This window comes from Nisaea sp. (assembly GCF_017640745.1).
In the GTDB taxonomy this organism is placed as follows: Bacteria; Pseudomonadota; Alphaproteobacteria; order Thalassobaculales; family Thalassobaculaceae; genus Nisaea.
This window is the reverse complement of record NZ_JAEPQA010000030.1, coordinates 1-50,629: the sequence shown is the minus strand read 5'-3', so window position 1 is coordinate 50,629 and position 50,629 is coordinate 1. Positions and strand designations below refer to the sequence as shown.

Annotated in this window: 45 protein-coding genes, 1 tRNA gene and 1 pseudogene; 26 read left to right on the top strand and 21 right to left on the bottom strand. The window is 63.5% G+C overall.

Features of this window, described 5'->3' with window-relative positions:
• Window positions 1-11 precede the first annotated feature (11 nt).
• A complete protein-coding gene (locus JJ959_RS18180) occupies window positions 12-842 on the bottom strand; it encodes a thioredoxin family protein (protein ID WP_292886861.1) in 831 nt (276 codons plus the stop codon).
• A gap of 145 nt (window positions 843-987) precedes the next feature.
• On the bottom strand, window positions 988-1,707 hold the full coding sequence (locus tag JJ959_RS18175; RefSeq protein WP_292886859.1) for an SDR family oxidoreductase: 720 nt from the start codon (window positions 1,705-1,707) through the stop codon (window positions 988-990).
• A 106-nt stretch (window positions 1,708-1,813) separates the two neighbouring features.
• Between JJ959_RS18175 and JJ959_RS21370 the strand changes: the two genes are divergently transcribed.
• The 3 genes from JJ959_RS21370 to JJ959_RS18160 all read left to right on the top strand — a co-directional run bounded on the left by JJ959_RS21370 (window position 1,814) and on the right by JJ959_RS18160 (window position 3,173).
• Window positions 1,814-2,227, top strand: a complete 414-nt coding sequence (locus tag JJ959_RS21370) for a PAS domain S-box protein (RefSeq protein WP_366817082.1) — start codon at window positions 1,814-1,816, stop codon at window positions 2,225-2,227.
• 13 nt (window positions 2,228-2,240) lie between these two features.
• Window positions 2,241-2,774, top strand: coding sequence for a GGDEF domain-containing protein (locus JJ959_RS18165; RefSeq protein ID WP_292886854.1), 534 nt, complete (start codon window positions 2,241-2,243; stop codon window positions 2,772-2,774).
• Between the two features lie 90 nt (window positions 2,775-2,864).
• The gene (locus JJ959_RS18160; RefSeq protein ID WP_292886850.1) at window positions 2,865-3,173 is read left to right on the top strand and encodes a hypothetical protein; all 309 of its coding nucleotides are present in this window, start codon (window positions 2,865-2,867) and stop codon (window positions 3,171-3,173) included.
• 2 nt (window positions 3,174-3,175) lie between these two features.
• Here JJ959_RS18160 and ftsH read toward each other — a convergent pair whose 3' ends face one another.
• The 11 genes and pseudogenes from ftsH to JJ959_RS21365 form a co-directional block, all read right to left on the bottom strand.
• Window positions 3,176-5,092, bottom strand: coding sequence for an ATP-dependent zinc metalloprotease FtsH (ftsH, locus tag JJ959_RS18155; protein WP_292886847.1), 1,917 nt, complete (start codon window positions 5,090-5,092; stop codon window positions 3,176-3,178).
• Between the two features lie 198 nt (window positions 5,093-5,290).
• A complete protein-coding gene (locus tag JJ959_RS18150) occupies window positions 5,291-5,506 on the bottom strand; it encodes a DUF2892 domain-containing protein (protein ID WP_292886844.1) in 216 nt (71 codons plus the stop codon).
• Between the two features lie 112 nt (window positions 5,507-5,618).
• Complete coding sequence (locus JJ959_RS18145) at window positions 5,619-6,278, bottom strand: Crp/Fnr family transcriptional regulator (RefSeq protein ID WP_292886842.1); 660 nt, start codon at window positions 6,276-6,278, stop codon at window positions 5,619-5,621.
• 59 nt (window positions 6,279-6,337) lie between these two features.
• A complete protein-coding gene (sulP, locus tag JJ959_RS18140) occupies window positions 6,338-8,110 on the bottom strand; it encodes a SulP family inorganic anion transporter (protein WP_292886840.1) in 1,773 nt (590 codons plus the stop codon).
• A 29-nt stretch (window positions 8,111-8,139) separates the two neighbouring features.
• Complete coding sequence (locus JJ959_RS18135) at window positions 8,140-9,831, bottom strand: bifunctional protein tyrosine phosphatase family protein/NAD(P)/FAD-dependent oxidoreductase (RefSeq protein WP_292886837.1); 1,692 nt, start codon at window positions 9,829-9,831, stop codon at window positions 8,140-8,142.
• Between the two features lie 52 nt (window positions 9,832-9,883).
• Window positions 9,884-10,771 (bottom strand): MBL fold metallo-hydrolase, encoded by an 888-nt coding sequence (locus JJ959_RS18130; protein ID WP_292886834.1) that lies wholly within the window; start codon window positions 10,769-10,771, stop codon window positions 9,884-9,886.
• Window positions 10,772-10,917: 146 nt separating this feature from the next.
• Window positions 10,918-12,096, bottom strand: a complete 1,179-nt coding sequence (locus JJ959_RS18125; protein WP_292886872.1) for an MFS transporter — start codon at window positions 12,094-12,096, stop codon at window positions 10,918-10,920.
• 492 nt (window positions 12,097-12,588) lie between these two features.
• On the bottom strand, window positions 12,589-13,254 hold the full coding sequence (locus tag JJ959_RS18120; protein ID WP_292886831.1) for a glutathione S-transferase N-terminal domain-containing protein: 666 nt from the start codon (window positions 13,252-13,254) through the stop codon (window positions 12,589-12,591).
• A 371-nt stretch (window positions 13,255-13,625) separates the two neighbouring features.
• Window positions 13,626-14,738: an LLM class flavin-dependent oxidoreductase gene (locus tag JJ959_RS18115; RefSeq protein ID WP_292886828.1), complete on the bottom strand. Its 1,113-nt coding sequence runs from the start codon at window positions 14,736-14,738 to the stop codon at window positions 13,626-13,628.
• Between the two features lie 127 nt (window positions 14,739-14,865).
• Entirely contained in the window at window positions 14,866-16,443 is a 1,578-nt protein-coding gene (locus JJ959_RS18110; protein ID WP_292886826.1) for an AAA family ATPase, read from the bottom strand.
• Window positions 16,444-16,650 (bottom strand): annotated as a pseudogene (locus JJ959_RS21365) (AAA family ATPase); the annotation flags it as partial.
• A 265-nt stretch (window positions 16,651-16,915) separates the two neighbouring features.
• On the opposite strand from JJ959_RS21365, the gene ade reads away from it, so the two are divergent.
• Entirely contained in the window at window positions 16,916-18,712 is a 1,797-nt protein-coding gene (gene ade / locus JJ959_RS18105) for an adenine deaminase (RefSeq protein ID WP_292886823.1), read from the top strand.
• 389 nt (window positions 18,713-19,101) lie between these two features.
• Here the strand turns inward: ade and JJ959_RS18100 are convergent, their stop codons facing one another.
• Window positions 19,102-19,233: a hypothetical protein gene (locus JJ959_RS18100; RefSeq protein ID WP_292886821.1), complete on the bottom strand. Its 132-nt coding sequence runs from the start codon at window positions 19,231-19,233 to the stop codon at window positions 19,102-19,104.
• Between the two features lie 225 nt (window positions 19,234-19,458).
• On the opposite strand from JJ959_RS18100, the gene JJ959_RS18095 reads away from it, so the two are divergent.
• Window positions 19,459-22,128, top strand: coding sequence for an ATP-binding protein (locus tag JJ959_RS18095; protein WP_292886818.1), 2,670 nt, complete (start codon window positions 19,459-19,461; stop codon window positions 22,126-22,128).
• Window positions 22,129-22,226: 98 nt separating this feature from the next.
• Here JJ959_RS18095 and acnA read toward each other — a convergent pair whose 3' ends face one another.
• Window positions 22,227-24,914 (bottom strand): aconitate hydratase AcnA, encoded by a 2,688-nt coding sequence (acnA, locus tag JJ959_RS18090; protein ID WP_292886815.1) that lies wholly within the window; start codon window positions 24,912-24,914, stop codon window positions 22,227-22,229.
• Window positions 24,915-25,363: 449 nt separating this feature from the next.
• On the opposite strand from acnA, the gene JJ959_RS18085 reads away from it, so the two are divergent.
• The 12 genes from JJ959_RS18085 (at window position 25,364) to JJ959_RS18030 (ending at window position 37,673) form a co-directional block, all read left to right on the top strand.
• Window positions 25,364-27,295 carry an AMP-binding protein gene (locus tag JJ959_RS18085; RefSeq protein ID WP_292886812.1) on the top strand — a complete coding sequence of 644 codons (1,932 nt, stop codon included), beginning with the start codon at window positions 25,364-25,366 and terminating at the stop codon, window positions 27,293-27,295.
• 72 nt (window positions 27,296-27,367) lie between these two features.
• Complete coding sequence (locus JJ959_RS18080; protein ID WP_292886869.1) at window positions 27,368-28,141, top strand: ABC transporter ATP-binding protein; 774 nt, start codon at window positions 27,368-27,370, stop codon at window positions 28,139-28,141.
• Window positions 28,142-28,167: 26 nt separating this feature from the next.
• The gene (locus JJ959_RS18075; protein ID WP_292886809.1) at window positions 28,168-29,127 is read left to right on the top strand and encodes a branched-chain amino acid ABC transporter permease; all 960 of its coding nucleotides are present in this window, start codon (window positions 28,168-28,170) and stop codon (window positions 29,125-29,127) included.
• A 4-nt stretch (window positions 29,128-29,131) separates the two neighbouring features.
• The gene (locus JJ959_RS18070; RefSeq protein WP_292886806.1) at window positions 29,132-30,205 is read left to right on the top strand and encodes a branched-chain amino acid ABC transporter permease; all 1,074 of its coding nucleotides are present in this window, start codon (window positions 29,132-29,134) and stop codon (window positions 30,203-30,205) included.
• 64 nt (window positions 30,206-30,269) lie between these two features.
• Entirely contained in the window at window positions 30,270-31,628 is a 1,359-nt protein-coding gene (locus JJ959_RS18065) for an ABC transporter substrate-binding protein (protein ID WP_292886803.1), read from the top strand.
• A gap of 64 nt (window positions 31,629-31,692) precedes the next feature.
• On the top strand, window positions 31,693-32,526 hold the full coding sequence (locus tag JJ959_RS18060; protein WP_292886800.1) for an ABC transporter ATP-binding protein: 834 nt from the start codon (window positions 31,693-31,695) through the stop codon (window positions 32,524-32,526).
• Window positions 32,527-32,568: 42 nt separating this feature from the next.
• The gene (locus JJ959_RS18055) at window positions 32,569-33,807 is read left to right on the top strand and encodes an AMP-binding protein (protein ID WP_292886797.1); all 1,239 of its coding nucleotides are present in this window, start codon (window positions 32,569-32,571) and stop codon (window positions 33,805-33,807) included.
• Between the two features lie 91 nt (window positions 33,808-33,898).
• Window positions 33,899-34,492 (top strand): hypothetical protein, encoded by a 594-nt coding sequence (locus JJ959_RS18050; protein ID WP_292886794.1) that lies wholly within the window; start codon window positions 33,899-33,901, stop codon window positions 34,490-34,492.
• A gap of 23 nt (window positions 34,493-34,515) precedes the next feature.
• A complete protein-coding gene (locus tag JJ959_RS18045; RefSeq protein WP_292886792.1) occupies window positions 34,516-34,809 on the top strand; it encodes a hypothetical protein in 294 nt (97 codons plus the stop codon).
• A 90-nt stretch (window positions 34,810-34,899) separates the two neighbouring features.
• Window positions 34,900-36,102 carry a mandelate racemase/muconate lactonizing enzyme family protein gene (locus JJ959_RS18040; RefSeq protein WP_292886789.1) on the top strand — a complete coding sequence of 401 codons (1,203 nt, stop codon included), beginning with the start codon at window positions 34,900-34,902 and terminating at the stop codon, window positions 36,100-36,102.
• 37 nt (window positions 36,103-36,139) lie between these two features.
• Complete coding sequence (locus JJ959_RS18035; RefSeq protein WP_292886786.1) at window positions 36,140-37,048, top strand: DMT family transporter; 909 nt, start codon at window positions 36,140-36,142, stop codon at window positions 37,046-37,048.
• 118 nt (window positions 37,049-37,166) lie between these two features.
• A complete protein-coding gene (locus JJ959_RS18030; protein WP_292886866.1) occupies window positions 37,167-37,673 on the top strand; it encodes a glutathione peroxidase in 507 nt (168 codons plus the stop codon).
• Window positions 37,674-37,681: 8 nt separating this feature from the next.
• Here the strand turns inward: JJ959_RS18030 and JJ959_RS18025 are convergent, their stop codons facing one another.
• The gene (locus JJ959_RS18025; protein ID WP_292886783.1) at window positions 37,682-38,017 is read right to left on the bottom strand and encodes a hypothetical protein; all 336 of its coding nucleotides are present in this window, start codon (window positions 38,015-38,017) and stop codon (window positions 37,682-37,684) included.
• Between the two features lie 182 nt (window positions 38,018-38,199).
• Between JJ959_RS18025 and JJ959_RS18020 the strand changes: the two genes are divergently transcribed.
• Window positions 38,200-38,592, top strand: a complete 393-nt coding sequence (locus JJ959_RS18020; protein ID WP_292886781.1) for a hypothetical protein — start codon at window positions 38,200-38,202, stop codon at window positions 38,590-38,592.
• A gap of 8 nt (window positions 38,593-38,600) precedes the next feature.
• On the opposite strand, the gene JJ959_RS18015 is transcribed toward JJ959_RS18020, so the two are convergent.
• From JJ959_RS18015 to arcC, 3 genes are all read right to left on the bottom strand, one after another.
• Window positions 38,601-39,305, bottom strand: a complete 705-nt coding sequence (locus tag JJ959_RS18015) for an SDR family NAD(P)-dependent oxidoreductase (protein ID WP_292886863.1) — start codon at window positions 39,303-39,305, stop codon at window positions 38,601-38,603.
• 160 nt (window positions 39,306-39,465) lie between these two features.
• Window positions 39,466-40,113, bottom strand: coding sequence for a class I SAM-dependent methyltransferase (locus tag JJ959_RS18010; RefSeq protein WP_292886778.1), 648 nt, complete (start codon window positions 40,111-40,113; stop codon window positions 39,466-39,468).
• A gap of 124 nt (window positions 40,114-40,237) precedes the next feature.
• On the bottom strand, window positions 40,238-41,167 hold the full coding sequence (gene arcC, locus JJ959_RS18005) for a carbamate kinase (RefSeq protein WP_292886776.1): 930 nt from the start codon (window positions 41,165-41,167) through the stop codon (window positions 40,238-40,240).
• 253 nt (window positions 41,168-41,420) lie between these two features.
• On the opposite strand from arcC, the gene JJ959_RS18000 reads away from it, so the two are divergent.
• The 5 genes from JJ959_RS18000 to JJ959_RS17980 all read left to right on the top strand — a co-directional run bounded on the left by JJ959_RS18000 (window position 41,421) and on the right by JJ959_RS17980 (window position 48,246).
• The gene (locus JJ959_RS18000) at window positions 41,421-42,335 is read left to right on the top strand and encodes an amidohydrolase family protein (protein WP_292886774.1); all 915 of its coding nucleotides are present in this window, start codon (window positions 41,421-41,423) and stop codon (window positions 42,333-42,335) included.
• Between the two features lie 53 nt (window positions 42,336-42,388).
• A complete protein-coding gene (locus tag JJ959_RS17995) occupies window positions 42,389-44,494 on the top strand; it encodes an acetate--CoA ligase family protein (protein WP_292886772.1) in 2,106 nt (701 codons plus the stop codon).
• Window positions 44,495-44,688: 194 nt separating this feature from the next.
• Window positions 44,689-45,702, top strand: coding sequence for a TRAP transporter substrate-binding protein (locus tag JJ959_RS17990; RefSeq protein ID WP_292886769.1), 1,014 nt, complete (start codon window positions 44,689-44,691; stop codon window positions 45,700-45,702).
• A 98-nt stretch (window positions 45,703-45,800) separates the two neighbouring features.
• A complete protein-coding gene (locus tag JJ959_RS17985; RefSeq protein WP_292886766.1) occupies window positions 45,801-46,613 on the top strand; it encodes a TRAP transporter small permease in 813 nt (270 codons plus the stop codon).
• A gap of 4 nt (window positions 46,614-46,617) precedes the next feature.
• The gene (locus JJ959_RS17980; protein ID WP_292886763.1) at window positions 46,618-48,246 is read left to right on the top strand and encodes a TRAP transporter large permease subunit; all 1,629 of its coding nucleotides are present in this window, start codon (window positions 46,618-46,620) and stop codon (window positions 48,244-48,246) included.
• Window positions 48,247-48,366: 120 nt separating this feature from the next.
• On the opposite strand, the gene JJ959_RS17975 is transcribed toward JJ959_RS17980, so the two are convergent.
• Window positions 48,367-48,442: transfer RNA gene (locus JJ959_RS17975), tRNA-Ala, on the bottom strand.
• Window positions 48,443-48,661: 219 nt separating this feature from the next.
• On the opposite strand from JJ959_RS17975, the gene JJ959_RS17970 reads away from it, so the two are divergent.
• The 3 genes from JJ959_RS17970 to folD are packed head-to-tail and all read left to right on the top strand — an operon-like array spanning window position 48,662 to window position 50,192.
• Window positions 48,662-48,940: a YggT family protein gene (locus tag JJ959_RS17970; protein WP_292886761.1), complete on the top strand. Its 279-nt coding sequence runs from the start codon at window positions 48,662-48,664 to the stop codon at window positions 48,938-48,940.
• 12 nt (window positions 48,941-48,952) lie between these two features.
• On the top strand, window positions 48,953-49,291 hold the full coding sequence (locus JJ959_RS17965) for a DUF167 family protein (RefSeq protein ID WP_292886759.1): 339 nt from the start codon (window positions 48,953-48,955) through the stop codon (window positions 49,289-49,291).
• Window positions 49,292-49,295: 4 nt separating this feature from the next.
• Window positions 49,296-50,192: a bifunctional methylenetetrahydrofolate dehydrogenase/methenyltetrahydrofolate cyclohydrolase FolD gene (folD, locus tag JJ959_RS17960; protein ID WP_292886757.1), complete on the top strand. Its 897-nt coding sequence runs from the start codon at window positions 49,296-49,298 to the stop codon at window positions 50,190-50,192.
• On the opposite strand, the gene JJ959_RS17955 is transcribed toward folD, so the two are convergent.
• Window positions 50,193-50,459 carry a DUF3253 domain-containing protein gene (locus JJ959_RS17955; RefSeq protein WP_292886755.1) on the bottom strand — a complete coding sequence of 89 codons (267 nt, stop codon included), beginning with the start codon at window positions 50,457-50,459 and terminating at the stop codon, window positions 50,193-50,195. It abuts the gene before it with no gap.
• Window positions 50,460-50,629: the final 170 nt, after the last annotated feature.

The window sequence follows — 50,629 nt, the reverse complement described above, 5'->3', positions numbered from 1 at the left end:
GCAAGAGGGCTCTAAACGGCCCGCAGATCGAGCGTGCCCGCACCATAGATCCGTCCCTGCCCCGCGGCCTGCACAAGAACGGAAAGCCTGTCAGAAGGCACTTTCACCGCCGTCCCCGGGATCCGGAACTGCGTGGCTGTGCCGTCCCAGGTCCCGAGCGGCGCGTAGAACCGGACGACAGCGAAATCCACGAGCGTACGCCCGCGGTTTTCGCCGCGGGGAACTTCGGTCACATGCCGCTCGTCCGAGCCGACCAGGAGCAGATCGGCTCCCGCCATATCGCCCTTGCCGCGCGGCGCCAGGGTCAGAATGAAGCCCGCCCCGTCCCGCTCCAGGGTGACAGCGACGTCCGTCCCGGGCCCCGCATTGCGGCGCTTTTCCAGCTCCGCCAACACCTGTCCGCGGCGCGAGCCGACGACATCGACCTCGCCGTCAATCACGAGTTGCGGAGTGTAGATGCTGGAGAGCCGCATCGCCTGACCGTAGCGGTGCTGGCGCTTGCTCATCGCCTTCGAGGAGAACGGGTCCTCCCAGCCGATATAGTTCCAGTAGTCGACATGGTAGGCGAGCGCGATCACGTCGGGTTCCATCGCCAGCTCGCCGAGCAGCCGGTCGGCCGGCGGACAGGAGGAACAGCCCTGGCTGGTGAAGAGTTCGAGCACGATCGGACCCGAGGCGCGGCTTTGCGCTCTCGAACTCCGGGTGGAGCGCGCCAGACCGGCAAGGCCGAGCGCACCGGTGCTGCCGAGGGCGGCGAGGCCGCCAAGCAGACTGCGTCGCGAGGTTTTCATGGGATGAAGGATAAGCGTGGCGGTATCGGGGTCCGAATCACCCTCTGTCACGCGTGGGTGACCGCTCCTCTTATTCCCAATTTCGTCATCCCGGCCTCAGAGCCGGGACCTTGTCGAACACAGAGCTCTATACTGCGAAAGGTCCCGGATCAGGGTCCGGGATGACGGATCTGCCAGAGTGTGGAGGAAATGGGCCTCACAACTCCCGGATGTCGGTCACCAGCTCGGCGCCGAATTTAGGCCCGGTCACATGCGCCACGATCCTCGCGCCAACCGAATCCGGATCGCCCAGCGCACCGCTCTCCTTCAGACCGACGAAGCGCTCGCGCAGCGCGAAATCCTCCTCGGAAGTCGCCCGAATGGTCGCCTGCATCCCCGTATCGATGACACCCGGCGCAAGGCTTTCGACCTTCAGCCCCGCGATCCCGTCATCGGCGACACCACGGACATGATGGTCGAGCGCCGCCTTGGTCGCGCAATAGACGCTCCAGCCGGTATAGGCATGCCGGCCCGCGCCGCTGGAGATATGCACCAGCCGGCGGTCCTCCAGCCCCTCCGTCGCGGCGACGAAGGCATCGGCGAGGATCAGCGCCGCACTGACATTCACCGTCACGGCCCTCGCGATCGCAGCGGCACCCTGCCGTCCGAGCGGTGCGATCGGCTCGACGATGCCGGCATTGTTGACCAGGATCGCGGTTTCCGCGTGCTCCAGGAAATCCGCGAGTTCGCCGCTCTCGAGCCAGTTGGACAGGGCCTGAGCATCTCCGAGATCGAGCGCGACCTGCTCAAGCCCGGATTCGAAGCCCGGCAGGGCCGAGCGGGACAGTCCCAGAACGTTATATCCGCCCTGCAGCAACGCGCCCGCGATTCCGGCCCCAAGCCCCTTGCTGTGTCCGGTGACAATGGCCTTCTTCATCGCTTGCCTCACGCCTGTTTGAAAAACTAGGTGTAATTTAACGGAAATTTCACCGATACCCATACATAAGATCCGCTAATCGGACACATTGATAGATCGACTGCCTATGACCGGGGCCGCTGGCGAAACCACCACCAAACTGGACAATGATTTTTACCGGGATATCGTCAGGCATACTGCTGACGCGATCATCGCGATCGATGCGGATCAGAAGATCGTATTCGCCAATCCTGCAATGGAACAGATGTTCGGCTATCCCTCCGAAGAGCTCCTTGGACAAGACCTGAACATTCTTCTGCCGGACCGTTTCAGAAAGGACCACGTTGCCCAGGTCCATAATTTCCTGAGCTCCGGCGAAGACGCCCGCTATATGGGCAAGCGGTTGACGCAGATAGTCGGGCGTCGCGCAGACGGTGAGGAGATACGCATCGGCGCGATGCATCGTGCGTGCAAAAGCTGGCGGCAAGGCGATCTTCGCCGCGTTCCTGCGCGACATCTCATGGCGGATGGAAATGGTTGAGAAACTGTCCGACATGGCCCGTCTCGACCCATTGACCGGTCAGCTCAACCGTCGGGCTTTCCTGGACGGAGCTGCCGAAGAACGTGCACGTGCGGAACGGTACAATACCGGGATCGCCTTTCTCTTCATGGACCTCGATCACTTCAAACGCTTGAACGATAGCTATGGCCACGATGCGGGCGACGAGGTGTTGCGGTCCTTCTCCTCTCTCGTCCATGAGCGGTTGAGATCTGTCGATACCCTCTGCCGCTGGGGCGGCGAAGAGTTCATCGCCATGCTGAAGAACGTGGATCGCGACGGCACGATCGCGGCGGCGGAAAGAATTCGCCGTGGTGTCGAGACGCATGCCTTTGTTCTTCCCGACGGACGCTCGGTGCACCTCACTGTCAGCATCGGCGTTTCCCATGCCTCAGGTTCCGGGATCGAGATATCCGAACAGATAAAGCGCGCCGACGAGGCCTTGTACAAGGCAAAGAATCGAGGCCGGAACCGGGTGGAGTACTTGGAAAACGCTGCAGGAACATCGTCTCGGGCAAGAGCTTCCTGACGTCCCGGATGCGATCCCCCCTGGCTTGACCTGCCCCCTGCTGGAACCCTTAGGCTTTTACTTCGCCTATTCCAGCCGGAGGTCCGAGAGATGAGGAAACTCTTTCCGTTCTTTGTTGTCAGCGCCGTCATCACGGCGCCGTTTCCCGCCCTTGCGGACACGGCCGACGGCTACGGTTACGGCTACCATCCGATGATGATGGGCGGGTGGTTCATGGGTCCGTTCATGATGCTGCTTTTCGTCGTGATCCTGATCGCCGCCGCGCTCTTCGCCGCGCGCCACTTCGGTTTCGCGCCGAAGGGCGACGGAGACAAGGCACTGGCGATCCTGCGCGAGCGCTTCGCCAAGGGCGAAATAGACGGGAAAGAGTTCGAGGAGCGGCGCAAACTGCTCGATTGAACTCAGGCGCCGTCCTTCTTGTCCGGCGCCATGCCGCTGCTTTCCGGTTCCGGTTTCGGCGCTTTCTTCGCGCCGGCGGCGACCTCCTTCGGACCGAGGCAGACCGCGATCTCGTTGCGGTCGAGGGTCTCGCGTTCCTCCAGCTCGGCAATCAGCCGGGCGACCTTTGGCTCATTCTGCTTCAGCAACTCGACCGCCCGCGCCTCCGCGTCGAGCAGGTAGCGCCGCACGGCCTTGTCCGCCGCTGCCGCGGTCGCCTCGGAGAAACTGCGCGGCTGGGCCATCTCGCGGCCGAGAAAGGGATGCGACTCGCTCTCGCGCACATCGACCGGGCCGACCTCTTCCGACATGCCCCAGCGCCCCACCATCGAGCGGGCGATCTGGGTCGCCATGCGGATATCCTCGTCCGCGCCGGAACTGACCGAGCCGAGGAAGACCTGCTCCGCCGCGCGGCCACCGAGAATGACCGCGAGACGCTCCTTCAGATACTCCTCCGGCAGGGTATGGCGCTCGATCTCCGGAAGCTGGTGCGTGCTGCCGAGGGAGCGGCCGCGCGGGATGATCGTGACTTTGTGCAGGGGATCGGCGAGCGGCAGGAAATAGGCGACCGCCGTGTGCCCGCTCTCGTGTACCGCGAGCCGGTGCCGCTCGTCCTCGTGGATCGCCAGCGTCCGAACCGCGCCCATGATGATGCGGTCGCGCATGGCATCGAAATGCCGCGCCTCGACCCGGGTCAGGCTCTCCCGCGCCGCCGCCATCGCCGCTTCGTTCACGAGGTTCTTGAGGTCGGCGCCGGAAAAGCCGGGCGTGCCGGTCGCGACCCTGTGCAGATCGACATCGCCCGCCATCGGCACGTTGCGGGTATGGACCTTCAGGATCGCCTCGCGGCCTGCAAGGTCCGGCAGCTCCAGCGTGACATGACGGTCGAAGCGGCCAGGGCGGAGCAGCGCAGGGTCCAGCACGTCGGGCCGGTTGGTCGCGGCCAGCACCACCACCGCCTCGTGGCCCTCGAAGCCATCCATTTCGGCAAGGATCTGGTTCAGCGTCTGCTCGCGCTCGTCATGCCCGCCGCCGAGCCCGGCACCGCGCACCCGGCCGACGCTGTCGAGCTCGTCGATAAAGACGATCGAGGGCTGCGCCTTCTTCGCCGCGTCAAAGAGGTTCCGCACACGGCTGGCGCCGACGCCGACGAACATCTCGATAAACTCGGAGGCCGACATGTGGAAGAACGGCACCCCCGCCTCGCCGGCAAGAGCGCGGGCCAGCATGGTCTTGCCGGTGCCGGGCGGGCCCTGCAGCAGGATGCCGTGCGGCACCTCGGCGCCGAGCTTCTGGTAGCGTTCGGCATCGCGCAGGAACTCGAGCAACTCGGAAACCTCGGCCTTGGCGTTCTCCTGCCCCGCCACGTCAGCGAAACGGATCTTCGGGATCTTCGCCTTCTTCACCGGCTCGGTGCGACCGCGCAGGATGTCTCCGACCCCACCGCGTCCCATGCCGCCCATCATCGAGCCGGACATGCGGAACCAGAGGAAATACCAGACGCCGAAGATCAGCAGCCAGGGCAGCAGCGAAACCAGCCAGGAGGTGCCGTCGTCGGCGGGCTCCGAGCGCACCTCGACGCCCTTCTGCTCCAGCGTGGCCAAGAGGTCCGGATCGCCAGTCGGCGGCAGGTAGGAGGAGAACGGGGTCGTCGCCGCGCCATTGCGCAGCGTGCCGCGGATCCTGGCGCCCTCGAAGGTGATGCTCTCGACCTGGCCCGCGCCGACCAGCGCCTTGAATTCGGAGTAGCTCTTCGGCGCCGCCTTCTCCCCGGTCACGAGCAGCTGCGAGAAGGCGAGCAGCGCGAAGAAGAGACCGATCAGCAGCGCCCACTTGATCAGCTGAAGCTTCGGGTCCTTCTGGTCGTCATCGTCGGCCATGGCGCGGTCCTGCGTCCCGTGAGTGCGGATGGAACAAGGTTAATCCGCCGGGGCCAGCGGGTCCATGGGCGCGCGTGCATTACACCATTGTCGTCATGTTCTGGGCGTCATCCCGGCCGGAGAGCCGGGATCTCGGCGAAGGTTGAACCCTATTCTGCACGACGTCCCTGATCAGGTCCGGGACAACGGCCCTTCGGTTCAATCCCCCGACCGCGTCCTGATCCCGAAAATCGCGTAGAGCGGGCAGAAACGGATCAGCGCGGTGCCGGCGAAGACCAGGCCAACAATGGGCACGCCCCATTTCACCAGCGGATTGGCGAAGATGGCGAGGTCAAGCAGGAACGGGGCGAGGATCAGTGCGACGCCGAGCACGAGACGGGCCAGACGGTCGAGGTTTCCGACATTGGCGATCATGGCAGAGACTCCCTCTGAGGATGCGATACACAAATCCTAAGCCCATTCCCCACCCGGAACGGTGACTTAGTCACCTTCCCGGCAGAAAGATATCAGGCCCGGCAGAAAGGTATCAGGCCGAGTGGGCAAATTCACCGAGCGCCTCGGCATCCGTTACATGGACACGGCCGCGCCCCGCCGTCACCCAGCCGCGGCGGATGAATTCCTGCAGCTGGCGCGAGACCACCTCTCGCGCCGTACCGAGTTCGGTTGCAAGCTGATGGTGCGTCAGCAGCACGTCCCCAGCCGCGTCCTTCCGTTCCAGCAACTTGGCGGCGAGACGCAAGTCGAGGCGGCGGAAGGCGATCTCCTCGATCACCATGAAGAGGTCGGTGATGCGGCGTGAATAGGCCGTAAATACGAAGCGGCGGAAATCGGCCGAACGGGCGATCATCTCGTCGAACACGGAGCGCGGGATCGCCACCGCCGTGACGTCCGTCTCAGCAATACCCTCGGCGCTGTAATCTTCATAGGCAAGCAGGCAGGCGGTGGTCAGGACGCAGCTCTCGTGCGCATGCACCCGGTAGAGCACGATCTCGCGGCCATTCTCCGCCACCTGCTGGACCCGGACCACGCCTGCGAGCAGCAGAAGAAGATTCTCCGGCGCCTTACCCGGGCCGAAGATCACGGTCCCCTGCGGTACCTCCACCACGCGGCTCTGTCGGACCAGTGTCTCGCGCAGGTCACCATCGAGGCGGGAAAGTCCCGGAAATTGTTCGATCCAGTCCGCCACGCTCGCCCCTCCGCCCGCTTGCCGCGAAACGGAGATGGCATCTGCGCATCTCCGTCCGGTCAGGCGATCTTTCTCAATTGCGGCGTCTGCTGCAAGAGGGAGGGATCCAGTTCCGTCGCCGCGTCGTATTGCGCGAGGAAGACCCGGCCGGTCAACTCGTCGAGAAAATGCGCCCGTTGCAGGCGGTCCATCACCGGTCCCTTCACCTCGGAAAGATGGAACGTCACGCCCATGCTCTCGAGCCGCTGGTTGATCGCCTCGAGGGACTCGAGCGCGCTGCTGTCGACCTCGTTCACCGCCGAGCACATCAGGATCACGTGCTTCAGCCCTCGATCGCCAGCGACCCGGTCGTAGAGATAATCCTCGAGATAACGCGCATTGGCGAAATAGAGGCTCTCGTCGACCCGGACCGTGAGCACGCTCGGCACGGTCTGCACCGCATGGCGGCGGATATTGCGGAAATGCTGGGTGCCCGGCACCAGTCCGACTTCGGCGATATGCGGCCGCGAGGTCTTGAAGAGGAAAAGCAGGATGGAGAGCAGCACCCCCGCCGAGACGCCGATCTCGACGCCGACGCCGAGGGTGAGCGCCATGGTAACGGCCACCGCTGCGAAATCCGCTTTCGAGTAGATCCAGGTCCGCTTCAGGATGGAGAAATCCACCAGCGAGAGCACGGCGACGATGATGGTCGCGGCGAGCGTCGCCTTCGGCAGGAAGAAGAGCAGCGGCGTCAGGGCGAGCGCGGCGAGGCAAATGCCGATGGCGGTGAACGCACCGGCTGCCGGGGTCTCCGCGCCGGCATCGAAATTGACCACCGAGCGGGCGAAGCCGCCGGTCACCGGATAGCCGCCGGTCACCGCCGCGGCGACGTTCGAGGCACCGAGACCGATCAGTTCCTGGTCCGGCACGATGCGCTGGCGCTTCTTCGCCGCGAGCGTCTGGGCGACCGAGACGGATTCGACGAAGCCGATGACCGAGATCAGCAGGGCGGAACCGGCGAGGCCGATCCAGAGCTCGGCATCGAAGGCCGGCAGGGTCAGCGGCGGCAGGCCCTGCGGCACCGCGCCGACGATGGCGACCCCCCGTTCATTCAGCCCGAGGCCCCAGCAGAGCAGCGTGGTCACCGCAACGGCGGCGACCGGCCCCGCCTTGGCGAGGATGTCTGCCATCCGCGGGCGGAGGCCGAGGCGGATGAGCAGCGGCTTCAGGCCCTTGCGAACCCAGAAGAGGAAGAGCGTCGCGCCGACGCCGATGGCGGCGGTCGTCGGGTTAAGGTTCGGCAGGTTTCGGCCGAGATCGAGCAGCAGATCGAGCAGGTTGTGGCCGGATGCCTTGATCCCGAGGATGTGCTTCAGCTGGCTCGCCGCGATGATCATGCCGGAGGCGGTGATGAAACCGGCGATCACCGGGTGGCTGAGGAAATTGGCGAGGAAGCCCAGCCGGAGCAGGCCCATCGCCAGCAGCATCAGGCCGGAAAGCAAAGCCAGCACGATGGCCGCCGCCGCATAGGTCGCGGGATCGCTGATGCCGAGATTGCCGATGGCGGCCGCGGTCATCAGCGAGACCACCGCGACCGGCCCGACCGCGAGCGCCCGGCTGGTGCCGAACAACGCGTAGGCGACCAGCGGCAGGATCGAGGCATAGAGCCCCATCTCCGCCGGCAAGCCCGCGAGCAATGCGTAGGCGAGCGATTGCGGGATCAGCATGATGGTGACGATCACCGCCGCCACCAGGTCGCTGGTCAGCGCGCTCCTGTCATAGCGCTTCCCCCAGTCGAGGATCGGCAGGTAGCGGGCGAACTTCCTAGCGCCCGCCTTCGCAGTCTCGGACATTCTCGATCACCCCTTGCCGATCGACGTCTTCAGAGCTGGGCCGACGGCTCGGCCGAGACCGTCTCCGGCTTCACCATCCATTCGCGGCCGCGCAGCATGCCCTTCCAGTAGAACGGCGGCAGGAAGCGCTCCTTCAGCAGCCAGGCGAGCCAGCTCGGCCTGGTGCCGTCGATCAGCCAGCCCGGGAAGCTTGGCAGCAGCGCCCCGCCATAGCCGAACTCGGCGAGCACGATCTTGCCGCGCTCCACGGTCAGCGGACAGGAGCCGTAGCCGTTGTAGCGGGCCTGTTTGCCGCTGCTCTTCATGTCGGAGACGAGGTTCTCCGCCACGATCGGCGCTTGCATGCGGGCCGCCGCCGCGGTCTTGGCATTCGGCGCGTTCATCACGTCGCCGAGCGACCAGACGTTCTGGAAGGTCTTGTGACGCAGGGTCTGCTGGTCGACATCGACCCAGCCGGCCGCATCCGCGAGCGGCGAGACGCGGATGAAGTCCGGCGCGCATTGCGGCGGACAGACATGCATCATGTCGAACTCGACTTCGACCTGCTGCTTCTCCTCGTCCGGCTTCGCAACCTCGAACCAGGCCTTTTTCGCCGCGCCGTCGACCGCGGTCAGGCGATGGAAGAAATGCAGGCCGGCATGGTAGCGCTCGACATAGTCCATCAGCGCCGGGACATAGTCCTTCACCCCGAAGAGCACGCCGCCCGCATTGTAGAAGCCGACCTCGATATCCTTCAGGCCGCCGGTCTTCAGCCAGTGGTCGGCGGAGAGGTACATCGCCTTCTGCGGCGCGCCGGCGCATTTGATCGGCATCGGCGGCTGGGTGAAGACGGCGCGGCCGGATTTCAGTCCGCTCACCAGCTCCCAGGTATAGGGCGCGAGGTCGTAGCGGTAGTTCGAGGTGACGCCGTTCTTGCCGAGCGTCTCGACCAGGCCCTCGACGCCGTGCCAGTCGAGCTTCAGGCCCGGACAGACGACGAGGCGCTTGTATTTCACCACCCGGCAGCCGTCGAGGATCACCGCGTCGTTCTCCGGCTCGAAGGCCGCGACCGCCGCCTTGATCCAGTGCACGCCCTCGGGGATCAGCGAGCCCATGGTGCGGGCCGTGGTCTCGGCGGAGAATATGCCGCCGCCGACCATGGTCCAGCCGGGCTGGTAATAGTGAATGTCGGCCGGATCGATGATGGCGATGTCGAGCCCGGGCGAACGCGCCCGCAGGCTGGAGGCGACGGCGATGCCGGCCGCCCCGCCGCCGACAACGACGACCTCGTAGGAGGCGTCGCCCGTGTCGGTCGGCGTCTTTCCGCCGTTGGCGATGCGCCGGACAACGCCGCTCATGTCGTAGCCTGCCCCCTTGGCGCGCTGCAGGATCTCCGGCAGCGGCCGGTTTTTGGCTTCGGAGAGCGCCCAGAGCGTCGCGGACCGGGTGCCGGAGCGGCAATAGGCGAGCACCGGCTTCGGCAGCCGTTCGAGCGCCTTGCCGAAGGCCTCTGCATCCGTGTCCTCGACCTTGCCGGATGTCACCGGCAGATAGAGGGCCTCGAGCCCGGCCTTTTTCGCCGCCGCCTCGATCTCCTCGAAACTCGGCTGGTCGGCGCCCTCGCCGTCCGGCCGGTTGCAGATGATCGCCCGGTAGCCGGCCGCGGCGAGATCCGCGACCTCGTCCGGCTGGATCTGCGGGCGCACCGAGAGCGTTTCGGTGATCTTGCGATCATCGGTCATGGCATTCCTCCGATAGTCTTTTTTCAGGTCCGCTGTCGGACCGGCGACTCTGTCAGAGCGCGTTCACCGGCAGCTTCAGGAACTGGCGTCCGTCCTTGTCCTTCGGCGGCATCTTGCCGCCGCGCATGTTCACCTGCAGCGAGGGCAGGATGAGGCGCGGCATGTCGAGCTGGGCGTCGCGCTTGGTGCGCATCTCGACGAATTCCTCGCGGGACTTGCCGCCGCCGACATGGATGTTCTCGTCCTTCTCCGCCGCGACCGTGGTCTCCCACTGGATGTCGCGTCCGTTCGGTCCGTAATCGTGGCACATGAAGAGCCGCATCTCGGCCGGCAGGGCGAGCACCTTCTGGATCGAGTCATAAAGCGTGCCGGCGTCGCCGCCCGGGAAATCGGCGCGGGCGCTGCCGCCGTCCGGCATGAAGAGCGTGTCGCCGACGAAGGCGGCATCGCCGATCACGTGGGTCATGCAGGCGGGCGTGTGTCCGGGCGTGTGCATGGCGAAGCAGTGCAGCCCGCCGATCTCGTAGGTATCGCCGTCATCGAACAGGCGGTCGAACTGGCTGCCATCGCGCTGGAACTCGGTGCCCTCGTTGAAGACCTTGCCGAAGGTCTCCTGCACGATGGTGATGTTGCGGCCGATGCCGAGCTTGCCGCCGCATTTCTCCTGGATGTAGGGCGCGGCGGAGAGATGGTCGGCATGGACATGGGTCTCGATCAGCCACTCGACCTCGAGCCCCTTCTCCTGCACGTAGGCGATGATCTCGTCGGCATGCTCGTAGGTGATGCGGCCGGCCGCGTAGTCGATATCCATCACGCTGTCGACCACCGCGCAGCTCTTGGAGTTCGGATCCTTGACCACGTAGCTGATGGTGTTGGTCGCCGGGTCGAAGAAGGGCGTGACCTCGGGGCGCGCACTCATGTCGACGGGATAATTGCTCATCTCGGGTTCCTCCTCGGTTCCGGGCTCATGCCGCATATCAACCCCCTCCTCGAGGAAGAGGTCCATGATTTGGATCAGGATCCCACGAGAGCACGGATCTGTCGGTGACTATGTCACCAAGAGTACCCGCAACGCGGAAACGGCGCTCAGCGCCGGAGCTCCGGCACGCGCCAGACCAGCACGGCGATCGCGACCAGTCCCTCCAGCGCGATCACCGTCAGCGCCGCCGAGCCGCCGAGATGGGAGGCGAGCCAGCCGACATGCAGCACGCCGAGCGGGCCGCTGCCGATGCAGACCGAGAGGATGCCCATCAGCCGGGAGCGGATCTCCGGCGGCGCCTCGGAGAACATGATCGCGCTCTGCATCGAGGCGAAGCCGGCAATGCCGAAGCCGCCGACGGCGAGGATCGCCAGCGCCAGCCCGTAACTGGTGACGAGCGAGAAGCCGAGGATGCAGGCGACGAACAGCACCGAGCCCCAGAGATAGATCCGCCGGTAGCGGTCGGGCGTGGCGACGAAGGCGATCAGCATGGCGCCGGCGAAAGCCCCCGCCCCCTCGACCGTGAGCAGCAGGCCGATCCGGACCGGGTCGATCTCGAAGGTCTCGCGCCCGACCACCGGCGCCATCGAGGCATAGGGAAAGGCGAAGAGATTGACGATCACGGTGATCCCGAGATGCCCCATCAGCGCCTGGCTCTTTCGCAGCCAGGCGAAGCCCTCGCGGAGATCGCCGAGCAGCGTGAAGGGCCGCGGCTCCTTCTCCGCCGCGCGGTAGGCGACGAGGCAGGCGAGCAGCACGGCGACGCCATAGAACAGCGCAGCGACGCCGTAGGTCCCGGCCATGCCGATCGCGGCATAGAGCCCGCCGCCGGCGATCGGGCCGACCATCCGGGTCGCGTTGTTGGAGGCGCTGTCCATCGACATCGCCGGGCCGAGCCGCCCCTGCCCGACGCTCTCGGCGAGGATCGTGCGCCGCACCGGCAGGTCGGTCGACCAGCCGAGCCCGGAGAGAAAGGCGCCGAGCGCGACCTGCCAGAGCGCGAGCGTGCCCGCCCAGGCGGAGAGCGCCAGCGCCCCCGCCGTCCCGCACATCAGCGCGAGCGAGAAGATCAGCAGCAGCTTGCGGTCGAGCCGGTCGGCGATCACGCCGGTGACCGAGCCGAAGAGCGCCATCGGGAGCATCCGGAGCAGGGTCATCAGCGCGACCAGCACCGGCGAGTCCGTCAGGTCATAGACCCAGACCCCGACCGCCAGCAGCTCGAGCCAGCGCATCGCGCCCATCAGCACGCCGATCAGCCAGAGCTTGCGGAAGGTCGGGTCGGCGATCAGGGAAAGCGGCCCGTCCGCCCGCCTTCCCGCATCGCCGTCGCCCGTTTCCCGCTCAGGGGTCCGCAGAGGGGACGCGGTTTCGCTCAGTGCCGTTCTCCCGTGTCGCGCATGGTGTCGAGACCCCGGCAGGACGCCGGAGCGGTGTCCATGATAGCGCGGGTCGGTGCGGCGCGCCGATATCTGGTTTCGCAGCGCTGCCGCGCCGGAACGGAACGGGCGGGGGAAGGAGAAAAGGAAGGAGGGCGCGCTTCCGGCAAGTTCCGGACGTCATCCCGGCCACCGAGCCGGGACCTTGTCGAACGTCGAGCCCCGTTCTGAGAAAGGTCCCGGATCAAGCCCGGGATGACGAATGTGGGGGATACCGGTGCGCACGTTGCTCAGCTCGTCACCCCGGCGGAGGCCGGGGCCCAGGGACCCAGGTCGCCGCTCAATGTTCTCTGGGTCCCGGCCTCCGCCGGGATGACGAATAAAGGGGAAGCGCATCTGCGCTCAAAGCGCGACGGACCACCTCGGCGGCACGGATTGCGGCGGCGGCGCGGGACGGCCGGGCCATTCCGCCGGCAATGTCGCAGCGAAGCTCTCCCGCTCGCTGAAACGCGCGAACCAGTCCGCGAGGCGCGGGCAGTGTTCCCGCCACGGCAGATCGCCATAGCGGAAGGCGATATAGCCGAGCGCGGCGGCGGCGGAGATCTGGTCGTGCAGCACCGGCGCGCACTCCTCCCAGGCGGCCGCCGCTTGATCCAGCGCGAGCAGCGCATGGCTGATCGCAAGGTCCTGGCGGGCGATGAAGTCGCGCGAGATCAGGCCGGGCTCACGGAGCGCCTCGTTACGGCGGAGATTGGCGGCGTCCGTCAGCCCGTCGGCGAGCGCCTCGCCCCGCAGCACGCACCAGCGCGCCGCCCCCGCCTCGGGGATCCGCCGCGCCCCGCCATGCCTTGTGTCGAGCCAGGCGCAGATCACGACGGAATCGTAGAGCGCCTCGCCCTCCCCGGTCTCCAGCACCGGGATCTTTCCAAGCGGGTTCAGCGGCCTGAGCGCCGGCTCGTCGGCGGGATGGGTATAGATCTCCTCAACCTCGCCAGAGAGCCCGGTCTCGCGGAGGAAGATCTTCACCTTCCGGACATAGGGCGAGGTGTAAGAGGAATGCAGCCGCATGGGGAGTCCTCCCGTTTCGCCGCCGGATGCCCTCTCGGGGGACGCGCTCGCGTTCAGTGCCGTTCTCCAACTCTACGCCTTGATGCCGGGGCCCCGGCAGAGCGCCGGGACGATGTCCATGATAGCGCGCGCTCTCAGCGGCCGTCATCCCGGCCGCAGAGCCGGGACCTTGTCGAACATCGAGCTCTGTTCTGAGAAAGGTCCCGGATCAGGTCCGGGATGACGATGAGAGGAAGAGCCGTGCCCTTGAATTTCATTCGTCACCCCGGCGGAGGCCGGGGCCCAGGGATCGAGGTCACCGCTCTATGTTCTCTGGGTCCCGGCCTGCGCCGGGATGACGACCTGATGTGTGTTCCGAAAGGGAGCGCCCCCTACTCCGCCGCTTCCGCCCTCCGGCTCTCCATATACCCCTTCAGCTTCGGCCAGACCTCTTCCGCCATCCGGGTGAAGGAGCGGTGCCACATCTCCTTGGTCCCCTCCATGTCGTGCGCGGTCAGCATCAGGGTGCCGAAATCGCCGATCTCGTCGCGGAAGGCGACGAGCTTGTCGAGCACGGTCCCGGCCGAGCCCGCGATGACGAAATCGCGCACCTTCCCCATCGCGTCCGCCTGCACCGCGTCCCAGTCGATCTCCTCCGGCTTCGCCCCCGCCGCGAGCTGCCCCTGCGCGCCGAGATAGCGGAAGTACCAGGCGAACACCCCGTCCGGATCCTTCAGGATCTCCTCCGCCTCCCCGTCCGTCTCCGTGATCAGCACGGAGCGGCCGACGCGCCAGACGCTCGGGTCCGCGCGTCGCCCCGCCTTCTCCGCGCCGCCCGCATAGGTCGGCCAGTGGGTCGCGATGTCGGAGGCCGGCACGAAATTGCCCGAGAGCAGGCACCAGCCGCGCTGGCCGGCGAAATGCGCGGTCATGGAATTGGCGCCGCGCACCGAGACGGCGATCGGCGGGTGCGGCTGCTGGTAGGGCCGGATGAAGCGGCCGATGCCGTAGTCCGGCAGCACCCGGTCGGAGATCGTCGCAGTGAAATGCTCCCCCTCGTGGGACCAGGGCGGGTCCTCCGACCAGACCTTCTGGATCAGGTCGATGGACTCGACCATCGCCATGGCGCGGGCCTTGTGGTCGAGATTGCCGAAGATCTCCCAGTCGCTCGAGAGCCCTCCCGAGCCGATCCCGAAGATGAAGCGCCCGCGGGCGAGATGGTCGAACAGCGCCGCATGCCCCGCCACCACCACGGGATGCTGCTGCGGCAGCGAGATCACGCCGGAGCCGAAGATTATGTTCTCGGTCTCGGCGATCAGCGAGGCGTTGAACAGCAGCGGCGAGGTCACCGGCTCGGCGGTCGAGGTGTAATGCTCCCCCATCCAGGCCTCGGCGTATCCCAGCCGGTCCGCGAGCTTCACCAGCTCCCGGTTCTCCTGCAGCACGGTGTGGAACTCGCGCGCCGGCGGATGCAGCGGCATCATGAACAGGCCGAGCTTGGCCATGGGGAGCCTCCCGAGTTTTTTGTATACAATGGGAGGGTAGCAGGGGGTGATGGGGTGGGGAAGAGGTCAGCGTTAGCTATGAAAGGTATCCCGTCTCCGCTACGCTTTTACGTACGCCCCAAATTTTTTAACCTTCACCAATCTGCATTCTTGTAAAACTGTCTAGGTCACGAATTAGCTTTGAAATATCCTCTGGGATATCCGCAACGCTCATTGCATTAATTATTGACGTGTGAGTGACGCTCACACCCATCTCACGCTGCAGCTCAGCATTTAATTGACTCAACGCTTCTTTGCCGGGAACACACTTAGTTCTTCCATCAAAGCTGGACCATGTACCTTCGAATTCCTCAATAACCTCCCTGCTTATTGTCGAAATATCTTTTGATGATACACGCGATCTCTCAAATTCAACTTTTTTTGATATCAACTGAGCAGAAACATCTGGCTTCTTTATTTTGTAGAACGCCTCTAAAACATCCAAAGATCCAAAAGCATTTTTCGCTTTTTTTCCACCTCTTGCAGCAGACCTAATTATCTCTCTAGAAATCGCGCCATCTATAGATGGCGGATGCAAAAGATAATTTTCTATCTCCTTCCGTTTGTGCACAACGACTAAATCACAAAAATTACCACATTTCTCCATATAGTAATTGCATTCTTCATCACATCTGTAATCTCTGTCCAATATCGCCGCAGCTCGAATTTTTGTACCGAGTGTTTCTTCCATTCCATCCTTTAAAGATCTCATCCTTTCCGGATTAAACCCATCTAATGGAACAACAGCAAAATCTTGCCTATTACCTATTCTTTCTTTATTCAATTTTCGCGCGAACCTTGAAATAATCTGAAAATCTTTACCTTCAACAAAAACAACACGTTTTGTTTTAGCTAGTTGCGTCAAAATTGGGTTCAAATTTGATCCAAGTGCGCTAAAAACATGAGCCAACTGGGAGGGATCCCTTACCCTTCTCGCATTTCTGTTTATTTTATTTATCATAACAATATCATTAGTTTCTGCCTCCGTAATCATTTCAGTTGAATGCGTCGCTATCAAAATATCCGGACCAAGATCACGAAGAATGGTGAGCAATTGCCTCTGCAACTCAGAATGCAAATATATATCAGGCTCATCAATTAAGAATATTGAACAATCTTTAGATTGAACAATATGAGTCAACATTTGACACCACACTTGGAATCCAAACCCTGACCATGCTATTTCACGAAGAATTCGCTTCTCCGGGCAAAACATATGAATATGACGTTCGGTATCGCTAAAATCTACTTCAGGCTCATTTATGTCCATTCCAGGCCATGTCTGCCGAATCATTGCTTGAAAGTCGTCGAAATTCTCTCGGAAATGATACCAAATATTTCTGAAGTTCCGAGCTGCGCCGTAAGTAAAAAGGGCCCTTTGCGCCGCTTCTTTCTCGTACAATCTCTCGCCATGCTCCACTGGCCCCAGAATAGGAACAAATTTAATGGCGCAATCAAACTCTCTCTTAAATGTCTTAGGAGACCAACAATCTCTACCTTGAGCGTCTGGCAATAAATAACAAACACCTTGGTAAGGAAAATATAACGTTAGTGTATTCTTATTATTCAGCGTGAAAACCACGCTAGCACCGCCTTCATCGCGATAATTGAAAAATATATTCTCTTCTGACACCGAGATCGCACTTAAGTCGACTTCATGCCCCAAGACCACTCCGTTCGGTCCTTGTACCTGCTTGGCACGGCGCGATGTCGCACGTCGCAACGCTGCAGATAGCATCCTAAACGCGGCTAAAACTGTCGACTTTCCAGCATTATTTGGCCCCACCAAGAGATTGAAATGTTTCAGATGTAGAGTGAACTTTTCAAACGCCTTGAATCGCGTAAGTTCCAATTTCGTAAATCGGTGAGACATTCAGATCCACATTAATTGGTGAAGTTTTATGATAAATTACCTGTATATCGAGAACCGCAGAAACACGCAAACAAACTGAGCTTTCCCTCGGCGAACGCGCTCTTGCGCTAAAAGTGAGGCCAAACATCTCTATCCTAGTATCTGTATCTTGCCTCAGAGCGCTATCGGCTTTCGTCTCAGGTCTATGAGACAACCGTTAGTCCGAACGATTAGAACGCTGCTATCTTCGGCCTAGTGCAACTAGATCCCGTATCCGGAACCGCCCATGCCCCTCCCCCTCAGATCCTGGCCCGAAGCCGCCCCGCGTCTCGTCGCCGTTGCGGGCGGGCGCGCCCCCGCGGATCTCGTCATCCGCAATGTCCGCCTCGTCAACGTGCACAGCCGCGAGGTGCTGGACTGGGAGGTCGCGGTCGCCGAGGGGCGCTTCGCCTATACCGGCCCCGATGCGGCGCACTGCATCGGGCCCGAGACCCGCGTGGTCGACGGCGGCGGGCGCTACCTCATCCCGGGGCTCTGCGACGGGCACATGCATATCGAGTCCGGCATGCTGACGCCGGCGGAGTTCGCCGCCGCGGTGATCCCGCATGGCACCACCACCATGTTCACCGACCCGCACGAGATCGCCAACGTGCTCGGGCTCCGGGGCGTGCGCATGATGCATGACGAGGCGCTGCTGCAGCCGGTCAACATCTTCACCCAGATGCCCTCCTGCGCCCCCTCCGCCCCCGGGCTGGAGACCACCGGCTTCGAGATCGGCGCCGAGGACGTGGCGGAGGCGATGCACTGGCCCGGGATCATCGGGCTCGGCGAGATGATGAACTTTCCGGGCGTGATCAATGGCGATCCCCAGATGCTGGCGGAGATGGCGGCGACAATGAATGCCGGCAAGACCGTCGGCGGGCATTACGCCTCGCCCGACCGGGGCGCTGCCTTCAGTGCCTATGCCGCGGGCGGCGCCGCGGACGATCACGAGGGCACGGCGGAGGCGGACGCCATCGCGCGGGTGCGCAACGGCATGCGCTCGATGATGCGGCTCGGCTCCGCCTGGTACGATGTCGAGAGCCAGATCACGGCGGTCACCGAAAAGGGCCTCGATCCGCGCAATTTCATCCTCTGCACCGACGACAGCCATTCCGGCACGCTGGTGCATGAGGGGCACATGAACCGGGTGGTGCGCCACGCGATCTCCTGCGGCTGCGACCCGCTGGTCGCGCTGCAGATGGCGACGATCAACACCGCGACCCATTTCGGCCTCGAGCGCGAGCTCGGCGCGATCGCTCCCGGCCGCCGGGCGGACATGATCCTGACCTCGGATCTCCGCGAGCTGCCGATCGAGGAGGTCTTCGCGCGCGGGGTGACGGTGGCGAAGGAGGGCAAGATCACGGTGGAGTGCCCGCATTACGACTGGCCGGAGGAGGTGCGGCGGACGGTGCATCTCGGCAAGGAGCTCCGGGCGGGCGATTTCGAGATCCCGGCGCCCGCGGGCGCGAACGCGGTGACGGCGAAGGTGATCGGCGTGGTCGAGAACCAGGCGCCGACGAAGGCGCTCAAGGCCGAGCTGCCGGTGGTGGACGGGGTTGTCGAGGGCGACATTGCGCAGGACGTCTGCCAGATCGCGCTGGTCGAGCGCCACCGGGCGACCGGCGGGGTGGTGAACGGCTTCGTCTCCGGTTTCGGCTACGAGGGCAGCATGGCGATGGCCTCCACCGTCGCCCATGACAGCCACCACATGATCGTCGTCGGCACCGACCGCGCGCTGATGGCGAAGGCGGCGATGCGGCTCGGCGAGGTCGGCGGCGGGGTCACGGTCTGGAAGGACGGCGAAGAGATCGCGCTGGTCGAGCTGCCGATCGCAGGCCTGATGTCGGACCGCCCGGCGGCCGAGGTCGCGGCCAAGGCGCAGCGCATGGTCGAGGCGATGGAGCAATGCGGCTGCCGGCTCAACAACGCCTACATGCAGCACTCCCTGCTCGCGCTTCCGGTGATCCCGGAGCTCCGGATCAGCGATCTCGGGCTGGTGGACGTGACGAAATTCGAGCTGACGGAGCTGATCGAGGGGTAGGGTTTTCGCCCTCCCCCATCGTCATCCCGGCGCAGGCCGGGACCCAGGGAGCATAGAGCGGCGCCCCCGATCCCCTGGGCCCCGGCCTCCGCCGGGGTGACGACCTTTTTTTTCCCGGCTCTCCCCTGCACCGTCATCCCGGACCTGATCCGGGACCTTCCGAAGGACCCGGCCCGACGTCCGACAAGGTCCCGGCTCTCCCCCTCTTCGTCATCCCGGACCTGATCCGGGACCTTTCGAAGGACCCGGCCCGACGTTCGACAAGGTCCCGGCTCTGCGGCCGGGATGACGTCCAGAGCTTTGCGAGAACGGAGCGGCATCCCCCAACGAGAAACGCCCGGCCGGGGCCGGGCGTTCTTGTATCCGACGGGCGAAATCCCGCCCCCCGGTCACTTGTCCTTTTTCGCGGCGGACGCGAGCGGCTTCGGCGCGCCGGAGAAATGGGTCGCGAGGACCTTCACCTTCTCCTTCTTCGGCTTCTTGGCCTCCTTGTTGCTGCGCCAGTTGTTGCCCTTGCCCATGATCCTTGTCTCCAAAACTGCAGCGGCCCGATGCCGGAACGGCCTGACGGCGGCTGCACCCATCACCTGCCCGCCAGAGGCGGCAGACGGCGATGATATTGGCATAACCGCACGGGTTTGCCAGAGCCGCTCACGCGTGAATTTACCATTGGATAAGGGTTGAACGGTTATTCTCTCCGGCGTGGGCGAAGCGGCGGAAACGCCGCGAGATAATCGGGAAAAGACATGGTCGGCTGGCTGCCGGATATCTTCAAGAATCTCGGCATCCTGATGATGCTCGCGGCCGGAGTTGCCTATGTGCAGACGGTCGCGTTCGAGCGCATCGGGCGGATCCAGCGGGACCTGATCTCGGGTCTGCTGTTCGGCCTGATCATCGTCGTCGTGATGTTGAGCCCGATCACCCTGCCGCACGGCGGGACCTTCGACCCGCGCAGCGGTCCGGCGATTCTCGCCGGCGTCTTTGCCGGACCGGTCGGCGGCATCGTCGCGGCCGCCATCGGCGCCGCCGGACGCTACTATCTGGTCGGCGGCCCCGTCGCGCTGGGCGGAGCGGTCGGTTTCGCCCTCTACGGCCTGTTCGGGATCGCGTCCGGCCTGCTGATCAGCCGCTACGGCTTCCGCCTCACCCCGCTGACACTCGCGCTCCTCGCCTGTATCGGGACACTGGCCGTCCTGCCCGCGTTCTTCGTCAGCGTCGACGTGCCGACCGGACTCGCCATCCTCGACAAGGTCGGCATCGTGCTGCTGCTACAGAACATCGCCAGCACGCTGATCGTCGGTCTCTCGGTGGACTATGCGAACCAGTTCGCCCAGCTTCGCCGCGCCCTCGCCGAGCAGCAGAAGCAGGACGCCATGCTCTCGCTGGTCGCCCGCAGGACGACGAACGCGGTGGTGATCACCGATGCAAACGGCGCCGTCGAATGGGTGAACGAGGCCTTCACGGACGTCACCGGCTACGAGCTGGGCGAGATCCTCGGCCGCAAACCCGGGAACTTCCTGCAGGGCAAGGACACCGATCCCGAAACCGTCGCGCACATGCGCGGACGTCTCGCCGCGCGCCGGGGCTTCGAGGTCGAGATCATCAACTACAGCAAGGACGGCACGCCGTACTGGGTCTCCATCCTCTGCCAGCCGGTCGAAGAGGAGGGCGAACCGCTCCGCTTCATCGCCATCGAGAGCGACATCACCCGGCGCAAGGCGACAGAGCTTCTGCTGGAACGCAGCCGGCGCGAACTCGAGGCGCAGCTCGACCAGACCCAGAAAGCAAACGCCCGTATCGAACGGCAGGCGACGGAACTGGTCGAACTTGCAGAAACGGAGGCCGAGCTCAGGGTCCAGGCGGAATCCGCGGAAAAGGCCAAGGGCGAATTTCTCGCCAGCATGAGCCACGAGATCCGCACGCCCATGACCGGCGTGATGGGCTTCGCCGACATGCTGCTGGACGACAACCTCCCCGAGGCCAGCGCCGACAAGGTCCGGCAGATCAAGACCGCCACCCAGTCGCTGCTCCGCATCATCAACGACGTGCTGGACATCTCGAAGCTCGAAGCCGGCAAGATGGAGTTCGAGCCGCGCGCGTTCGAGACCGAAACCGTGGTCTCGGACGTTGCCGGGCTGTTCCGGGAAGTATCTGCCGCGCAGAAACAGGGGCGGCTCGAAATCAGCTACGAGATCCAGGACGGGACGCCGCCATATGTCAAGGCGGACCCGATGCGGCTGCGCCAGATCCTTGTCAACCTGGTCGGCAACGCGGTGAAGTTCACCGACACCGGCCGCGTCGACGTCAGATGCGGCCTGGACGAGAGCGGATCGCGGCTGCGCTTCACCGTCAGCGATACCGGGATCGGCATTCCGGAACAGGCTCTCGCCACCCTGTTCGACGCCTTCACGCAGGCCGACACCTCGATCTCGCGCACCTACCAGGGCACCGGCCTCGGACTGTCGATCTGCAAGCGGCTGGTCGACCTGATGGGTGGGGAAATCGGCGTCGAGAGCGCCGCCGGCAGCGGCAGCACCTTCTGGTTCACCCTGCCCTTCAAGACCGCCACCATTGACGAAGTGCCTCTGCACGCCGATTCCGGAGCCGCGGCGACACCGCCCCCCAACACGCCGCTTCACATCCTCGTCGCCGAGGACAACGAGGTGAACCGCACCATCATTTCATCGATCCTGAAGAGCTTCGGCCACACGGCCGACATGGTCGAGAACGGGCAGGAAGCCGTTGCCGCCCTGCAGCGCGGCACCTACGACCTTATCCTCATGGACATCCGAATGCCGGTGATGTCCGGGATGGATGCCACGCGCGCCATCCGCTCCAGGGAGGAACCCGACGCCAGGATCCCGATCATCGCCCTCACCGCCGACGTCGTCAGCGAGAACAGGGACGCCTATTTCGAAATCGGCATGGACGGTTGCGTCGCCAAGCCGATCGACCGGGACGAACTGGCACGGGCGATCGGCGCGGTGATGCGGGATGCCGCCGCGCCCAGCCGCGCACCGGAGGCTCCGAGCGGCCCTCCGGCCGAACCCGACGCCGGAACCGGGAGCGAGGCGGACGCCCCTTCCATCTACGATGTCGAGGCCACGGTCCGGCGTCTCGGCGTTCCGAAGGAGGTCATCGCGCCGCTGCTGAACCGCTTCATAGACGGGAACCGGGATGCCGCCCGGCAGACCGGAGATCTGGTCCGCGACGGCAAGCTCGACGAGGCCTGCGCCCTGCTCCACAACCTGAAAGGTGTCTCGGGCAATCTCGGCGCCATGGCGGTCTCGGCCGCCGCCGCCGAAATCGAACGGCTGATCCGCAATGGCGACATGGACGCGGTCGGCGATGCGATCGCCGACCTCGCCTCGGCGCTTGATCGGACCGTCGCCGAGATGGAGCGCAGTCTTCCCTGACCGGCCTCCAATCTGCCCCCTGGATGTCGTCTCCAAAGAAAAACGCCCGGCCGAAGCCGGGCGTTTCCCTATCAGAAATAGAACGTTCCGCGTGGAGCTTACGCCGCGCTGGCGATGTTCCGCAGCACGTACTGCAGGATGCCGCCGTGGCGGTAGTAGTCCACCTCGTCCGCGGTATCGATGCGGCAGAGCAGCGTGATCTCCTTCACCGAACCGTCGGCGTAGGTGATCTTGCAGGGCACGTCCATGCGCGGCGTGATGCCGTCCGCGATGCCGGTGATGTCGAAGGTCTCGGTGCCCTTCAGACCCAGCGTCTCGCGGTTCTGGCCGTCCTTGAACTGCAGCGGCAGCACGCCCATGCCGACGAGGTTGGAGCGGTGGATACGCTCGAAGCTCTCGACGATCACGGCGCCGACGCCGAGGAGACGGGTGCCCTTCGCCGCCCAGTCGCGGCTGGAGCCGGTGCCGTATTCCTTGCCGCCGACGACGACCAGCGGAACGCCTTCCTTCTGGTAACGCATCGCCGCGTCGTAGATCGGCATCGTCTCGCCGGAGGGATAATGCACCGTGAGACCACCGGTCAGCCCGCCGCCCATCTCGTTCTTCAGGCGGATGTTGGCGAAGGTGCCACGCATCATGATCTCGTGGTTGCCGCGGCGTGCGCCGTAAGCATTGAAATCCACGGGACGGACCTGGCGTTCACGCAGATAGTCGCCCGCCGGGCTGTCCGACTTGATCGAACCGGCCGGAGAGATGTGGTCGGTGGTGATCGAGTCGCCGAGCACCGCGAGTTCGCGCGCGCCGGTGATGTCGGCCAGCTCGCCCGGCTCCATCGACATGCCCTGGAAATAGGGCGGGTTCTGGACGTAGGTCGAGCCGTCGTTCCAGTTGTAGGTCAGGCTGCCGGTGGTCTGCACCGCCTGCCATTCCTTGGTGCCCTCGAAGACGTTGGCATAGCGCGACTGGAACATCTCGCGGGAAACGCTCTGGTGCACGACCTCGGCGATCTCGTGGTTGGTCGGCCAGATGTCTTTCAGGAACACCGGGTTGCCGTCCGGATCGGTGCCGAGCGGGTCCTTGTAGAGGTCCACGTTCAGGTTGCCGGCGATGGCGTAGGCGACGACCAGCGGCGGCGAGGCGAGGTAGTTCGCCTTGACGTGCGGGTTGACGCGGCCCTCGAAGTTCCGGTTGCCGGAGAGCACCGAGGTGACCACCAGATCGCCCTTCTCCACCGCCTCCGCGATATGCGGGTCGAGCGGGCCGGAGTTGCCGATGCAGGTGGTGCAGCCGTAGCCGACGAGGTTGAAGCCGAGCTTGTCGAGCTCGGTCTGCAGGCCGGCCTTCTCCAGATAGTCGGTGACGACCTGGGAGCCCGGCGCGAGCGAGGTCTTCACCCACGGCTTGCGAGTCAGGCCCTTGGCCGCCGCGTTGCGCGCGACGAGACCCGCCGCGATCAGCACGTAGGGGTTGGAGGTGTTGGTGCAGGAGGTGATCGCCGCGATCACGACATCGCCGTCGGACAGCGTGTAATCCTCGCCCTCGACCGGGATGTCACGCGGCGCGACACCGCCGGCGAGATCCTTGAAGGCCTTGGCGAACTCGGGAGCAGCCTCGGTCAGCAGAACGCGGTCCTGCGGACGCTTCGGACCGGCGAGCGATGGCACGACGGTACCGAGATCCAGTTCGAGCGTGTCGGTGAAGACCAGCTCCTGGCTGTCGTCCCGCCACATGCCCTGGGCCTTGGCATATTCCTCGACCAGCGCGATGCGGTCGTCCTCGCGGCCGGTCAGCCGGAGGTAGTTGAGGCATTCCTGGTCGACCGGGAAGAAGCCGCAGGTGGCACCGTATTCCGGCGCCATGTTGGCGATCGTCGCACGGTCGGCGAGCGGCAGCTCGTTCAGGCCCGGGCCGTAGAACTCGACGAACTTGCCGACCACGCCCTTCTTGCGCAGCATCTGCACAACGGTGAGCACCAGGTCGGTCGCGGTCGCGCCTTCCGGCATCTTGCCGGTCAGCTTGAAGCCGACGACTTCCGGGATCAGCATGGAGACCGGCTGGCCGAGCATGGCCGCTTCCGCCTCGATGCCGCCGACGCCCCAGCCGAGCACGGCCATGCCGTTCACCATGGTGGTGTGGCTGTCGGTGCCGACCAGCGTGTCCGGGTAGGCGATCGTCTTGCCGTCCTCGTCCTTGGTCCAGACGGTCTGGGCGAGATGCTCAAGGTTCACCTGGTGGCAAATGCCGGTTCCCGGCGGGACGACCCGGAAGTTGCGGAAGGCCTTGGAGCCCCAGCGCAGGAACTCGTAGCGCTCGCCGTTGCGTTCGAACTCGAGGTCGACGTTCTTCTTGAAGGAATCGGGGCCGCCGAAGGCATCCACCATGACCGAGTGATCGATCACGAGGTCGACCGGAGAGAGCGGATTGATCTTCTCCGGGTCGCCGCCGAGCTGCGTCATGGCGTCGCGCATCGCGGCGAGGTCGACCACCGCCGGAACGCCCGTGAAGTCCTGCATCAGGACACGGGCCGGGCGATAGGCGATTTCACGGTCGGACTTCTTGTCCTTGACCCACTGGGCGAGCGCCTTGACGTCGTCCACGGTCACCGTGCGTCCGTCCTCGTAGCGCAGCAGGTTCTCGAGCAGCACCTTCAGGGAGTAGGGAAGCTTGCGAATCTCCGGATATCCGGCATCGGCGAAGGCTTCGAGGCTGTAATAATCATAGCTCTTTCCGGCCGCTTTGAGCGTACGCCGGGTTTTCAGACTGTCTTGGCCAGCAGTCACGGTCATCTCCTATTGAATCGGTGATGGCGGCCGCCCGAGGAGCGCCTCGGCCCGGTCTCTCCCATTAGTCTTTGTGGCGCGGGCGGAGAGCGCTCCGGACCGCGCGCCCCGTTTATAGAAAATTCCTTGAAAGAGTGCCAGTCCCGTCTGCTGCAAATAAGCGTCTCTGCGGGCTTGCCGATTTGCGAAATCCCGTTCCGCAATTTGCCACATTAGAAATAATCTTGTTGACCTCGGCACGAGCGCATCCAAAAATCGGCACCAATCAAAGGGGGCCGCAACGACGGCATCCCGATAACAACATCGGTTCGAAAACGGCGATCCGCGGCAAACGCGGGGGCTGCGGGCCGGGACGGACAGGGAGGTGGCGCTTGCTTCGCAAGAGCCCGGGTGTATCCGAAATCTCAGACTGTTCGCCCCTGCCCGGTTTCCGGACCGCGTAATAGGGATGGAACATGGCGTACGAGTACCCGGATCCTTCGGTCTACGACACGTTGCCGAAGCTGCTGCGTTTCAATGCGGAACGTCATCCGACAGAAGTGGCCCTCCGCGAAAAGGATTACGGGGTCTGGACCGAATTCACCTGGGCCGACTACCAGGAACGCGTCCGTAACCTCGCCCTTGCGATGCACGAGGCCGGCCTGCGGAAGGGCGACGTTTTCGCCATCATCGGCGACAACAACGTGGACTGGATCTGCGCCGAGCTCGCCGCGCAGTCCGTCGGCGCGATGACCATCGGCTTCTACCGCGACGTGCTCGAGGACGAGATCGCCTATCTCGCCGGCTACAGCCAGGCGAAGATGGCCTATGCCGAGGACCAGGAGCAGGTCGACAAGTTCCTCGCGCTCGGCGACCGGGCCGATTCGATTGAGAAGATCATCTATTCCGACCAGCGCGGGATGCGGAAGTTCGACGATCCGCGCATCGTCTCCTTCAACGACCTGGTGACTCGCGGCGCGGAGATCCACGCGAAGTCGCCGGAACTCTACGACCAGCTGGTCGACGCGGTGACCGGCGAGGATGTCGCAATCCTCTGCACGACCTCCGGCACCACCTCCAACCCGAAACTGGCGGAGCTGCCGCACGGCAATTTCGTGCGTCACACCCAGCTCTACCTGAAGCACGACCCGAAGGACTCGACGGACGAATACGTCTCCGTGCTGCCCATGCCCTGGATCATGGAGCAGGTCTATACCCTCGGCTTCGGCCTCAATTCCCGCATGAAGGTGAGTTTCCCCGAAAACGAGGAAACCGCGATGCAGGACATGCGTGAGATCGGCCCGACCTTCCTCCTTCTGGCGCCGCGCGTGCTGGAGCAGATCGCCGCCGACATGCGCGCCCGGGTGATGGATGCCGGGCCGCTGACCCAGTGGATCTTCGAGAAGGGCGTCGCGCTCGGCACCGAAGCGGTCGAGCAAGGAAGCCGTTCGTGGCTGGCCGACACCATGCTGTTCGGCGCGTTGCGTGACCGGCTCGGCTTCTCCAACGTGCGCTCGGCAGCAACCGGCGGCGCGGCGATGGGTCCCGAGACCTTCAAGCTCTTCCTCGCCATGGGCGTGCCGCTGAAACAGCTCTACGGACAGACCGAACTGCTCGGCGCCTACACGCTGCAGGACGGCAAGGAGATCGACGTCGACACGGTCGGCGTGCCGTTCGAGGGCTGCGAGGTGAAGATCATAGATGCCGATACGGACGGCGTCGGCGAGATCGTGACCAGACATCCGAATATGTTCCGAGGTTTCTACAAGAATGCCGAGGCGACGAAAGCGGACATGAAGGACGGCTGGATGCATACTGGCGATGCCGGCTTCTTCGACGACAAGGGCCGCCTGACGGTGATCGACCGGGTGAAGGACATCGCCCAGACCCGCACCGGCACCAAGTTCTCGCCGCAATATATCGAGAACAAGCTGAAGTTCTCGCCCTATATCGGCGAAGCGGTGATCCTCGGGGCCGGTCAGGACTATCTGACGGCCATCATCTGCGTGCGCTTCTCCATCGTCTCGAAATGGGCAGAGAAAGCGCGCATCCCCTTCACCTCCTACACGAACCTCTCGGACCGGCCGGAGATCTATGAGCTCATCCGAGGCGAGATCGCGCATGTGAACGAGAGCCTTCCGGAGACCCAGAAAATCCGGAAATTCCTGCTTCTTTACAAAGAGCTGGATGCCGATGACGGCGAGCTCACCCGGACCCGCAAGGTCCGCCGCAGCGTGATCGCCGAGCGCTACGGTCCGATCATCGAAGCGCTCTACGGCGACGGAGACCGGGCGGAGATGAACTCCGAGGTGACGTTTGAGGATGGCCGCAAGGGCAACATCCAGGCGTCGATGAAAATCATGGAAGTGGACGGCGCCGCAGCGCCGGCGTTGAAAAAGGCAGGCTGACCCGTGGCAGAAGCACAGACCCTAGAGTCCGGAGAGAGCGCAGCGCCCTCCGGCTACGCGGATACGCGAACCATCGGCGGTCCGATCCTCAGCGTCGAGAACATCGTGGTGAAGTTCGGCGGCGTCACCGCCATCAACGACGTCAGTTTCGATGTGCGGGAAGGTGAGATCCGCGCCATCATCGGTCCGAACGGCGCCGGCAAGTCCTCGATGCTCAACGTCCTGAACGGCTTCTACAAGCCGCGCTCGGGCAAGATCAATTTCGCCGGCCAGTCCTTCCCGGCGATGGATCCCTATTTCGCGGCATCGAACGGGATCGCCCGCACCTTCCAGAACATTGCGCTCTTCCGCGGCATGAGCACGCTCGACAACCTGATGACCGGGCGCATGCTGAAAATGAAGAGGAACTTTTTCTGGCAGTGCCTCTATTTCGGCCCGGCCCAGAAGGAGGAGCTCGAGAACCGCGCGCATGTCGAGCGGGTGATCGACTTCCTTGAGATCGCCGCGCTGCGCCGAACCCCGGTCGGCCGCCTGCCCTACGGGTTGCAGAAGCGGGTCGAACTCGGACGCGCGCTGGCGATGGATCCGAAAATCCTCCTGCTCGACGAGCCGATGGCCGGCATGAACGTCGAGGAGAAGGAGGACATGTCCCGCTTCATCATCGACGTGAACGAGGAGTTCGGCACCACCGTGATCCTGATCGAACACGACATGGGCGTGGTGATGGACCTCTCCGACCGCGTCGTCGTGCTGGATTACGGCAGCAAGATCGCCGACGGCACGCCGGACGAAGTACGAGCGAACCAAGATGTCATCGACGCCTATCTCGGCGTCAGCCACGACTGACGTGCTGAGTTAAAGGAGAACACCCCGTGGAATTCCTCCATGCACTTCTGATTCAGCCGTTCGCCGACATGGTCATGGAACCGGCTTTCTTCATCGAGACCCTGGTCAAGGGCCTGATGGCCGGCGTGCTCTATTCGCTCGTCGCCCTCGGCTTCGTGCTGATCTTCAAGGCCTCCGGCGTCTTCAACTTCGCCCAGGGCGTGATGGCGCTGTTCGCAGCGCTGACACTGACGGGTCTGATGGAACTACTCGAACCGTCCGGCATGCCGAAAGCGCTGATCGTTATCCTGGCAATAGCGGCAACGATTGTCGTGATGATCCTGCTGGCGCTGATCATCGAACGCCTCGTTCTCAGACCGCTGGTGAACCAGGAACTCATCATCCTCTTCATGGCAACCCTCGGCCTCTCCTACGTGCTCGAAGGTGCAGGCGACCTGCTCTGGGGCAGCGACGTGAAAGTGCTCGATATCGGACTGCCGACCGACGTCTGGGACATCAACGGCGTCTTCATCGAGCAGCTAGACGTGACCGCGGCGATCGCCGCCGGGTCGCTCGTCGCCGTGCTCGCGGTGTTCTTCACCAAGACCCGCATTGGCCGCGCGCTCCGCGCCGTGGCGGACGATCACCAGGCCGCCCTCTCCGTGGGTATCTCGCTGCAGCAGATCTGGGTCATCGTCTGGTCCGTCGCAGGCATCGTCGCGCTGGTCGCCGGCATCATGTGGGGCAGCAAGTCCGGCGTTCAGTTCAGCCTCTCGCTGATCGCGCTGAAGGCCCTGCCCGTGCTGATCCTCGGCGGCTTCACCTCGATCCCGGGCGCCATCATCGGCGGCCTGATCATCGGCGTCGGCGAGAAGATCGTCGAAGTCTTCTGGTACAGCGTCCATGGCGGCGCTGTTGAGAACTGGTTCGCCTTCATGCTGGCGCTCGTGTTCCTGATGTTCAGGCCACAGGGGCTGTTCGGCGACAAGATTATCGAAAGGGTGTAAGGCGATGCTGTATCGCGAGACAGGCCAGTTCAAACGGAACTATGCCGCTGACCAGCAGCTGTTCCCGATTTTCCAGGACAAGATCCTGCTTGGTGTGATCCTGACGGTCGCGCTCGCCGTGATTCCGTTCGTGATCAATGACTATTGGTCGAAGGCGATCCTTCTACCCTTCATGGTCTATTCGTTCATTGCGCTCGGCCTGAATATCCTGGTCGGCTATTGCGGGCAGATCTCGCTCGGCACCGGCGGGTTCATGGCGGTTGGCGCGTACAGCTCCTACAAGCTCTGCACCGCCTTCCCTGAGATGAACCTGGTCTTTGTGATCCTGCTCTCCGGAGGCTGTACGGCCGCGGTCGGCGTACTGTTCGGTCTGCCGAGCCTCCGGATCAAGGGCTTCTACCTCGCCGTCGCGACCCTGGCCGCGCAGTTCTTCCTGATCTGGATGTTCAACAAGGTTCCGTGGTTTTACAATTACGAGATGAGCCAGATCACCGCGCCGCCGCGCGAGATGTTCGGCTTCCTCGTCTCCGGGCCTCAGGCGTCTCCGACCGCCCAATACCTCTTCGTGCTCGGCTTCCTGATCGTCTTTACCTGGATCGCCCTCAACCTTGTGCGCGGCCGCATCGGCCGGAGCTGGATGTCGATCCGCGACATGGACATCGCCGCCGAACTGCTCGGTATCAAGCCGCTGAAGACCAAACTCTCCGCTTTCGCCGTTTCCTCTTTCTACATCGGCATCGGAGGTGCACTGATCTTCCACATCTGGCTCGGCACGGTCGAAGCGACAGAAGCCTTCGATATCCTGCAATCTTTCTTTGTCCTCTTCGCCATCATCATCGGCGGCCTAGGCAGTGTGCTCGGCGCCTATCTCGGGGCCGCCTTCATGGCGCTGATGCCGGTCGGCCTCAAGGTCGTGCTGGTGGACGGCGCCGGAATGGCCGTCGACACCGCCAAGCATATCGAAATCATGCTGGTCGGCAGCCTGATCATCTTCTTTCTTATCAAGGAGCCGCACGGTCTGGCACGCATGTGGCAGATCACCAAGGAGAAGCTCCGCCTGTGGCCATTCCCGTATTAACGGGAATCCGCCAGCGGACCGGACGCATTCGCGTCCGTCCGAACGATCACAATACGGGCTGCGAATGGCGCGGCCTCAAAACGGGAGGCAACAAATGAAATTAACCAGACTCGCATTAGCCCTTGGGGTGGCCGGGCTGTTCGCCAGCACGGCCGATGTTCCGAGCGCGCAGGCGAAGTACGACGCCTTTACGGTCCCGAGCCTCGTGTACCGCACCGGAGCCTATGCTCCGAACGGCATCCCGGTGGCCAACGGGTTCCTCGACTATTTCAACATGCTGAACGAGCGCGACGGCGGCATCGAGGGGATCAAGGTCAACGTGCTGGAGTGCGAGACCGCCTACAATACCAAGCAAGCCGTCGAGTGCTACGAGAACACCAAGAACGAAGGCCAATCCGGCGCACTTGCGATCAACCCGCGTTCAACCGGCGCCACCTATGCGTTGATCCCGAAAACCACAGAGGACAAGATTCCTCTGCTCACGCTCGGCTACGGCCGGACCTCCGCCGCCAATGGCAAAGTGTTCCCGTATATCTTTAATCCGCCGGGCACCTACTGGTCGCAGGCGACCGTGTTTATTAAGTATATCGCCCAGCAGGAAGGCGGGATGGAGAACCTGAAGGGCAAGAAGATCGCCCTCGTCTACCACAACTCCGCCTACGGCAAGGAGCCCATCAAGACGCTCGAAACGCTCGCCGCGAAACATGGCTTCGAGTTGATGCTGCTCCCGGTCGATCATCCGGGTCAGGAACAGAAGGCCACCTGGCTGCAGGTGCGCCGCGGCAAGCCGGACTGGCTCCTGATGTGGGGCTGGGGCGTGATGAACCAGGTCGCCATCAAGGAGGCCGCCGCGATCCGGTTCCCGATGGACAAGTTCATTGGTGTCTGGTGGTCCGGTTCCGAGAATGACGTTGCTCCTTCGGGCCCGGCCGCGAAAGGCTATCTCGCGGGAACGATGCACGCGCCCGGCTCGAATTTCGGTGCGCTTGAGGAGATCCGCAAACACCTTTACGCAAAGGGCAAGGGCGCCGGCGAGGAATCCCGCATCGGCGAGGTTCTGTACAACCGCGGTCTTCTGGAAGCGGTCCTGACCGCGGAAGCGATCCGCAACGCCATCAAGATCCACGGCACGACCGACATTCGGGGTGAACACGTGCGAGACGGCTTCGAGGCCATCAAGCTCGACGACGCCGCTTTCAAACGCCTCGACCTCGAGGGCTTCATGCCGCCGATCGAGATCACTTGCGAGAACCACGAGGGCAACGGGAAAATCGCCGTGCAACAGTGGGATCCTGATACCGGCAAATGGACCGTGGTGTCCGACTGGATCGAGCCGATGCGCGATCTGGTGAATGAATTGGTGTCAGAAGATTCGGCAGCTTTCGCGGCGGAAAATAATATTACGCCGCGTCAGTGCAACTGACAGACCTAACCGTGAACGGCGCCGGGACTCCGGCGCCGTTCTTCCCCAGTTGGAGGCATGAGACGTGAGCGCTGTCGAACAGGAAACCGGGACGGAAACGCCGATCCTTCGCGTCAACAACATCGAGGTCATCTACGACCACGTCATTCTGGTCCTGAAAGGCGTCTCGCTCGAAGTGCCTCGCGGCGGCATTGTCGCCCTGCTCGGCGGCAACGGCGCCGGCAAGACCACTACCTTGAAAGCCATTTCGAACCTGCTGAAGTCCGAACGCGGCGAGGTCACGAAAGGCACGATCGATTTCGAGGGTCAGGCGATCCAGTCCATGACCCCGCACCAGCTCGTCGAGAAGGGCGTCATCCAGGTGATGGAAGGCCGCCACTGTTTCGAGCATCTGACCGTCGAGGAAAACCTGCTGACCGGCGCTTTCACGCGCGGCGGCGACAGGGTGGGCATCGCCCAGGATCTCGAGATGGTCTACAGCTATTTCCCGCGCCTGCGCGAACGCCGCAGCAGCCTCGCCGGCTACACGTCCGGCGGCGAGCAGCAGATGGTCGCCATCGGGCGCGCGCTGATGAGCCGGCCAAAAACCATCCTGCTGGACGAACCCTCGATGGGTCTGGCGCCGCAGCTGGTCGAGCAGATTTTCGAGATCGTAAAGAAGATCAACGAGCAGGAAGGCGTCTCCATTCTTCTGGCGGAGCAGAACACCAATGTGGCGCTGCGCTATGCCAAATACGGCTACATCCTCGAGAGCGGCCGTGTGGTGATGGAAGGCGACGCGGAGATGCTGCGCTCCAACGAGGACGTGAAGGAATTCTATCTCGGCCTCAGCTCGAGCGGACGGAAGAGCTTCCGCGACGTGAAACACTATCGTCGCCGCAAGCGCTGGCTCGGCTGAGCAAACCGGCATTCAAATCCAATCAACTGGGATCGGCACCCGATGAGCGGCGAATTCTACGACGGGCTCGAAACGCGCAGCATGGACGAGCGCGAAAGCGCGCTGATGGTCGCGCTTTCGAAGCAGGTGGCGCATGCCAAGGCGAAGAGCAGCTACTACGGGACGCTCCTTGCCGAGACCGATCCGGGTGCCGTCACCTCCCGTGATTCACTTGCGGCCCTTCCAGTGACCCGCAAGGGCGATCTCCTGGATCTGCAGAAGAAGACCCCGCCTCTTGGCGGTCTGAACGCCGTCGCTCCGAATGCGCTCGGACGCCTCTACATGTCGCCGGGCCCGATCTACGATGCCGAAGGGCTTGAGGCCGATCCCTGGCGCTTCGCCCGCACGCTCTTCGCCGCTGGCTTCCGCAAGGGCGACATCGTTCATAACTGCTTCTCCTACCACCTGACCCCTGCCGGGATGATGGTCGACAGCGCGGCACGCGCGATCGGCTGCGCGGTCTTTCCCGGCGGCGTCGGCAACACGGAGATGCAGGTCCAGGCAGCGGTTGACCTCAGGCCGAACGGTTATGCCGGCACGCCGAGCTTCCTCAAGATCATCCTCGAAAAGGCGCGCGAGACGGGCGCGGATGTCGGCAGCATGAAGAAAGGCCTGGTCGGCGGAGAAGCCCTGCCGCCGAGCCTGCGCAAGGAACTCTCGGAACTCGGCTGCGACGTGCTGCAATGCTACGGCACCGCGGACCTCGGGCTCGTCGCCTATGAGAGCCAGGCGCTTGAAGGCATGATCATCGACGAAGGCGTCATCGTGGAGATCGTGCGTCCGGGAACCGGCGATCCGGTCCCCGAGGGCGAGGTCGGCGAGATCGTGGTCACCACCCTCAACCCGAATTATCCGCTGATCCGTTTCGGCACCGGCGACATGTCGGCCGTGCTTGCCGGCACAAGCCCCTGCGGGCGCACCAACCAGCGCATCAAGGGCTGGATGGGCCGTGCCGACCAGACCACGAAGGTGAAAGGCATGTTCGTGCATCCGGGACAGGTGGCGGAAGTCGTCAAACGCCATCCCGAGATCGCAAAAGCCCGGCTTGTCGTCACCGGACGGACCGGTGAAGACGTCATGACCCTGCATTGCGAGAGCACGGAACAGAACGACGGCCTGGCCAAGGCCGTTGCGGCGACTCTGCAGTCCGTGACCAAGCTGCGCGGCGCGGTCGAACTGGTCGCGGCAGGCAGCCTCGCCAATGACGGCAAGGTCATCGAGGACGCCCGCAGCTACGACTGATCGCCGGTCTCCGGTGATTTCCCGCTCACGTTAGGCGCCTCTCGAACGTCAGGACTACAGCCCCGCCCGTAGTCCCCCGATCGAGAGCGCCATGAGACGTCTGACTGCCGTTTTCCTTTTCACAGCCCTCCTCGTCCTCTCCGCCTGCACCACACCGCCGCAGGTCAAAGAGCTGTCCACCGCCCAGATCGCGTATTTCAACACGGCGATCGACGCCGTGCGCGCGCAGTCTGATGCCCTCCTCATCGCCGCCGAACGGATCAAGCGGGACGCCGAAACCCGGATCAAGGCCCGCACCGTCTCCAGCAGGCTCGACGTGCGCGACGCCCTCAGTCCGCCGCGGGGACAGGGGCGGCTCGATCCGACTGTCGTCAACGATCTGCTGAAAGGTCTCGAAAGCGCCAAGGAGAACGAGCAGCAGAACATCGCCAAGCTGCAAGCGACCATCGACGAGATCAAGGTGAAGATCGGAGAATTGAACAGCTACATCGCCAAGATGAAGGACGTACAGATCGCGCTCGATGCCTTCCTCCAATCCAAGGATGCCGGCGAGAGCGTGGTGCAGAATCTATTGAAGCATCCGAATGTCGGGTATCTGCTCGAGTCCGTCTCCGACACAGTGCCCCGGCTCTCCGGTACGACGGAAACCCTGAAACGCCTCCTCGGCGATCTGCCGAGCGCTTGACCCTCCACGGACGGAGATCCGACATGAACATCGAAGACCTGAACGCAAAAATTACGGCTTTGATGAACGAGGCGGACCGTCTGACCGGTCCCGAGCGCGCTTTGCTCAGGATCGAGATCCGCAATCTGCAGAACGATATCGACGGTGCCTCGAACCAGGACATTCTGAAGCGTCTGAACGCGATCAAATTGCCGGATCTCCGGGAAATCGACCAGCAGATCGAGGCTGCGAAGTCCGCCGCTTCGGACGCCGCGAAACGCGAAGCCATAGGTGTCGCCCTGAAAGTCCTGCGCGTCGGCCTTGGATTTGTGCTCTAGCACCATCTGGCTTGTTCCCTGCGCCGTCTGGTGCGCGGACGCAGTTCGCTCCACAATCCCTCCATCGGTTTTCTGCCGAGGGGGGAAACAATGGCGGCAAAAGTCTCCGCAATCGAAACCATTCGCGTCGAGGAATTTCCGAACCTGCTCTGGGTCCGCGTGATCGCGGACGACGGTTCGGACGGGCTCGGTGAAACTTTCTACGGGCCCGGCGCGGCGGAAGCGCATATCCACGACATCATCGCGCCCTACCTGCTCGGCAAGGATCCGCACCGCATCGAGCAGCATCAGCGCAGCCTGACCGGCTATGTCGGCTTCAGCGGGGCCGGTGCGGAGATGCGCGGCCGTTCCGCGGTCGATATCGCGCTCTGGGATCTCTTCGCCAAGTCGAAGGACATGCCGTTGCATCAGGCGCTCGGCGGCGCCGTGCGCGACAGTATCCGCGTCTACAATACCTGCGCCGGAACCCGCTATGTGCAGAACCGGCCGACCCAGGGCACGGACAATTTCGGCCTCGATGCCTCGAGCGACGGATACGAGGATCTCGACGCCTTCCTGAACCGCGCAGACGAGTTGGCCTCGAGCCTGCTCGACATGGGCATCACGGCGATGAAGATCTGGCCGTTCGACTATGCGGCGGAGGCCACGAGCGGCCATCACATTTCTCCCGGCGACCTCGCGACCGCCATGGCCCCGTTCGAGAAGATCCGCGAGAAGCACGGCGACAAGATGGACATCATGGCCGAACTGCACTCGCTCTGGGACCGGCCGACCGCGATCAAGGTGTGCCGTGCGCTGGAGAGCATCGAGCCGCTCTGGGTCGAGGATCCGGTCTTCATGGACAATCTCTCCAGCCTCGACGAGGTTGCGCGTGCCACCGCCGCGCCCATCGCGGTCGGCGAGACGCGCGGCAGCCGGGCGGATTACCGGCAGTTGCTCGAGATGGAGTCCCTCGGCCTGATCATCACCGATATCGCCTGGGGCGGAGGCGTCTCCGAGGCGCGAAAGATGGCCGCGATGGCGGATGCCTGGCACGTGCCTGTCGCCTTCCACGACTGCACCGGTCCGGTGGTTCTGGCGACCTCCACCCATCTCGCGCTGAACACGCATAACTGCTTCATCCAGGAGATGGTGCGCGCCTTCTATTACGGCTGGTATGGCACCCTTGTGACCCAGCTTCCGCCGGTCGCCAACGGCGAGATCCGTGCTCCGGAAGGCGCGGGCCACGGCCTCAGCCTGCAGCCCGACATCCTCAAGCGTCCGGACTGCCACATCCGCCGCTCATCACTTTAAGAACGCCGCGTAATAATCTGATTTAAAGGCAATATCAATGATCGAACTCTGGATCCCGATCACCATCGCGGCGGCCTTCTGCCAGAATTTGCGCTCGGCCCTGCAGAAGCATCTGACCTCGAAGCTCAGCACCTCCGGCGCGACCTTCGTGCGCTTCTTCTACGCGGTCCTGCCGGCCTGGCTCTATGTCTGGTTCCTGCACGATTTCGTCGGACTGGAGATGCCGGATCCGCATCCCCTCTTCTTCGCCTATGCCGCGCTCGGCGGCGCGACCCAGATCGCGGCCACGGCGCTGCTGGTCTATCTCTTCGCCTTCCGTAATTTCGCCGTCGGGACGACCTACTCGAAGACCGAGACGGTACAGGCGGCGGTGTTCGGCATCGTCATCCTCGGCGATCCGCTGACCGCGGGCGCCATGGTCGCCATCATGATCAGTTTCGTCGGCGTACTGGCGATCTCGGCTGCCAAGCAGGCCGCCGGGATCAGGGGGATCGTCCTCTCGCTCACCAGCAAGCCAGCCCTGATCGGACTCGCCTCCGGCGCCTGTTTCGGCGTTTCGGCGGTGTCCTACCGCGCCGCCTCGCTTTCCCTCGGCGGCGAGGGGTTCCTGATCCAGGCCGGCTTCACGCTCGCCTGCGTGACCATCATGCAGACCGTGGCGATGGCGATCTACATGCGCTCCCGCGAACCCGGTCAGATTACTGCCGTGCTGCGGAACTGGAAGGTCGCCGCCGTCGTCGGTCTCAGCGGTATGGCCGCATCTGCCTGCTGGTTTACCGCGATGACGATCCAGAATGCGGCCTATGTCCGCGCGCTCGGACAGATCGAGCTCGTTTTCACCTTCGCGGCCTCCTATTTCATCTTCAAGGAGAAAAGCAGCCGCATGGAGCTTGCCGGCATAGGTCTCGTGGTCGCCGGCATCTTCGTCCTGCTGCTGAACACATGAGCCGTCCCTGCGCAGATCCGCCGCAGCAGGCGCTGCGTAGAAGGAACGTCTGGAGGTCCTTGCCATGCTACTCGCCCGCATCATCCTTCGCGCCGGCGCCTTCGCCGCGCTGCTGTTCATGACGACGCCGGGAAACGCGGCGGCGACGAGCGCCCATGACTTTTCCTTCGTCTCCATCGACGGCGGGCCGCTGCCGATGAAGACCTACGAGGGCAAGGCGGTGCTGGTCGTGAACACCGCTTCCTTCTGCGGCTTCACGAAGCAATATTCAGGCCTGCAGGAGCTGTGGCAGAAATACCGCGATCGCGGGCTCGTGGTGCTGGGCGTTCCGTCCAACGATTTCGGTTCTCAGGAGCCCGGGACGGAAGCCGAGATCAAGGAATTCTGCGAGGTGAATTTCGCCATCGACTTCCCCATGACAGAGAAGCAGGTGGTTTCCGGCGACGGCGCGCACCCGTTCTACCGTTGGGCGGCTGAGGAGCTCGGCCCAATGTCGAAACCAAGATGGAATTTCTACAAGATCCTGATCGGTCCGGATGGACGCGCAATAGACTGGTTTGCGTCGACAACTGCGCCTTCGGCGGACAAGCTCACCCGTGCCGTCGAAGCGGTTCTGCCGCGCTGACCCTCAGGTTATTTAGAGATCCTGAGCTTCGCCTCGGCCACTTCGCCCGACAAATCGGGCGCGGGCACCAGGCGATGACGGGTCGTCGTATCGTCCCCGTCGTCATCGCCGTCATCTCCGCCGAAACTCATCACGGCCGCCCCCATGGCGAGTGCGCTGAAGGATGCGAAGAAGGAGAAGCAGAGAAGGAACGGCCCGAGCCAGACCGGCTCCGACTTCATGCTGAGGGTCGCAAGCCCGGCCACGTCGAAGAACAGCAGCCCGGCCCCGATTGCAATTCCGGCGCCGCCGCCGATAATTCCATGACCGAAGAGAAAACGCAGCATCGGAGATTTGATACGCATGTCAGCCCCTCCTTCAGGGTCTGCCAATTAAAATAGGCTGCCGTTGCCCACGAAACAATTGCGCAGGTTGCCGCATCCCTTGCCCGGAGGTTCGGCATTGTCTCTTCCCGACCCCCGTGCCGGTGCGTTATCAATTTAGAATGGGATCGAGTTGGTTTGAGCAACTCGCACAGGAAACGGCCATGAGCGACAAATCAAGCCAAGATGGTGTCAGAACCGGCTGGATGCGCGAGCTGCGCGCCAACGAGCGCCGCGCTTTCGACCGTGTGGTCTTCCGGGTCGCCGGAGAGCTGTCGCTTCCCGACGGAACGAAGGTCCCGGGAGAGATCGTTAACGTATCCCTGGTCGGATTGCTTTTCACCCCGTCGGTCCCCGTCACCTATCGCGGCGAAGCATTCCTCGACATCGGGCACGAGGTTTCCAGCCTCAAGATCAAAGTCGTCGATATGAGCGATGTCGGACTGCATCTCGAGACTCTGCCGGACGACACCGACATTCGCGATCTCGCCCTGAAGCATCCGTCGATCGCGCGCCTTTTCCTGCCATACATCTACCAGTACGACAGCGAGGACTGAGCCGAACCCTATTCAGGGATCCGGCTCCCGTCCCAACCGAAGACTCCGCCGCTATCCGCAGGCGTGACCGAGTCTATGACCTCGAGCAAGCAGGCAGCGGATTGCTCCGCTGTCAGAAGCCGCTCTTTCGGAACATTCGCCTGAAAAGGCTTCGACAATCCTGTATCGACGGTCCCGGGATGCAGGCCGATACAAACGGCGTCCGGAGCCCTACGGGCAAGTTCGATCGAGAATCCCCGAAGGATCATATTGAGAGCCGCTTTCGAGGCTCTGTAGGCATGCCAGCCGCCGAGACGGTTATCGCCGATGCTTCCCACGCGCGCAGAAATCGCGGCAAAGACGGATTTCCCGGTTTTCGGCATCATCGGCAAGAGATGTTTACCGATCAGCGCTGGGCCAATCGTGTTGATGCGGAAAACCTCTTCCATCGCTTCGGCGTCGATGGCGCGCCAGGACTTCTCGGGCCTGATCGACGGCTCGCGGTGCAGGATGCCCGAGGCGATGAACACCAGGTCCGGAGCCATGCCATCGGCGCGGATCCGTTCCGCGAGCCGCTCGATTGACGGCTCGTCATTGAGATCAAGCGCCAGCGGTATGGTCTTCCCGGCATGCCGCCCGTCCGGCACGCGGCTGGTTGCGTATATCCGCCGGACGCGGGCGTTTTGCTCCAGCAACGACTGAACAGCCGTCCCTATACCGCCTGACGCACCGATTAGAACGGATGTCAGCCCGTCCCTAAATGACGTCAGATCCGAAATCTGTCCTTCTCCCCGTCCGAGAACTCCGGCCGCATAGACCTAGAGCATGTTCTTCCCGCGCCAAGAGAGAGGCACGATCTCTTCCGAGTCTTCGTCGAAACGTCAGGTTCGGTCTTCAGTCCGCTGATTTCATGTAGACGCCGTAGATCGCCCTGACCTTGTCGGCGAAATCCGGGTTGCCTGGCAAATACGGCATCGGCGGGGAGACATGGCACTCGGTCCAGTGTCCGGACGCTTCCAAGCGCGCGAGAATGTCGGCGATGCCTCTGGTCTCCCAGAAATCGTCCCGGCTGGTGAACACGACAACGCCGCCCGGCCGGAGAACACGCAGCCATTCCCTGAAGATCGGCTCCTCTTCGAGATAGGTCAGAACCCCAATGCAGAGAATACCGTCGACGCTTGCGTCCTCAAGCGCCAGCCGCTTGTTGAGATCGGCAAAGTCGAGCCGGTCATAGACCCTCTTCTTCTCTGCCGCTTCAAGACTGTCTCTCGACGCATCGAACCCGATCATTTCGCCGCCTGCGCCGGCCTTCCGCAAGGCCGCGCCCGTCATGCCTGTACCGCACCCGCAATCGAGGATGCGCGCGGTCTCGAATTCTTCGAGATGTTCCTGCAGCAGATCCGCGGCCCGTTCCGGCGCCTCATAGCCCCAATCCGCCAGTTCCCGGTCGTAACTGTCCGCCCAGGCGTCGTAGCTCTCGGCGTTCTCGGACCAGATGCGGGAAACCTTCCCGTCGCTCCGGATGATCTTCTCATGGCTCATCGCACAACCTCCCTTTGCGGAGAGCCTAACATCACGGGAGCCTCGTTTGCGGCCACCGGGCCGACTCTCCCACGATGCGGGACGGGATTTCAGATGCAGGCTCGGGAAGTTTGCGCCGAAACGGTCAGTGCCAATCCAGTCCGGAGACAGAGGCGCTCACCGTGGTTCCGGCGGTACCGGCGAGGATCCCCGGCAGATCCGACAGCGAACCGATTACCGCTTTCCGGCCGCTTCTTTCGGCGAACAGGCACGCGGCTTGAACCTTCGGCCCCATCGAGCCTGCGGGGAACTCGAACGCCCGGATCGCGTCCGGCGTCGCGCACCGGATCGCTCTCTGCGCCGGCGTTCCCCAACCGGCATAGACCGCGTCCACGTCCGTCGCCATGAGATAGAGATCCGCATCGAGCTCGCGGGCGAGGAGCTCGCTCGCCAGATCCTTGTCGATCACCGCCTCGATGCCCTGCAGCTTGCCGCTTTCGTCGCGAGCCGTCGGGATCCCGCCTCCCCCGGCGCAGATGACGATGGTGCCTTTCTCCACGAGCCAGCGGACCGGCTGCAGATCGACAATCCTCTCCGGCAGCGGCGAGGCAACCACCCGGCGCCAATTTGCGCCGTCCTGCTTGATCAACCAGCCGTTCTCCCCGGCGAGCCTGCGGGCCTCCTCCTCCGGATAAACCGGCCCGATGAATTTCGTCGGCTCCCGAAAAGCCGGATCGCCCGCATCGACCTCGATCATGGTCAGAAGGGTCGCGAGCGGCACCTCCTGCGGCAGGAGATTTCTCATCTCCCGCTCGATCATGTAACCGATCATGCCGTCGGTCTCGGCACCGAGCACGTCGAGCGGATAGGCTTCGTCCGGCCCCGAGGAAGCGCCCTGGAGCGCGAGCAACCCGACCTGCGGCCCGTTCCCGTGGGTGATCACCAACTCGTGCCCTCCCGCGAGCGGTGCCAGCGCGGCGGCAGCGCGCCGCACGTTCTCGCGCTGGTTTGCTTCGGACATGACCTGCCCCCGCCGCAGCAGGGCATTGCCTCCGAGCGCCACCACGATCCTCATCGCTCACCTCTTGCTGCCATTATGTGGAATCGTAGACGCATCAGGCGCCGGATGTAACAGGTGAGCATGAATTCGCTCGCCGCGCTCGATGGATATCCGGATACTGAAACCGGCCCGCCGCGCACCCGCGCAACTCCAGACCGGCCTCTCAAAACCGGGTCCGAGAAAAACAAGAAGCTCACGGGGCTGTCCCGGACAACCTCTCCGCAGGTTGTCCGGGACAGCCCCTTCGAGAACGTCAGAAGGGAAGAAAATGCGCCCCATCATCGACATGGAAATCGAAGCCCCGCTTTCCGAAGAGGCCCTGCAGGCCCAGGAGATCGGCCGCGGCCGTCCCGGAACCCCGATGGGAGAGCCGCTGGAGCGGCCCGAGGGTTACGGTTTCGATAATTACGGCACCGTCTTCGGCGGCGGCTCCAAGGGCTCGGCGACACGCTCCTACACGCCGGAGGAGCGCGAGCAGAAATTCGCCTCGATCATCGCCGACATGGACCGCGCGGGCGTCGAATACGGCTTCATGTGCAACATGCTGAACAGCGAGATCGGCGAGATCCACCGGAAATATCCGGGCCGTTTCCGGATGTTCGCCCTGATCGACCCGATGGACGGCATGCGCGGCGTGCGCGAGCTGGAGCGGCTGATCAGGGAGGACGGCGCCAACGGCTTCCGCGTCACCTCGCTCACCAATTGCCTGCCGGCGAGCGACCGGCGCTACTACCCGCTCTATGCCAAATGCGTCGAGCTGAACGTGCCGGTGAAGATCTACAGCACGATGAACTACGCGACCGACCGGCCCTACGATCTCGGCCATCCGCGCCATCTCGACCAGGTCGCGGTCGATTTCCCGGAGCTGAAGATCGTCGCAGGCCTCGGCGGCTGGCCCTGGGTGCCCGACATGGTCGGCCTGCTCGCCCGCCATCCGAACCTCTATTGCGACACCTCCGCCCACCGGCCGCGCTATTTCGCCAAGCCCGGCGCCGGCTGGGAGATGTTCATGCAGTTCGGCAACAGCCGCCTGCAGGACAAGATCATGATCGGGATGTCGCGCTATCTTTTCGACTGCCCCTACGAGGAGCTTATAGAGGAGTATTGCCAGCTTCCGCTGAAGGAAAAGGTGCTGGAGAAGTGGTTCTACCACAACGCCAAGCGCTTCTTCGAAAGCGACTGAACCCGGCGCCTCGAGTCCGTCCACTTTCAAATGCTGAGAATCAGGAAATCACGATGACCAGGGATGTCACGTCTCTCATCCGGCCGGCGACGATCGCCGTGATCGGCGCGTCCGCCACCAAGCGGGCGCAGGGCAACGCCGTCATCGACAATCTGCTGAGCCGCAACTGCAAGAGCCGGATCATCCCGGTGCACCGGAGCGCCGGCGAGATCGAGGGCCTGTCCGCCGTCGCCTCGATCGAGGCGCTGCCGGAGGGCGTCGATCTTGCCATCGCCTCGGTACCCGCCGCCGCCGCATCCGAGACCGCGCGGGCGCTGGAGGCGCGCGGGGTGAAATCCGCGATCTTCTTCGCTGCGGGTTTCACAGCCGAGGAGTCGGCCGCCTTCCGCGCGCTTGCCACCACAAGCCGAATGAACATCCACGGCCCCAACTGCATGGGCCTGATCAACCTGAATGACGGGCTGTTCCTCTATCCGGCGACGACCTCGAGCAAGATCCGACCGGGCAAAGTCGCCTTCATCGCGCAGTCCGGCTCGGCCGCGATCACGCTGATGAATTCGGCCGAGTTCGGGATCTCGAAAATCGTCACCGTCGGCAGCGAGTTCCAGCTAACCGCCGTCGACTACATGGAATGGCTCGCGACCGATCCGGAGACCACGGCCATCGGCGTGGTGCTGGAGGCGATCCAGGACCCGGAGGCCTTCGCCCATGCCGCGCGGAGCATCTTCGCGAACGGCAAGGCGCTCGTCGTGCTGAAGGTCGGCAATTCCGAGGTCGGCTCGGCCGCCACCCTCGCCCATACCGGCTCGATGACCAGCGACGTCGATACCTACCGGCTCTATTTCGAGGCGAACGGCATCGCCACCGTAGAGGATTACGACGAACTGAACGCCGCGCTGGAGATCCTCTCCCGTCACGGCCACCGGCCGGGCGCGAAAAAACTCGCGATCGTCGGTATCTCGGGCGGGCAGACGGCGCTCGCCTGCGACATCGCGTCGGCCGCCGGGCTCGAACTCGCGACTTTCAGCGACACCGCGATTGCCCGTATCCGCGAAGTCTCGCCCGGCACCCTGGCCCAGAACCCGGTTGATTTCGGCTCGGTCACGGACGAAGCGGCGCGCGACATTACCGGCACGGTGAAAGCCATCCTCGCCGACGACGGCGTCGACATGCTGGCCGTGGTGCAGGACAGCCAGGCCGGCCTGCATCCGAAATCGCTGGAATCCTACACCACCCCCATCGACGCCTATTGCCGGAGCGCGCTGGAGGCCGCGAAACCCATCGTTGCGATTTCGGCCACTTCGGAGGAGATCCATCCCGAGATCCGGGCGAAGTTTGAGAGCCACGGCATCCCCATCGTGAGCGGCCTCCGCGAAGGCATCGTCGGCATGCGTGCCCTCGCCAGTCCCCGCCCGCGCACGTCCGTCAAGACGCCGGAGGCGGAGGCCCGGAAAGCCCGCGCCCGCGCGCTGATCGAGCGCGAGGTGCGGAGCGGCCGCAGCCAGCTCACGGCCGAAAGCTGCCTCGAGATCCTTGCCGCCTACAACATTCCAGCCGCCCGCTCGCTCGTGGTCCGCGACGCCGCGGAGGCTGAGACTAGAAGCGCCGAAATCGCCTTTCCGCTCGCGGTGAAGGTCGCCTCGAAGGACATCGCCCACCGTTCCGAACTCGGAGGCGTCATGCTCGGCGTCACGGACATGGAAGGCCTGAAAGCCGCGATTGCACGGATTAGAGAGAATGTCGCCAGTGCTGCTCCCAAAGCCGTCATCGACGGCTTCGAGCTGCAGCAGGAGATCCGCGGCGATCTCGAGGCCGTCGCAGGCTTCGTCGCCTCGCCGCCATTCGGCGTGAAAATCATGGCCGGCACCGGCGGCACCCTGGTCGAACTCATCGGCGACCTCGCCATGGGCCTCGCCCCACTGTCGGCTGAGGAAGCGGAGGCGCTCATTGCCTCCACGAAACTCGGCACCCGCTTGAACGGTTACCGAAACCTGATCGCAAAAACGGACACGCGACCACTCGCGGAACTGATCGCCAATCTCTCCCTCGTCGCACGTGACCTCGGCGACCACATCACCTCCTGCGACCTCAATCCGATCATGATTCGGGCCGGATCCGGAAAGTTGTCGACCGTCGATGTGCTCATGACAGTGAAGTGAGAATAAATCATACTAATTATCCTATTTCGCGCGTTTAATGATTTATTGGTAATACTTTTTATCATACTGGGTGTTGCTTGCCGGGCGCTCCCACGATAGCCTTCCCTCGTTGGTTGCCGAGCGACCCAAAAAGCGCTCTCATACCTTCACAAGAATAAATATCAGGCGATCTCAATCGTCGAGGGAGGAAAATCGTGACTATCAAATCTGTAATCTTCGGAATGGGTGCTGCGGCACTGCTGGCGACCAGCGCTTTGGCGGAGCCGGTCACCCTGCGCATCCAGAACCACTATTCGACCGAACACCCGATGGGCAAGGCGATCGCCCAGTTCGTCGACGATGTCCAGGTGATGTCGGGCGGCGAGATCAAGATCGAGATGTTCTACGCCTCGTCGGTCGTCGGCACGACCGAGACCTTCGATGCCGCCATCAGCGGGATTCTGGACTGCGACATGACCGGCGGCGCCTACCAGACCGGCAAGAACCCGGCCTTCCAGTTCGTCGGCGACATCATGGGCGGCTATGACACGCCGTGGCAGCAGTACAGCTGGCTCCACTACGGCGGAGGCAAGGAAGCCGCGGAGGAATTGTACAACGAGCAGAACATGCATCTGGTCGGCTGGACGATCTACGGGCAGGAATCCCTGTCTTCGTCGAAGCCGATCGCAGGTTTCGAGGATCTGAAAGGCTGGAAGTTCCGCTCGCCGCCCGGCATGGAAACCGAGATCTTCGAAGAGCTCGGCGCCTCGCCGATCGTGATGGACTTCACGGAAATCTTTACCGCGCTCGAGACCGGCATTATCGACGGAGCGGACGCGTCGGGCCTGAACAACAACGTGGGTCTCGGCCTCTATGACATCGTCAAGCACGCGACCTATCCCGGCTTCCACTCCATGCCGTCGGACCATCTGGCGTGCAATCTCGACGTCTGGAACGGCCTGACCGAGCAACAGCGCCGGATCATCGACACCGCGATGCAGAAGCTGGGCTTCCAGGTTGCCCTCGCCAACGAGAAGCTGAACGCGGAGGCGGCCGCCATGCTGACGGCAAAAGGCATCAAGTTGTATGACTGGTCGGCCGAAGATCGCGCGGCCTTCCGTGCGGCGGCTCAGACGGCCTGGAGCCGCTGGGCAGAGAAGAACGAGCAGACCCGCAAGCTCGTCGAGAGCCACCGGGGCTATCTGAAGCAGCTCGGTCTGCTGAAATAGGTCTCTGCGACCTCATTCCTGAAAATTGAAGAGCGCGAGTCCCCCAGGGGGCTCGTGCGGTTCCGGTTTCTTGGGCCGTCGAAACGTCCGGAGGGGCAATGGAAATGAACGCGGAAAGCCTGTGGCTGGGCCGCATGCGCAAACCGGTGCGGCTGGCCTTTCTGGCCTTCGCCGGCGTGGCGGTTCTGCTCTATGCATGGCTTATCGCCAACGCGCTTCTGTTCGAGGACGCAGTCAGCATGTTCGACATGATCCGCCCCAAGGGACGGATCGTCGTCCTGGCGATGCTGATCTCGCTTGCCGGCGCCATCCTTCTCGCCGCGCTCTATTTCTCGGACACGCGCGGCGCGATCGAACAGGAACCGGACGGTTTCTTCGACATCGTCTCGCTTGTGACGTCGCGTCTCTCGATGATCATGGTCGCGTTCATCGTTCTGGTGATGCTGTACGAAGTGGTCTCGCGCTACGTATTCGCCCGGCCGACGCTGTGGGCCAATGAACTGTCCCTCTGGATCGCCAGCTTCGTGTTCCTGTTCGCGGGCCAGTACGCGATGCAGCAGCGCAGCCATATCCGGATCTACGTGATTTACGACATCATGCCCCGCTGGATGCAGAAGACGGCGGACGTGGTGTCGCTGATCCTGCTGCTGTTCTTTACCTTCGCGCTCGTCTGGGGCGGCTATTCCGATGCTATGCGGCGGATGCTGCGCCTCGAGACTTTCGGTACGGCCTGGGACCCGCCGCTTCCGGGAACGCTGAAACCCGCGATCCTGAGCATCATTCTGCTCGTCACCATCCAGGCGATCTCGAACCTGATCGCCGACTGGAAAAAGGCGCCGGAGCATCACAGCCCGGCGGACGAGATCGACGAAACCGAGATCAACAAGATCCGACAGACGCTGGGAAGCTGACCGCATGGAATTCCTCGATCTCTTTGCCTGGATGAAAGTCGGCGACGTCGCGACACTCAGCGTCATTCTCCTGCTGGCGATGTTCGTCCTGCTCGCCATCGGCATGCCGCTCGGGTTTGCCTCGGCCTTCCTCGCCGTTCTTGTCCTGATCATGAAATTCGGGCCGGACCTGCTTTTCAGCCGGTTCGGCTACGGGCCGCTCTCGGTCGTAGGCCAGGCGATCTACCGGCAGATGACCAACTATGTGCTCATTTCCGTACCGCTGTTCATCTTCATGGCGGCCCTGCTCGAGCGCTCCGGCATCGCCAAGGACATGTACAATTCCCTCAATGTCTGGCTCAGCGGGACGCGGGGCGGGATCGCCATCGTCACCTCGATCATGGCGGTGATCATGGCGGCGATGTCCGGCATCATCGGCGGCGAAGTCGTGCTGCTCGGCCTGATCGCGCTGCCGCAGATGCTGCGGCTCGGCTACAACCAGAATCTCGCGATCGGAACGATCTGCGCCTCCGGCTCGCTCGGCACGATGATTCCGCCCTCCATCGTCCTGATCTTCTACGGTCTGGTGACCGAGACCTCGATCAAGGCCCTCTTTACCGCGGCCTTTCTGCCCGGCTTCGTCCTGGCATCGTTCTTCGTCCTCTACATCCTGATCCGCACCAATCTGAATCCGAGCCTGGCGCCGCTCCCCGAAGAGGATCCGGACGCGCCGAAAGGCTGGGAAAAAGCCCTGCTGTTCATCGGCTTCCTCTCGCGCTTCGCGCTCTGGCTGACCGGGTTCCTGCTGCTCCGCGCGCTGTTCTTCACCGTGACCGGAGAGAACGAGGTGCGCGAAGGCGTGGACCCGATCGCACTCGGCATGGTCTCGGACATGCCCTACATCGCCGCCGCAGGGGCCATTGCCCTCGTCCTGATGCTCTTTGTCGTCGGGAAGGAGCGTTCCCGACTGGGGTGGGAGATGGGCAAGGGGCTCGTCGCCCCGATCGTCGTCATCGGAGTCGTGCTCGGGTCGATCTATATGGGGATCACCGGCATCACCGAGGCCGCCGGCATGGGCGTGGTCGCGGTTTTCGTCATCGGCCTGCTCCGGCGCGAGATGACCTTCGAGATCGTCTGGGACAGCCTCATGCGGACCCTGAAATCCACCGGGACGATCATCTGGGTCACCATCGGCGCCGCCTCTCTGGCCGCCGCCTATACCCTTGCCGGCGGCCCGACCTACGTCGCCAATACCATCACCGCGGCGGAGCTGCCGACCATGGGCATCATCCTGGTCATGATGCTGATCTTCCTGGTCATGGGCATGTTCATGGACTGGATCGGGATCGTGCTCCTGATCATGCCGGTCTTCCTGCCGATCGTGCTCAAGCTGCCGGTTCAGGAGATCGGGTTGCTGGGCAGCCTCGACCCGAAATTCGTCGCGGTCTGGTTCGGTGTCGTTTTCTGCATGAACATGCAGGTGAGCTTCCTGTCGCCGCCGTTCGGTCCCGCCGCGTTCTATCTGAAATCGGTCGCCCCGCCGCACATCACCCTGACCGCAATTTTCCGCGGGTTCCTGCCGTTCATCGCGCTTCAGCTTCTCGCCTTGGCGGTCCTGCTGATCTGGCCGTCGATCGTGACACTGTTCCTCTAGCGGAGGGAACTCGCGAGCGGATCACAATCCGCTCGCGCGCGATGCCATGCGGATGACGGGCGACGCTACTGTCGCTTCACCACGAGTCTTTTCCGGATCAGGTTTTCCTGGGAGAGAAATTGGTGGAGCGGAGGAGGATCGAACTCCCGACCTTCGCATTGCGAACGCGACGCTCTCCCAGCTGAGCTACCGCCCCACCGATGCCGGACAATGGCTCGTCCGGCGCGGGGGAGACTGATAGTCGATGCCGCCGGGCATTGCAAGGGCAAAGCGCTCCGATCCTACAGGCGTTGTCCGTTGCCGCTCGATCCCTATATAGACGGGGCGAAAACATGGCGGCGCCAAGCGCTTGCCGTCCGCGCGGACGGGCGGTACGGTCCGGTGCGCACATCTCCAGAAGGACGGATAAGATCCCATGCAGTCGGTGCTGATTCTCGTCGATACGGTCGTCCAGCTCTACATCTACGCCCTCTTCATCTTCATCATCCTGGGCTGGCTCGTGCAGTTCAACGTGATCAACACGGGCAACCGGTTCGTCTATCTGGTGATGGATTTCCTCTACCGGGTGACGGAGCCGCTGCTCCGTCCGATCCGCAATGTCATGCCGAACCTCGGCGGGCTCGACATCTCCCCGATCATTCTCGTCCTCGGGCTCACCTTCGCGCGCAACCTGATGTGGGAATATCTCGGCTAAGGCTGTCCGGCCATGGCTCCTGATCCCGCCGCGCTTCCGTTCGAGAAAGTGCCGGAGGGTTTGCGCCTGCGCGTGCGCCTGACGCCGAATGCCGCCCGCGACGGGATCGGCGGTGTCGCGCGTGACGCGGAACAGGTCGCCTGGCTGACAGCCACCGTCACCGCCGCTCCGGAGAATGGCCGCGCCAACAAGGCCCTGATCAAGCTGCTGTCGAAGAGCTGGAAAATCCCGAAGAGCAGCTTCGAGCTGAAATCGGGCGCGACCCAGCGGCGCAAGGTATTTGCGATCGGCGGCGACGGGGCCGAACTGGCGGCGAAACTGAACAACTGGCTTGAAGAATCGGGGAACTGACCTCATGGGTACTGCCGATATCATCGACGGAAAGGCCTTCGCGGCCGGGCTGCGGGAGCGGATCGGCTCCGCCGTCACCGAACTGAAGGCGAAATACGGCGAGGTTCCCGGCCTTGCCGTCGTCCTGGTCGGCGAGGATCCCGCAAGCCAGGTCTATGTCCGCAACAAGGGCAAGCAGACCCTTGAGAGCGGCATGGCCTCCTTCGAGCACAAGCTGGACGCCTCTACGAGCGAGGAGAGCCTGCTGAAACTGATCGCCGAGCTCAACGCCGACCGCGCGGTAGACGGCATCCTGGTGCAGCTCCCCCTGCCCGCCCATATCGACAGCCAGAAGGTACTGGACGCGATCGATCCCGAGAAGGACGTGGACGGCTTCCATGTCGTCAATGCGGGCCGGCTCGCGACCGGCGGCGACGCGCTGGTGCCCTGCACCCCGCTCGGCTGCCTGCTGCTGCTGCGCGACCGCCTCGGCGATCTCTCCGGCAAGCATGCGGTCGTGGTCGGCCGCTCCAACATCGTCGGAAAGCCGATGGCCGCCCTGCTGCTGCGCGAGAGCTGCACCGTTACCGTCACTCACTCCCGCACCGCCGACCTTCCGGGTGAATGCCGCCGCGCCGACATCCTCGTCGCCGCTGTCGGCCGGCCGGAAATGGTGAAGGGCGACTGGATCAAACCGGGCGCGACCGTGATCGATGTCGGCATCAACCGGGTGGACGCGCCGGAAAAGGGCGATGGCAAGACCAAGCTGGTCGGCGACGTGGATTTCGCGAGCGCTTCAAAAGTCGCGGGTGCGATCACCCCGGTGCCGGGCGGCGTCGGGCCGATGACCATCGCCTGCCTGCTGCGCAATACCGTCGAGGCGGCCTGCCGCCGGCGTGGCTGGGCGATGCCGGAACTCTGATCAGGTCTTCGGGGGAGGTCCGTAGCGGATCACCCCCTTGGCTTCAGAGAGCGGTACCGGTTTGCCCTTGCGGAGCGCGACCAGTTCGCCCTCCGCCTCAAGCACCACGGCGACGCGTTCGATCTGCCGGAGCAGTGCACGCCAGGCGGGTTTCGGTCCCGACGGATCGCCGCCGGCGGCGCGGCCGAACTCGCTCGGCGAGAGCGATCCCCCGGCCGCCTTCTCCAGCGCCTCCTGCATCAGCTTCTTCAGCGTCGCGTCATCCATCTTTCCATTCCACCCTGCTATACTTATATCGCCTGTGATGATCCGAATTCGGCCGCGCGTCCACCCACAAGAGATGCCGCCCGGGGAACCGCGCTTGGGGGAGCGATATGACCGGTAGTCTGGATGCACTCTTCGCGGCCGTCGTCGCCTTTGTCGGCGGTCACTTCCTG

Excerpts from the sequence above, each read along its gene's own strand:
- JJ959_RS18175 (WP_292886859.1), bottom strand. The coding sequence starts at position 1,707 with ATGAAGAAGGCCATTGTCACCGGACACAGCAAGGGGCTTGGGGCCGGA.
- JJ959_RS21370 (WP_366817082.1), top strand. The coding sequence starts at position 1,814 with ATGACCGGGGCCGCTGGCGAAACCACCACCAAACTGGACAATGATTTT.
- JJ959_RS18165 (WP_292886854.1), top strand. The coding sequence starts at position 2,241 with ATGGCCCGTCTCGACCCATTGACCGGTCAGCTCAACCGTCGGGCTTTC.
- JJ959_RS18160 (WP_292886850.1), top strand. The coding sequence starts at position 2,865 with ATGAGGAAACTCTTTCCGTTCTTTGTTGTCAGCGCCGTCATCACGGCG.
- ftsH (WP_292886847.1), bottom strand. The coding sequence starts at position 5,092 with ATGGCCGACGATGACGACCAGAAGGACCCGAAGCTTCAGCTGATCAAG.
- JJ959_RS18150 (WP_292886844.1), bottom strand. The coding sequence starts at position 5,506 with ATGATCGCCAATGTCGGAAACCTCGACCGTCTGGCCCGTCTCGTGCTC.
- sulP (WP_292886840.1), bottom strand. The coding sequence starts at position 8,110 with ATGTCCGAGACTGCGAAGGCGGGCGCTAGGAAGTTCGCCCGCTACCTG.
- JJ959_RS18135 (WP_292886837.1), bottom strand. The coding sequence starts at position 9,831 with ATGACCGATGATCGCAAGATCACCGAAACGCTCTCGGTGCGCCCGCAG.
- JJ959_RS18130 (WP_292886834.1), bottom strand. The coding sequence starts at position 10,771 with ATGAGCAATTATCCCGTCGACATGAGTGCGCGCCCCGAGGTCACGCCC.
- JJ959_RS18120 (WP_292886831.1), bottom strand. The coding sequence starts at position 13,254 with ATGCGGCTGCATTCCTCTTACACCTCGCCCTATGTCCGGAAGGTGAAG.
- JJ959_RS18115 (WP_292886828.1), bottom strand. The coding sequence starts at position 14,738 with ATGGCCAAGCTCGGCCTGTTCATGATGCCGCTGCATCCGCCGGCGCGC.
- ade (WP_292886823.1), top strand. The coding sequence starts at position 16,916 with ATGCCCCTCCCCCTCAGATCCTGGCCCGAAGCCGCCCCGCGTCTCGTC.
- JJ959_RS18100 (WP_292886821.1), bottom strand. The coding sequence starts at position 19,233 with ATGGGCAAGGGCAACAACTGGCGCAGCAACAAGGAGGCCAAGAAGCCG.
- JJ959_RS18095 (WP_292886818.1), top strand. The coding sequence starts at position 19,459 with ATGGTCGGCTGGCTGCCGGATATCTTCAAGAATCTCGGCATCCTGATG.
- acnA (WP_292886815.1), bottom strand. The coding sequence starts at position 24,914 with ATGACCGTGACTGCTGGCCAAGACAGTCTGAAAACCCGGCGTACGCTC.
- JJ959_RS18085 (WP_292886812.1), top strand. The coding sequence starts at position 25,364 with ATGGCGTACGAGTACCCGGATCCTTCGGTCTACGACACGTTGCCGAAG.
- JJ959_RS18070 (WP_292886806.1), top strand. The coding sequence starts at position 29,132 with ATGCTGTATCGCGAGACAGGCCAGTTCAAACGGAACTATGCCGCTGAC.
- JJ959_RS18065 (WP_292886803.1), top strand. The coding sequence starts at position 30,270 with ATGGCGCGGCCTCAAAACGGGAGGCAACAAATGAAATTAACCAGACTC.
- JJ959_RS18055 (WP_292886797.1), top strand. The coding sequence starts at position 32,569 with ATGAGCGGCGAATTCTACGACGGGCTCGAAACGCGCAGCATGGACGAG.
- JJ959_RS18050 (WP_292886794.1), top strand. The coding sequence starts at position 33,899 with ATGAGACGTCTGACTGCCGTTTTCCTTTTCACAGCCCTCCTCGTCCTC.
- JJ959_RS18045 (WP_292886792.1), top strand. The coding sequence starts at position 34,516 with ATGAACATCGAAGACCTGAACGCAAAAATTACGGCTTTGATGAACGAG.
- JJ959_RS18040 (WP_292886789.1), top strand. The coding sequence starts at position 34,900 with ATGGCGGCAAAAGTCTCCGCAATCGAAACCATTCGCGTCGAGGAATTT.
- JJ959_RS18035 (WP_292886786.1), top strand. The coding sequence starts at position 36,140 with ATGATCGAACTCTGGATCCCGATCACCATCGCGGCGGCCTTCTGCCAG.
- JJ959_RS18030 (WP_292886866.1), top strand. The coding sequence starts at position 37,167 with ATGACGACGCCGGGAAACGCGGCGGCGACGAGCGCCCATGACTTTTCC.
- JJ959_RS18025 (WP_292886783.1), bottom strand. The coding sequence starts at position 38,017 with ATGCGTATCAAATCTCCGATGCTGCGTTTTCTCTTCGGTCATGGAATT.
- JJ959_RS18020 (WP_292886781.1), top strand. The coding sequence starts at position 38,200 with ATGAGCGACAAATCAAGCCAAGATGGTGTCAGAACCGGCTGGATGCGC.
- JJ959_RS18010 (WP_292886778.1), bottom strand. The coding sequence starts at position 40,113 with ATGAGCCATGAGAAGATCATCCGGAGCGACGGGAAGGTTTCCCGCATC.
- arcC (WP_292886776.1), bottom strand. The coding sequence starts at position 41,167 with ATGAGGATCGTGGTGGCGCTCGGAGGCAATGCCCTGCTGCGGCGGGGG.
- JJ959_RS18000 (WP_292886774.1), top strand. The coding sequence starts at position 41,421 with ATGCGCCCCATCATCGACATGGAAATCGAAGCCCCGCTTTCCGAAGAG.
- JJ959_RS17995 (WP_292886772.1), top strand. The coding sequence starts at position 42,389 with ATGACCAGGGATGTCACGTCTCTCATCCGGCCGGCGACGATCGCCGTG.
- JJ959_RS17985 (WP_292886766.1), top strand. The coding sequence starts at position 45,801 with ATGGAAATGAACGCGGAAAGCCTGTGGCTGGGCCGCATGCGCAAACCG.
- JJ959_RS17980 (WP_292886763.1), top strand. The coding sequence starts at position 46,618 with ATGGAATTCCTCGATCTCTTTGCCTGGATGAAAGTCGGCGACGTCGCG.
- JJ959_RS17970 (WP_292886761.1), top strand. The coding sequence starts at position 48,662 with ATGCAGTCGGTGCTGATTCTCGTCGATACGGTCGTCCAGCTCTACATC.
- JJ959_RS17965 (WP_292886759.1), top strand. The coding sequence starts at position 48,953 with ATGGCTCCTGATCCCGCCGCGCTTCCGTTCGAGAAAGTGCCGGAGGGT.
- folD (WP_292886757.1), top strand. The coding sequence starts at position 49,296 with ATGGGTACTGCCGATATCATCGACGGAAAGGCCTTCGCGGCCGGGCTG.
- JJ959_RS17955 (WP_292886755.1), bottom strand. The coding sequence starts at position 50,459 with ATGGATGACGCGACGCTGAAGAAGCTGATGCAGGAGGCGCTGGAGAAG.